The sequence below is a fragment of the Ornithinimicrobium cerasi genome (assembly GCF_003702705.1).
In the GTDB taxonomy this organism is placed as follows: Bacteria; Actinomycetota; Actinomycetes; order Actinomycetales; family Dermatophilaceae; genus Ornithinicoccus; species Ornithinicoccus cerasi.
In genome coordinates, this window is the sequence record NZ_QZMN01000003.1 from 112728 (window position 1) to 168141 (window position 55414).

At 73.2% G+C, this 55414-nt stretch carries 58 protein-coding genes, 2 tRNA genes and 1 pseudogene (2 of these 61 only partly in view); 37 read left to right on the plus strand and 24 right to left on the minus strand.

The window, feature by feature from the left end; translation table 11 throughout:
• The 4 genes from D4B81_RS04175 to D4B81_RS04190 all read left to right on the plus strand — a co-directional run.
• Positions 1-27, plus strand: partial view of a hypothetical protein gene (locus D4B81_RS04175; protein ID WP_122261230.1) — the final stretch only. 360 nt of this gene lie to the left of the window's left edge; the window shows 27 of its 387 coding nt (coding positions 361-387); its start codon lies beyond the left edge, outside the window; the stop codon is at positions 25-27.
• 2 nt (positions 28-29) lie between these two features.
• The gene (pdxH, locus tag D4B81_RS04180) at positions 30-707 is read left to right on the plus strand and encodes a pyridoxamine 5'-phosphate oxidase (protein ID WP_237565808.1); all 678 of its coding nucleotides are present in this window, start codon (positions 30-32) and stop codon (positions 705-707) included.
• A 52-nt stretch (positions 708-759) separates the two neighbouring features.
• On the plus strand, positions 760-1452 hold the full coding sequence (locus tag D4B81_RS04185; protein ID WP_097188512.1) for an iron-dependent transcriptional repressor DtxR: 693 nt from the start codon (positions 760-762) through the stop codon (positions 1450-1452).
• Positions 1453-1829: 377 nt separating this feature from the next.
• Entirely contained in the window at positions 1830-2687 is an 858-nt protein-coding gene (locus D4B81_RS04190) for a C40 family peptidase (protein ID WP_237565809.1), read from the plus strand.
• Between the two features lie 135 nt (positions 2688-2822).
• Here the strand turns inward: D4B81_RS04190 and D4B81_RS04195 are convergent, their stop codons facing one another.
• Positions 2823-3902, minus strand: a complete 1080-nt coding sequence (locus tag D4B81_RS04195) for a hemolysin family protein (RefSeq protein ID WP_122261232.1) — start codon at positions 3900-3902, stop codon at positions 2823-2825.
• Positions 3899-5344, minus strand: a complete 1446-nt coding sequence (locus D4B81_RS04200) for a hemolysin family protein (RefSeq protein WP_122261233.1) — start codon at positions 5342-5344, stop codon at positions 3899-3901. Before D4B81_RS04200 ends, D4B81_RS04195 begins: the two co-directional genes overlap by 4 nt.
• A 117-nt stretch (positions 5345-5461) precedes the next feature.
• Here D4B81_RS04200 and D4B81_RS04205 point away from each other — a divergent pair, with 117 nt between their 5' ends.
• The 4 genes from D4B81_RS04205 (at position 5462) to D4B81_RS04220 (ending at position 10306) form a co-directional block, all read left to right on the plus strand.
• Positions 5462-5878 carry a FluC/FEX family fluoride channel gene (locus tag D4B81_RS04205; RefSeq protein ID WP_122261234.1) on the plus strand — a complete coding sequence of 139 codons (417 nt, stop codon included), beginning with the start codon at positions 5462-5464 and terminating at the stop codon, positions 5876-5878.
• On the plus strand, positions 5875-6234 hold the full coding sequence (locus tag D4B81_RS04210; RefSeq protein ID WP_202613561.1) for a fluoride efflux transporter FluC: 360 nt from the start codon (positions 5875-5877) through the stop codon (positions 6232-6234). The genes D4B81_RS04205 and D4B81_RS04210 overlap by 4 nt, the downstream gene beginning before the upstream one ends.
• A 116-nt stretch (positions 6235-6350) precedes the next feature.
• Positions 6351-7619 (plus strand): metallophosphoesterase, encoded by a 1269-nt coding sequence (locus tag D4B81_RS04215; RefSeq protein WP_122261235.1) that lies wholly within the window; start codon positions 6351-6353, stop codon positions 7617-7619.
• Complete coding sequence (locus D4B81_RS04220; RefSeq protein ID WP_122261236.1) at positions 7616-10306, plus strand: AAA family ATPase; 2691 nt, start codon at positions 7616-7618, stop codon at positions 10304-10306. The genes D4B81_RS04215 and D4B81_RS04220 overlap by 4 nt, the downstream gene beginning before the upstream one ends.
• A 29-nt stretch (positions 10307-10335) precedes the next feature.
• Here D4B81_RS04220 and D4B81_RS04225 read toward each other — a convergent pair whose 3' ends face one another.
• Entirely contained in the window at positions 10336-12438 is a 2103-nt protein-coding gene (locus tag D4B81_RS04225; protein ID WP_122261237.1) for a heavy metal translocating P-type ATPase, read from the minus strand.
• Between the two features lie 21 nt (positions 12439-12459).
• Positions 12460-12948: an OsmC family protein gene (locus D4B81_RS04230; RefSeq protein WP_122261238.1), complete on the minus strand. Its 489-nt coding sequence runs from the start codon at positions 12946-12948 to the stop codon at positions 12460-12462.
• A gap of 68 nt (positions 12949-13016) precedes the next feature.
• Between D4B81_RS04230 and D4B81_RS04235 the strand changes: the two genes are divergently transcribed.
• Together D4B81_RS04235 and D4B81_RS04240 are read left to right on the plus strand one after the other, a co-directional pair.
• The gene (locus D4B81_RS04235) at positions 13017-13484 is read left to right on the plus strand and encodes an SRPBCC family protein (RefSeq protein ID WP_122261239.1); all 468 of its coding nucleotides are present in this window, start codon (positions 13017-13019) and stop codon (positions 13482-13484) included.
• A gap of 96 nt (positions 13485-13580) precedes the next feature.
• Positions 13581-13653, plus strand: a tRNA-Arg gene (locus D4B81_RS04240).
• Here D4B81_RS04240 and D4B81_RS19295 read toward each other — a convergent pair.
• The 4 genes from D4B81_RS19295 to D4B81_RS19115 all read right to left on the minus strand — a co-directional run bounded on the left by D4B81_RS19295 (position 13615) and on the right by D4B81_RS19115 (position 16201).
• Entirely contained in the window at positions 13615-14502 is an 888-nt protein-coding gene (locus D4B81_RS19295) for a tyrosine-type recombinase/integrase (protein WP_122261425.1), read from the minus strand. The genes D4B81_RS04240 and D4B81_RS19295 overlap by 39 nt on opposite strands.
• A gap of 240 nt (positions 14503-14742) precedes the next feature.
• Positions 14743-15219: a hypothetical protein gene (locus D4B81_RS04250; RefSeq protein ID WP_122261240.1), complete on the minus strand. Its 477-nt coding sequence runs from the start codon at positions 15217-15219 to the stop codon at positions 14743-14745.
• A gap of 335 nt (positions 15220-15554) precedes the next feature.
• Entirely contained in the window at positions 15555-16082 is a 528-nt protein-coding gene (locus tag D4B81_RS04260; protein WP_122261241.1) for a DinB family protein, read from the minus strand.
• Positions 16079-16201: a hypothetical protein gene (locus D4B81_RS19115; RefSeq protein ID WP_272914055.1), complete on the minus strand. Its 123-nt coding sequence runs from the start codon at positions 16199-16201 to the stop codon at positions 16079-16081. The genes D4B81_RS04260 and D4B81_RS19115 overlap by 4 nt, the downstream gene beginning before the upstream one ends.
• Positions 16202-16310: 109 nt before the next feature.
• On the opposite strand from D4B81_RS19115, the gene D4B81_RS04265 reads away from it, so the two are divergent.
• Positions 16311-16532: a hypothetical protein gene (locus D4B81_RS04265; protein ID WP_122261426.1), complete on the plus strand. Its 222-nt coding sequence runs from the start codon at positions 16311-16313 to the stop codon at positions 16530-16532.
• Between the two features lie 31 nt (positions 16533-16563).
• Here the strand turns inward: D4B81_RS04265 and D4B81_RS04270 are convergent, their stop codons facing one another.
• From D4B81_RS04270 to D4B81_RS19210, 4 genes are read right to left on the minus strand one after another with little or no spacing between them, the layout of a single operon-like run.
• A complete protein-coding gene (locus tag D4B81_RS04270; RefSeq protein ID WP_122261242.1) occupies positions 16564-17217 on the minus strand; it encodes an alpha/beta hydrolase in 654 nt (217 codons plus the stop codon).
• On the minus strand, positions 17204-18169 hold the full coding sequence (locus D4B81_RS04275; RefSeq protein WP_097187338.1) for a VOC family protein: 966 nt from the start codon (positions 18167-18169) through the stop codon (positions 17204-17206). Before D4B81_RS04275 ends, D4B81_RS04270 begins: the two co-directional genes overlap by 14 nt.
• Positions 18169-18756, minus strand: coding sequence for a dehydroquinate synthase/iron-containing alcohol dehydrogenase family protein (locus D4B81_RS04280; RefSeq protein ID WP_337189859.1), 588 nt, complete (start codon positions 18754-18756; stop codon positions 18169-18171). Before D4B81_RS04280 ends, D4B81_RS04275 begins: the two co-directional genes overlap by 1 nt.
• A gap of 26 nt (positions 18757-18782) precedes the next feature.
• Positions 18783-19031, minus strand: coding sequence for a hypothetical protein (locus tag D4B81_RS19210; protein ID WP_337189860.1), 249 nt, complete (start codon positions 19029-19031; stop codon positions 18783-18785).
• Between the two features lie 142 nt (positions 19032-19173).
• On the opposite strand from D4B81_RS19210, the gene D4B81_RS04285 reads away from it, so the two are divergent.
• The 3 genes from D4B81_RS04285 to D4B81_RS04295 are packed head-to-tail and all read left to right on the plus strand — an operon-like array spanning position 19174 to position 24304.
• The gene (locus D4B81_RS04285) at positions 19174-20451 is read left to right on the plus strand and encodes an MFS transporter (RefSeq protein ID WP_237565810.1); all 1278 of its coding nucleotides are present in this window, start codon (positions 19174-19176) and stop codon (positions 20449-20451) included.
• Positions 20448-24053: a hypothetical protein gene (locus tag D4B81_RS19120; protein ID WP_122261243.1), complete on the plus strand. Its 3606-nt coding sequence runs from the start codon at positions 20448-20450 to the stop codon at positions 24051-24053. The genes D4B81_RS04285 and D4B81_RS19120 overlap by 4 nt, the downstream gene beginning before the upstream one ends.
• On the plus strand, positions 24050-24304 hold the full coding sequence (locus D4B81_RS04295) for a hypothetical protein (protein WP_122261244.1): 255 nt from the start codon (positions 24050-24052) through the stop codon (positions 24302-24304). The genes D4B81_RS19120 and D4B81_RS04295 overlap by 4 nt, the downstream gene beginning before the upstream one ends.
• A gap of 98 nt (positions 24305-24402) precedes the next feature.
• On the opposite strand, the gene mscL is transcribed toward D4B81_RS04295, so the two are convergent.
• Together mscL and D4B81_RS04305 are read right to left on the minus strand one after the other, a co-directional pair.
• Positions 24403-24813: a large conductance mechanosensitive channel protein MscL gene (gene mscL / locus D4B81_RS04300; RefSeq protein ID WP_122261245.1), complete on the minus strand. Its 411-nt coding sequence runs from the start codon at positions 24811-24813 to the stop codon at positions 24403-24405.
• A gap of 160 nt (positions 24814-24973) precedes the next feature.
• Positions 24974-25732, minus strand: a complete 759-nt coding sequence (locus tag D4B81_RS04305) for an SAF domain-containing protein (RefSeq protein WP_122261246.1) — start codon at positions 25730-25732, stop codon at positions 24974-24976.
• Between the two features lie 52 nt (positions 25733-25784).
• Between D4B81_RS04305 and D4B81_RS19215 the strand changes: the two genes are divergently transcribed.
• Positions 25785-26033 (plus strand): hypothetical protein, encoded by a 249-nt coding sequence (locus D4B81_RS19215; protein ID WP_337189862.1) that lies wholly within the window; start codon positions 25785-25787, stop codon positions 26031-26033.
• 62 nt (positions 26034-26095) lie between these two features.
• Here the strand turns inward: D4B81_RS19215 and D4B81_RS19220 are convergent.
• A pseudogene (locus D4B81_RS19220) lies at positions 26096-26260 on the minus strand (FmdB family zinc ribbon protein); the annotation flags it as partial.
• Between D4B81_RS19220 and D4B81_RS04315 the strand changes: the two are divergent.
• Positions 26248-28947 carry a penicillin acylase family protein gene (locus tag D4B81_RS04315; RefSeq protein ID WP_122261248.1) on the plus strand — a complete coding sequence of 900 codons (2700 nt, stop codon included), beginning with the start codon at positions 26248-26250 and terminating at the stop codon, positions 28945-28947. The pseudogene D4B81_RS19220 and the gene D4B81_RS04315 sit on opposite strands and share 13 nt — an antisense overlap.
• On the opposite strand, the gene D4B81_RS04320 is transcribed toward D4B81_RS04315, so the two are convergent.
• Positions 28913-29596 carry a 5-formyltetrahydrofolate cyclo-ligase gene (locus tag D4B81_RS04320; RefSeq protein ID WP_161964981.1) on the minus strand — a complete coding sequence of 228 codons (684 nt, stop codon included), beginning with the start codon at positions 29594-29596 and terminating at the stop codon, positions 28913-28915. The genes D4B81_RS04315 and D4B81_RS04320 overlap by 35 nt on opposite strands.
• Before the next feature lie 66 nt (positions 29597-29662).
• Between D4B81_RS04320 and D4B81_RS04325 the strand changes: the two genes are divergently transcribed.
• The 9 genes from D4B81_RS04325 to D4B81_RS04365 all read left to right on the plus strand — a co-directional run bounded on the left by D4B81_RS04325 (position 29663) and on the right by D4B81_RS04365 (position 37071).
• The gene (locus tag D4B81_RS04325) at positions 29663-30979 is read left to right on the plus strand and encodes a molybdopterin molybdotransferase MoeA (protein ID WP_202613562.1); all 1317 of its coding nucleotides are present in this window, start codon (positions 29663-29665) and stop codon (positions 30977-30979) included.
• Entirely contained in the window at positions 30972-31496 is a 525-nt protein-coding gene (moaC, locus tag D4B81_RS04330; protein WP_272914056.1) for a cyclic pyranopterin monophosphate synthase MoaC, read from the plus strand. Before D4B81_RS04325 ends, moaC begins: the two co-directional genes overlap by 8 nt.
• On the plus strand, positions 31493-32122 hold the full coding sequence (locus D4B81_RS04335) for a GNAT family N-acetyltransferase (RefSeq protein WP_122261250.1): 630 nt from the start codon (positions 31493-31495) through the stop codon (positions 32120-32122). Before moaC ends, D4B81_RS04335 begins: the two co-directional genes overlap by 4 nt.
• An 83-nt stretch (positions 32123-32205) precedes the next feature.
• A complete protein-coding gene (locus tag D4B81_RS04340) occupies positions 32206-33255 on the plus strand; it encodes a hypothetical protein (protein ID WP_122261251.1) in 1050 nt (349 codons plus the stop codon).
• 38 nt (positions 33256-33293) lie between these two features.
• Positions 33294-33369 (plus strand) — tRNA-Ala (locus D4B81_RS04345).
• A 155-nt stretch (positions 33370-33524) separates the two neighbouring features.
• Positions 33525-34529, plus strand: coding sequence for an ornithine carbamoyltransferase (gene argF / locus D4B81_RS04350; protein WP_122261252.1), 1005 nt, complete (start codon positions 33525-33527; stop codon positions 34527-34529).
• Positions 34526-35026, plus strand: coding sequence for a PH domain-containing protein (locus D4B81_RS04355; protein ID WP_122261253.1), 501 nt, complete (start codon positions 34526-34528; stop codon positions 35024-35026). The genes argF and D4B81_RS04355 overlap by 4 nt, the downstream gene beginning before the upstream one ends.
• Positions 35023-36660 carry a PH domain-containing protein gene (locus tag D4B81_RS04360; RefSeq protein WP_122261254.1) on the plus strand — a complete coding sequence of 546 codons (1638 nt, stop codon included), beginning with the start codon at positions 35023-35025 and terminating at the stop codon, positions 36658-36660. The genes D4B81_RS04355 and D4B81_RS04360 overlap by 4 nt, the downstream gene beginning before the upstream one ends.
• A gap of 9 nt (positions 36661-36669) precedes the next feature.
• Positions 36670-37071 carry a tetratricopeptide repeat protein gene (locus D4B81_RS04365; RefSeq protein ID WP_202613563.1) on the plus strand — a complete coding sequence of 134 codons (402 nt, stop codon included), beginning with the start codon at positions 36670-36672 and terminating at the stop codon, positions 37069-37071.
• A 4-nt stretch (positions 37072-37075) separates the two neighbouring features.
• Here the strand turns inward: D4B81_RS04365 and D4B81_RS04370 are convergent, their stop codons facing one another.
• Entirely contained in the window at positions 37076-38680 is a 1605-nt protein-coding gene (locus tag D4B81_RS04370) for a dolichyl-phosphate-mannose--protein mannosyltransferase (protein ID WP_122261255.1), read from the minus strand.
• A gap of 65 nt (positions 38681-38745) precedes the next feature.
• Between D4B81_RS04370 and D4B81_RS04375 the strand changes: the two genes are divergently transcribed.
• The 4 genes from D4B81_RS04375 to rsmI are packed head-to-tail and all read left to right on the plus strand — an operon-like array spanning position 38746 to position 43072.
• Positions 38746-39444 carry a succinate dehydrogenase cytochrome b subunit gene (locus D4B81_RS04375; RefSeq protein WP_122261256.1) on the plus strand — a complete coding sequence of 233 codons (699 nt, stop codon included), beginning with the start codon at positions 38746-38748 and terminating at the stop codon, positions 39442-39444.
• 23 nt (positions 39445-39467) lie between these two features.
• Positions 39468-41438, plus strand: a complete 1971-nt coding sequence (locus D4B81_RS04380) for a fumarate reductase/succinate dehydrogenase flavoprotein subunit (protein ID WP_122261257.1) — start codon at positions 39468-39470, stop codon at positions 41436-41438.
• Positions 41435-42178 carry a succinate dehydrogenase/fumarate reductase iron-sulfur subunit gene (locus D4B81_RS04385; RefSeq protein WP_122261258.1) on the plus strand — a complete coding sequence of 248 codons (744 nt, stop codon included), beginning with the start codon at positions 41435-41437 and terminating at the stop codon, positions 42176-42178. The genes D4B81_RS04380 and D4B81_RS04385 overlap by 4 nt, the downstream gene beginning before the upstream one ends.
• 54 nt (positions 42179-42232) lie before the next feature.
• Positions 42233-43072, plus strand: a complete 840-nt coding sequence (rsmI, locus tag D4B81_RS04390) for a 16S rRNA (cytidine(1402)-2'-O)-methyltransferase (protein WP_122261259.1) — start codon at positions 42233-42235, stop codon at positions 43070-43072.
• A gap of 37 nt (positions 43073-43109) precedes the next feature.
• On the opposite strand, the gene D4B81_RS04395 is transcribed toward rsmI, so the two are convergent.
• On the minus strand, positions 43110-43388 hold the full coding sequence (locus D4B81_RS04395) for a type II toxin-antitoxin system antitoxin (RefSeq protein WP_122261260.1): 279 nt from the start codon (positions 43386-43388) through the stop codon (positions 43110-43112).
• Between the two features lie 11 nt (positions 43389-43399).
• Positions 43400-44368 (minus strand): SPFH domain-containing protein, encoded by a 969-nt coding sequence (locus D4B81_RS04400; RefSeq protein ID WP_122261261.1) that lies wholly within the window; start codon positions 44366-44368, stop codon positions 43400-43402.
• 133 nt (positions 44369-44501) lie between these two features.
• On the opposite strand from D4B81_RS04400, the gene D4B81_RS04405 reads away from it, so the two are divergent.
• Positions 44502-44936, plus strand: coding sequence for a hypothetical protein (locus D4B81_RS04405; RefSeq protein ID WP_122261262.1), 435 nt, complete (start codon positions 44502-44504; stop codon positions 44934-44936).
• A gap of 12 nt (positions 44937-44948) precedes the next feature.
• Here D4B81_RS04405 and D4B81_RS04410 read toward each other — a convergent pair whose 3' ends face one another.
• Positions 44949-45560 carry a DUF4126 domain-containing protein gene (locus D4B81_RS04410; RefSeq protein ID WP_122261263.1) on the minus strand — a complete coding sequence of 204 codons (612 nt, stop codon included), beginning with the start codon at positions 45558-45560 and terminating at the stop codon, positions 44949-44951.
• A 202-nt stretch (positions 45561-45762) separates the two neighbouring features.
• Between D4B81_RS04410 and D4B81_RS04415 the strand changes: the two genes are divergently transcribed.
• From D4B81_RS04415 to D4B81_RS04430, 4 genes are all read left to right on the plus strand, one after another.
• A complete protein-coding gene (locus tag D4B81_RS04415; protein ID WP_122261264.1) occupies positions 45763-46263 on the plus strand; it encodes a SigE family RNA polymerase sigma factor in 501 nt (166 codons plus the stop codon).
• On the plus strand, positions 46256-47689 hold the full coding sequence (locus tag D4B81_RS04420; protein ID WP_122261265.1) for a hypothetical protein: 1434 nt from the start codon (positions 46256-46258) through the stop codon (positions 47687-47689). Before D4B81_RS04415 ends, D4B81_RS04420 begins: the two co-directional genes overlap by 8 nt.
• A gap of 102 nt (positions 47690-47791) precedes the next feature.
• Complete coding sequence (locus tag D4B81_RS04425) at positions 47792-48283, plus strand: SigE family RNA polymerase sigma factor (RefSeq protein WP_122261266.1); 492 nt, start codon at positions 47792-47794, stop codon at positions 48281-48283.
• Complete coding sequence (locus D4B81_RS04430; RefSeq protein WP_122261267.1) at positions 48276-50393, plus strand: hypothetical protein; 2118 nt, start codon at positions 48276-48278, stop codon at positions 50391-50393. The genes D4B81_RS04425 and D4B81_RS04430 overlap by 8 nt, the downstream gene beginning before the upstream one ends.
• Before the next feature lie 7 nt (positions 50394-50400).
• Here D4B81_RS04430 and D4B81_RS04435 read toward each other — a convergent pair whose 3' ends face one another.
• From D4B81_RS04435 to D4B81_RS04450, 4 genes are all read right to left on the minus strand, one after another.
• Complete coding sequence (locus tag D4B81_RS04435) at positions 50401-50787, minus strand: DUF3037 domain-containing protein (protein WP_122261268.1); 387 nt, start codon at positions 50785-50787, stop codon at positions 50401-50403.
• The gene (locus tag D4B81_RS04440; protein WP_122261431.1) at positions 50784-51557 is read right to left on the minus strand and encodes a HipA family kinase; all 774 of its coding nucleotides are present in this window, start codon (positions 51555-51557) and stop codon (positions 50784-50786) included. Before D4B81_RS04440 ends, D4B81_RS04435 begins: the two co-directional genes overlap by 4 nt.
• 129 nt (positions 51558-51686) lie before the next feature.
• Complete coding sequence (locus D4B81_RS04445) at positions 51687-52130, minus strand: VOC family protein (protein ID WP_097187310.1); 444 nt, start codon at positions 52128-52130, stop codon at positions 51687-51689.
• A 10-nt stretch (positions 52131-52140) separates the two neighbouring features.
• Positions 52141-52680, minus strand: coding sequence for a helix-turn-helix domain-containing protein (locus D4B81_RS04450; protein ID WP_122261432.1), 540 nt, complete (start codon positions 52678-52680; stop codon positions 52141-52143).
• Between the two features lie 76 nt (positions 52681-52756).
• Between D4B81_RS04450 and D4B81_RS04455 the strand changes: the two genes are divergently transcribed.
• The 3 genes in view from D4B81_RS04455 to metG are tightly spaced (at most 22 nt apart) and all read left to right on the plus strand, a layout consistent with a single transcriptional unit that may run on beyond the window.
• A complete protein-coding gene (locus D4B81_RS04455) occupies positions 52757-53248 on the plus strand; it encodes a SigE family RNA polymerase sigma factor (RefSeq protein ID WP_161964982.1) in 492 nt (163 codons plus the stop codon).
• A complete protein-coding gene (locus tag D4B81_RS04460; RefSeq protein WP_122261270.1) occupies positions 53241-54635 on the plus strand; it encodes a hypothetical protein in 1395 nt (464 codons plus the stop codon). Before D4B81_RS04455 ends, D4B81_RS04460 begins: the two co-directional genes overlap by 8 nt.
• Before the next feature lie 22 nt (positions 54636-54657).
• Positions 54658-55414, plus strand: partial view of a methionine--tRNA ligase gene (gene metG / locus D4B81_RS04465; RefSeq protein ID WP_122261271.1) — the 5' portion only. The gene runs 1067 nt beyond the window's last position; only the first 757 of its 1824 coding nucleotides appear in the window; its start codon is at positions 54658-54660; the stop codon falls past the right edge of the window.

Sequence of the window (55414 nt, forward strand, 5' to 3'; positions counted from 1 at the left end):
CACCTGCCCCGCCGACCGAGGCGATGAGGATGGAGCACCTGCGGGTCGACTACGCCGGCGACGGGCTCGCCGAGGAACGCTGCCCCGCCGCACCCCTGGAGATCGTGCGGGAGTGGGTCGCGACCGCCGTCTCGCGCCACGCCGAGCACGGTGACGTGCCCGAGCCGACCGCCTTCGCGGTCGCGACGGTCGACGCCGACGGGCTGCCCGACGTGCGGACGGTGCTGATGCGCGGCCTCGACGAGCGGGGGCCGGCGTTCTACACCAACACCGACTCCGCCAAGGGGCGTCAGCTGCGCGACAACCCCGCGGTGGCCGCGACCCTGACCTGGGCCGGGCTGCACCGGGCGGTCCGTTTCCGTGGGCTGGCGGAGCCGCTGGCCGCCGAGGAGGTCCGCGCCTACTTCGTGAGCCGGCCCTGGGCCTCGCGCATCGGCGCGCACGCCTCCGCCCAGTCGCACCCGGTGAGCGACCGGGAGAGCCTGGAGAGGGCATACCAGGAGTGCGCGGAGCGCTTCCCGGACACCGGCAGCCCGGACGACGTCCCGGTGCCCGCGGACTGGGGCGGCTACCGCATCGTCGTCGACCGCGTCGAGCTGTGGGCCGGGCGGCGTTCGCGGCTGCACGACCGGATCGTCTGGGAGCGCGTCGGTGCCGGGGGGATGGACGACCCGGCGGCCTGGCGACGGGTGCGTCTCGCGCCGTAGCCGTCGTCCGGCGACGGCGGCGGGAGCGGGACCGCCTCGTAGGATGAGGCTCGTGAGCGAGCTGATCGACACCACCGAGATGTACCTCAAGACCATCCTCGAGCTCGAGGAGGACGGGGTCGTCCCGATGCGTGCGCGGATCGCGGAGCGGCTGGCCCAGTCCGGGCCGACGGTCTCCCAGACCGTGGCCAGGATGGAGCGGGACGGGCTGCTCGGGCTGGCGCCCGACCGCCACCTGCTGCTCACCGACGCCGGACGCCTCGCCGCCGTGCGCGTCATGCGCAAGCACCGCCTCGCCGAGCGCCTGCTCACCGACGTCATCGGGCTGGACCCGGCCTACGTCCACGAGGAGGCCTGCCGCTGGGAGCACGTCATGAGCGAGCAGGTGGAGACGCGCATCCTCGGTCTGCTCGCCGACCCGACCACCTCGCCCTACGGCAACCCGGTGCCCGGCCTGGAGGAGCTGGGGCACGCCGCGGCACCCCCCGCCTCGGGGCGCCCCAGCAGCGAGCTCGCCGTGGGGGAGGAGCCGGTCGAGGCGACGGTGACGCGGCTGGGTGAGCCGGTGCAGGTGGATCCGGAGGTACTGGGTCTGCTCCTGGACTCGGGTGTCCGGCCGGGGGCGCGGGTGCGGGTGTGGGGCGAGCGCGAACGGACGATCGTCGAGTCGGTCGACGGTGAGGCCGTCTCGCTCCCGGCGGACGTGGCGGCTCACATCTTCTGCGCAGTGCCCGGCGAGGGCTGAGGACATTCCGCCGCACGTGTGAGATGGGTCACGGCCACCCTGGGAGTTCGGTCAAGAGGCGCGCATCGCCGCAGGTGGGGCGACCGCGGCAGGAGGGGTGCCGGTTCGAGTTGTCCACAGCTGCCGGAGCGGGTATGACGCGGGCGGCGCCCGGTGTGTACGGTAGCGAGTGCTCCTCTCCCCTGGAGGAGACCCCAGCGCGTCACGCCGAGTCCTGTCTGCGCGCCCGGGGACGTGACCGACCTACCGCAGACAGGTGCGGGGGACCCAAAACCCGGAGCAGCGATGCTCCTCGGGGCTAACGGCCGGCGCCCACCGGACCGGGGGTTCTCCATCCCAGCCCGACAGCTGACCCCGCAGGCACCCTTGGAGGACACGTGACCCATCGCCACTCTGCCCGGCACCGTGCGCCGGGACGCATCAGCACGGCCGGCGCAGCCCTGACCCGCACCGCAGCCGTCGCCGCGACCTCGACCGGCCTCATCGCCGGCGCCTCCGCCGTCGCGAGCGCGACGCCGGCCCCGAACGAGTCGGCACCTGGCCTCGCCAACGGCTCCCAGGCCCTGCTCGAGGTCGTCGAGAACGTCGTCGCCGCCGAGCGTCCTGCCGTGGCCGCCAAGGCCCCGGCGACGGTCGACGCGGCCGTCGCCTTCGGCACCACCGGCTTCACCGGCGCCGCCCGTCAGGTCGAGCAGTTCGAGGCCGCGGTCGAGAACCGCGAGCCGGCGGCCGCCAGCCGCACCCAGGTGCGCGGGGAGGCCCCCGCCGCGGCGACCACCCCGGCCGCGCCCGCCGCCCAGGCCGCCCCGGCCCCCGCACCGGCACCGGCCCCCGCTCCCGCGCCGGCGCCTGCTCCCGCTCCCGCTCCCGCACCGGCCCCGGCCGCCGCGCCCGCACCCACCGGCGGGGTTCTCTCGGTCGCCGCCGCCTACACCGGCATCTACTACGTCTACGGCGGCGCCACGCCGTCCGGGTTCGACTGCTCCGGTTACACCCAGTGGGTGTTCCGGGAGGCGCTCGGCATCGAGCTGCCGCGCACGGCGGCCCAGCAGCAGGCCTACGCCACCCCGGTGAGCAACCCGCAGCCGGGCGACCTGATCTTCTACGGCTACCCGGCCTACCACGTCGGGATCTACGCCGGCAACGGCATGATGTACGACTCCGGCAAGCCAGGCATCCCCAGCCAGCTGCGGGCCGTGTTCAGCGGCGTCTCGGGTTACGGCCGGGCCGGCTGACCCGCAGACCCCCGTCCACGACGAGGGGCCCCCACCGCTGCTGCGGTGCGGGGCCCCTCGTGGTCCGGTGTGCGGGCGCGCGGACGGCCGTGGGTCGCCGGTGCCCGGCCGTCCTGCGGACGCAGGCCGGGAGGCTCAGCCGTTGGCCGCCTCTGCCATCGCCTCGTCCGACTCGTCGTCGAACTCGCCCAGGATCTGCTCCAGGATGTCCTCCATCGACGTCATGCCGACGACGCGTCCCTGGTCGTCCCTCACCAGGGCCAGCTGGGCCCGCTGCTGACGCAGGCTCGAGACCGCGTCGATGAGCGGCATCGTCGCCTGCAGAGAGGCCACCGGCTGGAGGAACTCGGAGACGCCGCGGCGGTCTCCCGCCCCGTCGGCGCTGGCCAGGATGGCGTCCCGCACGTGCACGATGCCGCGGATCCGGCGCTGACCCGAGCGTCCGCTCGGCTCGACGACGAACAGCCGGGACCGCCCGCTCTCCCGGCTCACCTGCTCGACCTCGAGCGCGGTGGCGGTGCGGGGGATGGTCACCGCGGCGGTGGGCAGGAACATCACCGAGGAGACCGTCTCGGCCTCCAGCCGCAGGGCGCCGGTGAGGATCTGGTGGTCCGCGTCCTCGAGCACCCCGTGCTCGTGCGACTGCGCCAGCAGCAGCTGCAGGTCGGCCGGCGTCTGGGCGCTGCCCAGGGCGTCCACGGGGTCGACCCTGACCAGGCGCAGGAGCAGGTTCGCCAGCTCGTTCATGAGCCAGAGGACCGGGCGCACCACCCAGGTGAAGGCCCGGAAGGGCAGGGCGAGGAGCATCGCCGAGCTCTCGGGGTGGGAGATCGCCCACGACTTCGGCGCCATCTCCCCGACCACCATGTGCAGGAAGACGACGAGCGAGACCGCGAAGGCCACCGCGACGGCGTGCACCATCACGTCCGGGACGCCCAGCGCGCCGAACAGCGGCTCGACGAGGTAGGCGACGGCCGGCTTGGCCAGGGCGCCGAGGGCCAGGGTGCACAGGGTGATGCCCAGCTGGGCGCCGGCCAGCATCAGCGACAGCTCGCGGGAGGCGTCGACGGCGGCCCGGGCGGCGCGGCTGCCCGCCTCGGCGCGCTCCTCGAGGCGGTGACGCTTGGCGGCGACGATCGCGAACTCGGCGCCGACGAAGAACCCGTTGGCGATCAGCAGCACCAGGCTGACCAGGAGGGCGGTGGTCGTGCTCACCGGGCCACCTCCTTCTCGCGCTCGACCGAGGGGATGACCAGCATGACGTCGCTGGAGAGCATTTCACGCTCCTCCTCGCTGAGCTGGGCCCACTCGTCGGCGGGCCGGGTGACCACCGGGTGGACCGCGACCGTGTCGGGGACGAAGCGCTGGGTGGTCAGCACGTCGAGGCGGGTCTGGTGGACGTACTCGTCGCCCTCGCCGCTGCGGCTGGTCCAGCGCACGAGGACGCTGTCGCCCTCCTCGGCCGTGCGGCCCAGACGGTCGAGGACGAGGCCGGAGAGGGTGTCGTAGTTCTCGTGCTCGGGCAGCTCGATCCCCGTCACCTGCGCTGCCTCGTCGATGCGCAACCGGGCGGAGAGGTCCCAGATGCCGTCGCCGCGGGCCCGGCTCGTGGACTCCTCGTGGTCGTCCTCGTCCCAGATCTCACCGACGACCTCCTCGGCGACGTCCTCGAAGGTGACGATCCCGGCGAATCCGCCGTACTCGTCCACGACGACGGCGAGCTGCTGGTGCCGGGTCCGCAGCGCCTCCAGCACCTTGGGCAGCGGGAGGGACTCGGGCACGATCAGGGCGTCCGCGGTGAGGTCCCGCACCAGGGTCGTCGGGCGTTCCGTCGCCTCGACCTGCAGGAGGTCGTGCAGGCCGATGACGCCCACGATGTCGTCGATGTCGCGGCCGATGACCGGGAAGCGGGCGTGACCGGTGTGCATCGCCTCGAGCACGCTGGCCGCGGTCTCGTCCGCCTGGATGGTGTGCACGGAGGTCCGGGGCGTCATGACCTCCTCCGCGACCCGGTCGCGGAAGGCCAGGCCCCGCTCGAGCAGCATCGACAGCTCCTCGTCCAGCGTCCCCCCACTGTGCGACTCGGCGATGATGCGGGTCAGCTCCTCCGGTGTCGCACCGTGCGGCAGCTCCTCGACCGGCTCGATGCCGACGGAGCGCAGCAGGGCGTTGGAGGCCATGTCGAAGAGCCGGATGACGGGTCCGAAGATCGTGAGGTAGACCAGCGTCGTGCGGGAGAGCGCGCGCGAGAGCGGGACGGGCTGGGCGATCGCCCAGTTCTTCGGCCCCAGCTCGCCGATGACCATCTGCAGCACGGTGGAGAAGACGAGGGTGCCGATCGAGAACAGCGAGATCAGGGCGGCCCGCGCGAGCCAGCCGCTGTCGCCGTACTCCTCGGTCAGCCCGCGGACGAGGAGCTCCTCGCCGAGGTAACCGACCAGCAGGGCGGTGACGGTGATCCCGAACTGGGCGCCCGACAGCGTGAACGAGAGGCGGGAGGTGATCTTCAGGGCGCGCCTCGCGGGGGCGTCACCCTGGTCGGCGAGCTGGCGCAGCCGCCCGCGATCGACGCTGACGTAGGCGAACTCCTGCGCCACGAAGTAACCGGTCATGATCGTCAGGAGGACGATGACCACGACCCCGGTGGTGATCAGCACGAGGTGCCCCCAGCACCTCGGGGGAGCCGGGCACTGCCCGGCTCGGGACTGTCAGGTGGTGAGTCGGTACTGGCAGACGTCATCCACCAAGTGTACGGCGGAGATACGCTCGCGCCCGTGCCCTCGTCCACAGCGCCCGCGCACCGGTGGCACGCCAGCCGCCCGCGGACCCTCCTCGCCGTCGGGCTGGGGGGCGCGGCGGGTGCCGTGCTGCGCTGGGTGCTCGAGCTGGCGCTGCCCACGGACGCATGGCCCTGGGCGACGCTGCTCGCCAACGTGCTGGGCAGCGCTGCGCTCGCGGTCCTGGTCGTGCACGACGACCGCCACGCGCACCCGCGCTGGCTGCGACCCGGAGTGGGGACGGGCCTGCTCGGCGGCTTCACCACCTTCTCCGCCTACGCCGTGCAGGTCGCCGTCCTGGACGGCACCGACCCCCGCCTGGCGCTCCTCTACCTCGTGACGACGCCGGTGCTGTGCGTCCTCGGTGCGGTGGTCGCGGGCGGGGTGGCGCTGCGGGTGGACGGACGCCGGTGACGGGTCTGCCGTGGGGCGCGGCCCTGCTCGTCGTCGCTGTGGGCGGCGCGCTCGGCGCGGTGCTGCGCCACCTGCTCTCCATGCCGCCCCTGGGACCCTTCCGCGGCGTGCTGCTCGTCAACGTGCTCGGCTCGGCGGCCCTCGGTGCGCTGGTGGCGGGGGCCGACCGGCTCCCGACGACGGCGGTGCTGCTGCTCGGGACCGGGCTCTGCGGGGCGATGACCACCTGGAGCACCCTCGCGGTGCAGACGTGGGAGCTGGGACGGCGCGACGCGGTGAGGGCGGCGGCATACCTGCTGGTCACGCTGGTGCTGGGGGTCGCCGCGGCGGTGCTCACCCTGCGCCTCCTCTCCTGAGCGATGCCGCCGTGTGACCGACACGGCTGCGCGACGTCCCTGGTCTGTCGGTGCACTCTCCTACGGTGGTGCGTGAGAACGCGGGAGGTTCCCGACGAGGCGGAAGGAGGGGAGCGATGGTGCGGTTCCTGCACACGGCGGACTGGCAGATCGGGATGACGCGGCGCTACCTCACGGCCGAGGCCCAGGCACGGTTCTCCGCCGCCCGGGTCGACGTCGTGCACCGCATCGGTCGGCTCGCGCGCCAGCAGGACTGCGCGTTCGTGCTCGTGTGCGGCGACGTCTTCGAGCACGACCAGCTCACCCCGCAGACCGTGCGTCGCACGCTCGAGGCGCTGAGGACAGTCGAGGTCCCCGTCTACCTGCTCCCCGGCAACCACGACCACCTGGGCCCCATGTCCGTGTGGTCGACCCCGCTGATGGCCGAGGAGCTGCCCGACCACGTCCACGTGCTCGACCGGCCCGGGGTCCATGCGGTCGCGCCGGGGGTCGAGCTGGTGGCTGTGCCCTGGCACGGGAAGCACCCGCAGTCCGACCTCGTGGCTCCCGTCCTCGCCGACATCGACGTCCCCCCGGCGGGCACGGTGCGGGTCCTGGCCGCCCACGGCCCGACCGACCTCCTCGACGCCGACGGGCGCCACCGCGCTGCCATCCCCGTCGCACCCCTGCGCGAGGCGCTCTCGGCGGGGCGCCTGCACTACGTGGCGCTGGGCGACCGCCACTCGCGCACCGAGGTGGGTGACCCCGCCATCTGGTACGCGGGGGCGCCGGAGCCGACGGCGTGGCGCGAGGAACGACCGGGTGACGTGCTCGTCGTCGAGGTCGACACGTCTCCGGAGGCGGAGGCGCGCACCCAGGTGCGGGTCACTCCGCACCGCGTCGCGACGTGGTCGTTCCTGGCCCTCGACCGCCGTGTGGACTCCGAGTCCGACCTCGACGCTCTCGACTCCGAGCTGGGCGCGCTGCCCGACAAGGACCGGACCGTGGTGCGGCTGGGCCTGCGCGGCACCCTCGGCCTGGCCCAGCACGCGCGTCTGGAGGAGCTGCTCGGTCGGCACGAGGACCTCCTCGGCGCGCTCGACCGGCCGACGCGGCACAACGACGTCGTCCTCGCCGGCGACGACGACATCGTCGACCTGGGCCTGGGCGGGTTCCTCGCCACCGCGGTCGAGGACATCCGCGCGATGGCGGGTGGCGTGCCCGGCGACAGGTCCGCCCCCGCGGCGGGGACCACGGAGGAGGTCGAGCTCGAGGGGCGGCCCGGGGGCCCGGACGGGGCCGCCGTGCGTGGCGTCGCGTTCACCCCGGGTGAACCCGACGACGCGGTGAGCGCGCAGGACGCGCTCACCCTGCTGTACCGGCTGGCCAGGGGCGGGTCGCGGTGAGGCTGCACCGGCTGACCCTGCGCAACGTCAAGGGGGTCCGTGCACGGACCGTGGAGCTGCCCGATTCCGGGGTCGTCGTCCTGGAGGGTCCCAACGAGATCGGCAAGACGACCCTGCTCGAGGCCTTCGACGCGCTGCTGGCCTACAAGTCCAGCTCCCGCGCCGCCGACGTCCGGGCCCTGCAGCCCGTCGACCGCGACGAGGCGCCGGAGGTGGAGGCGGAGTTCACGGTGGGCGGCACCCGGGTGCGCTACGCCAAGCGATGGTTGCGCCAGCCGTCCACCACCCTGCACGTCCTCGGTGCTCGTCCGCAGCAGCTGACCGGCGACCGGGCGCAGCAGCACGTCGACGCGCTCCTGGACACCCACCTCGACCGCACCCTCTTCGACGCGCTCCGCTACGCCCAGGCGGGGGACGGCTCGGTGGCGCCCCTCGTGTCCAGCACGGTCCTGACCGCTGCCCTGGACGCCGCCGCGGGTGCGCGTCAGCACGCCGAGGGCTCCGAGGCCATCCTCGAGCGGGTGGATGCCGAGTACAGGCTCTACTTCACGGCAACGGGCCGACCGACGGGCGACTACCGCGCTGCCATGGCCAGGCAGACCCAGGCCCAGGACGACGTGGCCGAGGCCCATCGCCGGGTCGAGGAGGGCAGCGAGCTGCTGCTGCGGCAGAGGCGTGCACGCGGGTGGGTCGCCCGCCGGCAGGCGGAGCTCGACGAGGCCCGCCGTGAGCTCGCGCTGGCCGAGCGGGCGGCCGTGGCGGTCCGGGAGGTCACCGCCAGGCACGAGGCTGCGCTCGAGGCGCTGGCCCAGGCGCAGGAGCTGCGTGCCGGCGCGGTCCGCGCGCTGGCGCAGCGCGAGCGGCTCGTCAGTGACGAGAGGACCCTGACGTCCTCCCTCGAGGTCGCGCGGCGGTCGCGGTCGGCGGACACGGAGCAGGCCGACCAGCTGCGGGCCGCCCTGCTGGCCGCGGAGGAGGACGCCGCACGCGCGGCCAGGGCCGTCGAGGACGCCGAGGCCGTCGAGGAGCTCGCGCGCGCCGATGCCGGCCACCTGGCGGACGTCCGGCAGCTCGCCGAGAGCGAGTCCCTGCTGCGCCGGGCCGGCCAGCTCGTCGAGGAGGTCCGTCACGCCCGGCAGCAGCTGCCCGCACAGCCGGTCCCCCGTGACGTCGCGCGACGCGTCCGACGGCTCCAGGACCGCCACGACGTCCTGGTCACCCAGCACACGGCCACGACGCCGGCCCTCGCGGTGGAGTCCCTGGGCGCGGACGTGCACGTCCGCGTCGCCGACGGTTCCGACCCGGTGGTGGTGGTGGCCGGCACCGCAGGGCGCATCGGCGTCAGTCACGACACCACGGTGGAGGTCCCCGGCGGGGTGCGGATCCGGGTGCTCCTGCCCGAGGAGGCCCTGGGGCGGGTCTCCCAGATCGAGACGCTGCGCGACCAGCTCCAGCGCGAGCTGGAGGAGCTGGGTGCGGGCAGCGTCGAGGAGGTCGACGCCCTCGCGGACGACACCGAGTCCGCGCACGGCGCGCTCCGGGACGCCGTGCGCGACGCCGAGGCCGTGCTCCGACCCTTCGGCTCGGCGCTGGCGGCGCAGGCCGCGAGCGGTGTGCTGCCGGCAGTCCTGCAGGAGAGGGTCGAACAGGTGCGTCGGCAGGTCCGCCAGCATGCCGACGCGCGCAGCGCCGAGGGTCCCCTGCCGACGGACGAGAGCGAGGCACGGGCCGTCGTCGAGTCTGCCGCCGTGGTGCTGAGGGCGGCCCGGGCGGAGCAGCGCAGGACCGGATCAGTGTTCGCGACGAGTCGGGAGGCGGTGACCGCGCTCACCCGACGGCTGGACCAGGCCGAGGGACGGATCGAGGCTGACTCGGCACGCCTGGGCACGCTGCAGGCCCAGCTCGCGGCGACGCGGGGCGAGGCGTCCGACGCGGAGCTCCGCGAGCGGCTGACCGCGCACGAGGAGCGGTCCCTCGCCGCGGGGGAGGCCGTGCGTGCCGCGGCGCTGGCGGTGGCGGCCGCGGACGTCGACGAGGTGCTCACCACCCTGAGCCGGTCGCGCGCCCGGGCGGAGGTGGCCGTCAGGACCAGGGAGACCGCGCTCGCCGAGCTCAACGCCCTCAACGGCCAGGTGGAGATGGCGGCGGGGGAGGGGCGGCAGGAGCTCTACGACCTGGCGGTCGCCGTTCTCGACGACGCCGAGCGCGAGCTGCAGGCCATCGACCGGCGCGCCCGTGCGGCGCGGCACCTCCGGACCACCCTCACCGAGCACCGGGAGGCGGCCCACCGGCTGTACGTCCAGCCGTACACCAGGGCGGTGGAGGAGCTCGGTCGCTCCGTCTACGGATCGACGTTCGGCGTGACGGTCGACGAGGACCTGAGCCTGTCCGCCCGCACCCTCGACGGCGTGACGGTGCCCTACGCCGAGCTGTCCGGCGGGGCCAAGGAGCAGCTGGGGATCCTGGCCAGGCTGGCGGTGGCCCGGCTCGTCGACCCTGAGCACGGCTGTCCGGTGGTCATCGACGACGCGCTCGGCTACTCCGACCCGCAGCGCCTTCGCAGGATGGGCGAGGTCCTCGGCTCCGCGGCGGGCCGGGCCGGTGAGGTGCAGGTCATCCTGCTCACCTGCACCCCCGAGCGGTATGCCGCGATCCCCGACCTGCGGACGGTGCGCCTCACGGCCTGACCGGACCTCGTCCCGGGGCGTGGGGTGGGTCAGGCCCGCGCGTCTGCCAGCACGCGCCGGGTGCTGGACCCAGGACGCAGGTCCAGCCGACGCAGCAGCTGGGCGTTCGCCGCCACCACGACCGTGGAGGCCGACATCAGGATGGCGCCGACGCTCATCGGGAGCACGAAGCCGACCGGGGCGAGGACGCCGGCCGCGAGCGGGACGGCGGCGAGGTTGTAGCCCGCGGCCCACCACAGGTTCTGCCTCATCTTCCGGTAGCTGGCGCGGGACAGCTCCACGACGGAGAGCACGGAGCGGGGGTCCGAGCTGGCCAGGATCACCCCGGCCGAGGCGATGGCCACGTCCGTGCCCGCGCCGATGGCGATGCCGACATCGGCCTGGGCCAGGGCTGGTGCGTCGTTCACGCCGTCCCCGACGAACGCGACCTTCAGGCCCTCCTCCTGGAGCTCCGCCACCTTGGCCGACTTGTCCTCCGGTCGCACCCCGGCGAAGACGCGGTCGATGGCCAGCTCGCCGGCGACGGACTCCGCGACCGCCTGCGCGTCACCGGTGATCATCACGACCTGGATCCCCAGCGAGTGCAGCGCCTCGACGGCCTCGCGCGACTCCGACCTGATCTCGTCGGCCACGCGCAGGGCGCCCACAGTCCTGCCGTCGACGAGGACGTGCAGGACGGTGGCCCCCTCCTCGTGCCACCGCCGGGACACGGGCAGCTCGTCGAGGCCGTGCTCCTCCAGCAGGTACGGACCGCCGACGCGCACCGTCCTGCCGGCCACCGAGGCCGTGACACCCACCGCTGGGGAGGAGGAGAAGTCTGAGGACGCGGGCACGGTCAGCTCCCTGGCGAGGGCAGCACCGACGACGGCCCGGGCGAGGGGGTGCTCGCTGTCCGCCTCTGCGGCCGCCGCGAGCGCCAGCACCTCGTCGACCTCGCGACCGTCGACGGGCCGGACGGCGGTGACGGTCGGCTCACCCCGGGTGAGGGTGCCGGTCTTGTCGAACAGCACCGCGTCAACCGTGCGCATGGTCTCCAGGGCGAGACGGTCCTTCACGAGGACGCCGCCGCGGGCGGCGCGCTCGGTCGCGATGGAGACGACGAGCGGGATCGCCAGCCCGAGGGCGTGCGGGCAGGCGATCACGAGCACGGTGACGGTGCGGACGACGGCCATGTCGGGCATACCGAGCACGGTCCACACGAGCGCCGTGACCGCTGCCGCCGAGAGGGCGAACCAGAAGAGCCACCCGGCCGCCCGGTCCGCGAGACGCTGGGCCCGCGAGGACGACGCCTGCGCCTGTGCCACCAGCCGCTGGATGCCTGCCAGCGTGGTCTCCTCCCCGGTGGCGGTCACCTCGACGCGCAGACCGGAGTCGGTCGCCACCGTGCCGGCCACGACGGTGTCCCCCACCTCCCTGCGGACCGCCTTCGACTCGCCCGTGACCATGGCCTCGTCCATGCTCGCGCCGCCCTCGACGATCCGGCCGTCGGCCGGGACCGCCCCGCCCGGCCGCACGAGCACGACGTCACCCGTCCGCAGCTGCGAGGGCGGCACCCGGACGGTCCCCCCGTCCTCGACCCGCTCCGCCTCGTCGGGGAGCAGGGCGGCGAGCGAGTCGAGCGCCGAGGTGGTCCGGGCGAGGGACCGCATCTCGATCCAGTGCCCGAGCAGCATGATCACGATGAGCAGGACCAGCTCCCACCAGAAGTCCAGCTCGTGCGGCAGGAGCCCCAGGCTGGCGCCGGCGGAGGCGAGGAACGCGACGCTGATCGCGAGGCCGATGAGCAGCATCATCCCCGGGCGACGCCCGCGCACCTCCGCCACCGCCCCGGTGAGGAACGGCCGGCCACCCCAGGCGAAGACGACGGTGCCCAGCACGGGGGAGATCCACCGGGTCCAGCCGGCGCCGGGCACCTCGTACCCGACCAGGTCGGCGAACATCGGGCTGAAGGCGACCACGGGGAGCGCCAGGACCAGCATGATCCAGAAGAGGCGTCTGAACTGCCCCACGTGGTCGCCGTGACCCTCGTGCCCGTGCTCGCCGTGGGCCTCGTGGTGCTGCCCGCGTGGTGACCCGTGTCCGTCGTGCGCTTCCGGCTCGGCCGTGTCCCGGTGGTGCTGGTGCTCGCTCATGGGTGCGACAACGGCATACCCCTAGGGGGTATTCCATGAGTTCCTTCCCTCGACGATGGTGACCGCCTCGTGCTCCACCGGGAAGGTGACCGACGAGGCGATGAAGCACGCCTCTCCCGCCTCCTGGTGGAGCTGCACCATCAGGTCCACGTGCGTCGGGTCGGCCACCGTGACCCGGGGGCGGAGCAGGACGCGGGTGAAGCGTCCGCCGATCCCCTCCTGCTCCATCCAGCCCAGCGGCTCGTCCTCGTAGGCCGTGACCACGACGCCGTGCGTCACGGCGACGTGCAGCAGTGACAGCAGGTGGCACTCGCTGAGGGCGGCGAGCAGCAGCACCTCCGGGTTCCAGCGCGTCGGGTCGCCGCGGAAGGCGCGGTCCGCCGACAGCTCGAGGTCCGGTCGGCCGTCGCTACGCGCCACGACGTCCCGCGAGTACGCGCGGTACCCGGAGGTCCCGCTCCCTCTGCTGCCCGTCCAGGTGAGGGAGAGCGCGTACTGGTGCGTCGTCATACCCCCACCCTGGCACTCACCCCGGTCCCGGGTCGCGCGTCCCGCCCGCGACGCCTACGGTCGAGAGCATGACCGAAGACAAGAGCATCACCGTCACCCGCACCATCGACGCGCCCTCAGCGGAGGTCTTCGACGTGCTGTCGCTGCCCGGCCGGCACGTCGAGCTCGACGGCTCCGGCTTCGTCCGCTCCGTCGACCACGGTGACCGGATCACCGCGACCGGCCAGGTGTTCACGATGAACATGACCGGCGACCACATGGGCGGGGACTACCAGACCGACAACCACGTCACGGGGTATGACGCGAACCGTCTCCTCGCGTGGCGCACCGCACCCGCCGGGACGGAGCCGCCCGGGTGGCAGTGGGTGTGGGAGCTGGAGGCGCAGGGACCCGACAGCACGGAGGTCCGGCTGACCTACGACTGGGCGCAGGTCACAGACAAGGCTCTGCTCGAGAAGATCAGCTTCCCGCTCGTGACCGAGGACCAGCTGGAGGACACTCTCAACAACCTGGCGGCAGCCGTCGTGCCGTCCTGAGGCACCCTTGAGCCCACGCTGGGCGCCGTCGACCGTGACGGTCGGCGGCGTCCCAGCGTGAGAGGATGTGCCACGCGCCCGGCCGGGACCGGGTTCGCCCTCGTAGCTCAGGGGATAGAGCACCGCTCTCCTAAAGCGGGTGTCGCAGGTTCGAATCCTGCCGGGGGCACGTTGTGTCTGTGCAGGTCAACCGGTTGCGGGCTTCGGAGACTGCCTCCCATATCGATCCCCTGCCCCATCTCGGGACGAGTTTGGGACACGCCCGGTTCACCCTTTCGATCGCTGCCCGTTCGGCGTCAGGACCCAACAGGTGCCCGTAGGTGTCGAGCGTCAGCTTGGTCGAGCTGTGGTCAAGACACGAGGCGATGATCCTGATGTCCACGCCGGCCGCGATCCACAGGCTCGCCGGGGTATGCCGGAGGTCGTGCGGGCGTCGACCGCCGGCCGTCGCGTTCCAGCGCACGTCGCGGCGCCAGTTCTGCGCATGCAGGTAACCAGCGTGCGGCGCCGGGACGAGCAGATCGTCCGGCTCACTGGAGACGGCTCGCCCCTCGACGGCCGGGAGAGCCAGCGACAGCAAGGGATCACGCGGCTCCGGCCGTTCTTGGTGGTGGACCTCTCGATGACCTTGCCCGTCCGACCTGACTGCGGCAGCGACCGGGGAAACCCGCCGGCCTGGGTAGGCACGCGCGTGACGTCCCGCACTGGCAGCCCCCGCAGCTTCCCGAAGCGCAGCCATGTCAATGCCAGGATCAGCGTGACGTCGGCCAGGTCGCCGGCGAGCTCTGGTTGCTCGTCCACCAGCGCGAGCAGCTCGTCCAGCGTGAAACGTCCCCGGTTCTCCGCAGGCCGACGCTCGACGCTGCGGGCGAGGGTCGCCGAACCAGCCAACGACGAGCAGAGCATCACCCGCATCACCCCTTCGAGGGTCCATCGCGTGAGGTATCCGGTCCCAGCCGATGACCCATCCGCAGCGGACGACGTCCCTCAGCTCACCGCTGCCGCGTGCTCGATACATCGCTGTACCGCCGAGAGTCGGACGCTCGACCGGACGCGCGTTGTGCACCCTACGGGCGACAACGAATGCACCGGATATTGCCGAGATCGCGCCCTCGGGCGCGCATAACCCGTGCACTGGTGTGCGCCCCGGTTCTCAGCCGCAGGCAAACGTCCGCAGGTACCGCTGTGATCGCGTAGCGTCCGACCATGAAGCTGTCCACTGGGATGCCCGCCCGCTTCGCCATACACGGGGGACGCGTCAACGAGCAGCGGGGTCCCGTGCTCCTAACGGCTGACGAGCGAGGGGAACTTGCGTTGTGAGGAGCCCGGTCAGCCACAGTGACAGCAGGGCGGCGCCCGCCGCGTGTGCCAGTGCTGTAAGGCTCACCACTGCCAGCATCAGGCGGATCCGATCGACGTTCATGAAGTAAGAGACCAGGCCTGCGTCCAAGAGCATCGCCACGAGCACAAGTACAGAGCCTGCTACGAGCAGCGATCTCGAAGGGACCGTGACAGGTGAGCGCCCGGAGACTTTGATCAACACGGCGAACGCGATCGTGACGGCTCCCACCGAGGCGAGGAGCCTGCCGACCATGGGCAACAACGCCAGCGCGATGTTGCCGAGGTAGTCGACCGGGACCGTGGGGGCGACTCGCGCCGGGGGTTGTCCCCACACCATCAACAGGCTGCCAAGAACCGCAAGCGCCAACCCAAGAACTGCGACCCTACGTGCCATGCAGAGACACTAGCTAGTTAGCGGCCCGAGGCGCCAGAGCGCTGAACCTCGATCCGCCGATTGGTGATGGGGCCGGGTCGTAACGCACGAATGCCCCTGTGACCTGGGACGATGGGACTTGCGACAGTTCCGATCGACCAAATAACAGGCGCCCGCGAGTCTGCCACAACATCTTCGCCGTTTTCGATGACCCGAACCTGATCGGTGCTGCGGGCCTGGTCCCGGTGATCTGCCTGGCCGAGAAGGCCGGGCTGGCTGACCTGGTCGCCGAGCACGTGACCGTGGCCGGCTCGGCCGGCGCCAACGCGGACCTCAAGATCGGATCGCTGGTCGCGCTAGATGCCGACCGTGCCGTCGATCGCCTCTCGGATCAGGTCGGCATGGCCCAGGTGACGGCCGTACTCCTGCACGAGGTGCAACATGACCCACCGCAACGAGCAGGGCTCTCCGTACGGCATCTCTTCGGCCAGGACACCAAGGCTCCGCGCCTCACCGACGATGCGTTCGGTGGCCCGTTGAGACTCCTCGAGCCAGCCGAGCAGCTCCTGCGGTGTTTCCCCGGCGGTGGTCCGAAGGCTCCACCCCTCCTTCCCCTCCTGTCGCTGACCTTCCCAGAGCGGTGAGTCGTCGCCGCCGGCGAACGTCACACTCACCCACGAGAACTCCACGACCGCCAGGTGCTTGAGCAGGCCCCCGAGCGAGAGCGCGCTCGGAGCGTGCTCGAAAGCAAGCTGCTCAGCGCCCAGCCCCGAGCATTTCCAGCGAAGCGTGTCCCGCTGGAACGCAAGCATCCCCAGCAGCATCTCCTTCTCATCAGCCACCAGAGGGGTCCGAGCGCGGTCCGTAGGATCGAAGATCGTCACCGGCCAACCGTAGGTGCTGCGGGCGTCGCGTTGACGACCTGGACGAGGCGAAGACAGGCGTCGTCCAGCTCGGCGCCATCAGCGCCGAGCACCAGCCGGGCACCGTTCTGGGTGTGCACCGAGCAGGGGCCCGGCGGTGTGCCCGTCGCGGTTCCCGGACCGACGGTCCCGCCGTCGGTCAGCAGCCGCCGACCGGCCCGCTCCGTCGAGGGCGCATACTTGGGGGTGATGACAAGCCGATCCGGAGCCCAGCGCCGCCACCTCGTCAGCAGTCCCTTCAAGCCGGCTGTCGAGCCGGAGATCGAGAACTTCGAGCTCAATGACAGGGTCTCGCACCAGTCCTACGGGCTCGGGCGTGTGGTGGGCAAGGAGAGCGCGGCGGTGACCGTCGACTTCGGCAGTTGCACGCGCCGCATCATCAGCCCGTTCCACAAGCTCGAGCGGCTGTAGCGCCGGCGGCGGTACCCCATCCCCCGTCGGATCAGGTGCCGCCGGACAGTCGCCGCAGGAACCCGCGGATCCTCTCGACGGCGTTGTCGTTGACGTGGTGCTCCTCGTCGTCGTAGACGTCCAGGGTGACGCGTGCCCCCAGGCCCGCCAGGGCGCGAGCTGTCGCCTCCACCCGGTGCATCGGGACCCAGGCGTCCGCCTGCGCCGTGGACATGAGCACCGGTACGTCCCGCAGCACCCCCTCCCGGTCGGGCCACGCGTGCTCGTCAGGACCGAGGTAGCCGCCGGTGTGGAGCACCGCCCCGGCGACCGGAGGCTGCTCGTCGAGCAGGTGCTCCGCGAGCAGGCACGCCCCCTGGGAGAAGCCGAGCACGACGACAGGCACGACACCGGCACCCTCCCGCACCTGTGCCAGGTGCTGGCGCACGGCCTCCCGTGCCTGGCCCAGCCGGGGCTCGTTCTGCGACATCGGCCGCAGGAACGGCTCCGGGTACCACGTGCCACCAGCTGCGGCAGGCAGCACCCAGGCGACGTCCGGCAGCGCGACCCTCTGGGCCAGGTCCTCCATGAACGAGACGGACTGACCCCTCCCGTGGACGGCATACACGACCACGCCCGCCTGCGGCGCCGGTGGCCCGAGGGTCACAGGCGCCGGCGTGAGGTGCGGGTTGTCAGCGTCCGTCATCGGTGGTGACCGGCTCGAGCCGCGCCAGGATGTTCTCCCGCTCGGACTCGAACTGCGGCGGGAGCATGAACGCCTGCCCCAGCTCCTCGGGAGACTCGTCGCAGTCCCAGCCACCGTCCGCGTGGGTGACGGCGAGCTCGAACAACGCCCCGCCGGGGGTCCGCACGTAGTGCGACTTGAAGTAGGTCCGGTCCTTCAGCTCGGAGATGTCGGTGTAGCCGGCGCCCTCGATGTCGAACTTGACCTGCTCCTGGTTCTCCAGGGTGTCCAGGTTCCACGCGAAGTGGTGGTAGGTGCCCTCCCCGAACTTCCAGGTGCCCTGGTCGTCGGTCCGGTTGCCGGTCAGCTCGATGAAGTTGCCGTGGTCCGCCTTGCCGACCTGGAGGCAGGCGACGTCGCCCTCCTCCTGCACCGACTCCTGGGCGAAGAACACCTCGTCGGTGAACTCGACCATGCGGTCCTGGTCGTAGACGTGCATCCCGATGCCGTGGATGCCGTGGATGGCGGCCTCCTCGGGAACGCCTCCCCGGGTGTGGCCGACACGGGGGTCGCCGTCGTTGCCGACGAGCACGTACTCGATGCCCGTCGGGTGACGGAACTCCACGCGCCCACGGCCGAAGCGTTCGCCGCGCGTCGCCTCGACGCCGTGGTCGGTCAGCCGCCCGACCCAGTAGTCGAGGGAGCCGGAGGGCACCGACAGGAGCACCTCGCGGGCCTGGTTGGTGCCCCGCTGCCCGACGATGCCCGCCTGACGCCACGGGAACGTGGTGATGACCGAGGAGGGGTCACCGGCAGCGTTGGAGTAGTAGAAGTGGTAGACCGGCGCGGACCCGTCGTAGAGCACGGTCTTCTTGATGAAGCGCAGACCCAGGATCCGGGTGTGGAAGTCGACGTCCTCCTGGGCGCCGCCGACGGACAGGGTGACGTGGTGGGATCCGATCAGGTAGGTCATCAGTCTCTCCGTTGAGTGGGTGACGGGTGTGCAGGTGATGGTGCGGGTGGGTCTCCCGCCCACGCGGCCCTCAGCAGGGCGGTCATCGACCGTCGGGTGAGCGGCACGGGGTTGGAGTCGGGGACCGCGGCCAGGCAGCGCGAGGCCGCCTCCGGGAGGTCGGCCTCCGCCAGCCCGTGGTCGCGCAGCGCCTCGGGGGCGTCGAGACGGTGGCGCAGGGCCTGCACGGCCGTCACCGCCGCCCTGGCCGGGTCGGTGGCGTCCGGGTTGCCGAGGGCTTCCGCGAGCCGGCGGGACAGCTCCGGCACGGCCGGGGCGTTGTGCGCCAGCACGTGGGGGAGGACGATCGCGTGGGTCTCGGCGTGCGGCAGCCCGAAGGAGCCGCCCAGCACGTGGCAGATCTTGTGGTGCATCCCGGACCCCGCCGAGGCGAACGCGACGGCCGCGAGGTAGGCGCCGTACAGGCATACCTCCCGGCCCTCCAGGTCGGCGGGCGCGGACACCACCATCGGAAGACCCTCCGAGAGGGCCCGGACCCCCTCGAGGGCGAGCGCCAGGTTGATCGGGTCGGCCCGCGGCGCCCACAACGAGTCGACGCAGTGGGCGAGGGCGTTCAGGCCGCTGGCGACGGAGAGGGCCCCCGCTCGGCGAGCTCGACCGGGACGTGCTGGAGGACCTCGGTCCAGCGCAGGGCCACCTGCTCCCCGAGGGCCTGCGCGGCCAGGTCCGCCCCGGGCCCGTCGGCCACCACCATCACCCGCTCACCGCCGAGCCGGGCGATCTCGGCCGTGAGGTGCGTGGCCGCGCCACCGCTGGCCAGGATCACCCTCTGACCGAGGGTGTCGTGGGTGAATCGCCTCATCGGGACGCCGCTGGCCGTGGGTCCATGGACGAACACTACGGCCAGGCAGTTGATATTTCAACAACTTTTGTGGACGCTGCTCGGGGCGCTCCCGCCCTCATCCCCGGACGGCCGCGCCCCCTCGACCTGCGACACTCTCCCGGTGACCCAGACCGACCCGCTCTCCCTCCAGGCGGAGGCGGCCCAGCGCCGGACGATCCCCACGCTCATGGGGAGCCAGACGCTCGGCGGCATCGGGGTCGCGGCCGGCATCGCCGTGGGGGCGATCGTCGCCGCGGACGTGAGCGGCAGCGACGCCCTGTCCGGGCTCGCCACGACGACCCAGGTCCTCGGCGGGGCGCTCTTCACCGTCCCGGTCGCCGCGCTGATGGCGACGCGCGGTCGGCGCGTCGGCCTCGTGACGGCATACCTGATCGGGGCGGTGGGCGCCTTCCTGGCGATCACCGCGACCGCGACCGGGCAGTTCTGGCTGCTCCTCCTCGGCACCACCCTCTTCGGCGCGTCCACCACCGCCAACAGCCAGGCCCGCTACGCCGCGACCGACCTGGCCCCGCCGCAGCGGCGGGGGAGACAGCTGAGCTGGGTGGTCTGGGCCACCACGATCGGCTCCGTCCTCGGGCCCAACCTCATCGGGCCGGGCCGGCGCATCGCGGACGTCCTGGGCATCCCCGCCCTCGCCGGCGCCTGGGTGCTCTCGTTCGTCGGCTTCGGGCTCGCGGCCCTGCTCCTGCAGGTCCTGCTGCGGCCCGACCCGCTCCTCCTCTCGCGTCGCCTGCACGCGGGCGAGCCCGAGGAGCAGGCCGTCCCCGTCACCGCCCGGCGCGGCAGCGTCGCCCAGGGCCTGCGCCTGATCCGGGTCACCCCGGCCGCCCTGTGGGGCACCGTCGCCCTGACCGTCGGCCACGTCGTCATGGTGGCCGTCATGGTGATGACCCCCCTGCACATGCGTCACGGCCAGGCGGAGATCGAGCTCATCGGTCTCGTCATCAGCCTGCACATCCTCGGCATGTACGGCCTCTCGCCCGTCGTCGGCCAGCTCACAGACCGGCTCGGAGCGGCCCGAGTCGTGCTCGTCGGTGCGGGGATCCTCGTGCTGGCCTCCGTCCTGGCGGCCCTCTCCTCCAGCGGACACTCGACGACCCTCACCGTCGCGCTGGTCCTGCTCGGCCTCGGCTGGTCGTGCACGATGGTCGCCGGCTCCGGCACCATCGCGGGGTCGGTGCCGGTCGCCGAGCGCGCCGCGGTCCAGGGCGCCGCCGACCTGGTCATGGGCCTGTCCGCGGCGCTCGCCGGAGCGCTCGCCGGGGTCGTCATGGACCTGCTCGGGTATGCCGTGCTCGCCGGCCTGGCAGGGGCCGCCGCGCTCGCCCTCGCCGCCTTCACGGTGTCGCGGACCTCTGTGGTTAGCCTGAAGGGGTGACCCCCACCCGTCGACCCCACGCACCCGACCCTGCCCGGGTCGCGGCGGTCCAGCGCGCCCGCACGCGGTGGCGCCAGGAGGTCGCGGACCTCGGCGGGCCGAACACGCTGCTGTGGCACCGCACGTCGCTGACCGGCACCTTCGACCTCAACCTCGCTCACCCCGGCGGGGTGGCCAAGCTGCTGTCCGGGCGCGCGACGCTGCTCTCCGAGCTGGTCCGCGAGCACGTGGCGTTCCTCGACGCCGCGCGACGCATGGGCACCATCCGCGACAAGGTCGGCGAGATGCGGCGCGAGCACGGGATCGAGACCGGGTTCCTCGCCATCGGGCTGGCGACGTGGACCCTCCACCGCGTCCCCGTCCCGCCCCGCGCGCCGGTCCTGCTCCGGGCCTGCGAGATCCGGCCCGTCGACGCGGCGCACAGCGACTACTCCGTCGAGCTGCACGAGGACGTGGTGTTCAACCCGGTCCTCGAGCACTACCTGCGCAGCGAGGTGCACCTGGAGCTCGACCCGACCGTGCTCGCCGGGCTGTCCGCGCAGAGCCATGGGTTCGACCCGCGCCAGACCTACCAGGCCCTCGAGGGCATCTGCCAGGAGATGACCGGCTTCGCCATCGGTCCGCAGATGGTCATCGGCACCTTCCCGCCCGCCAAGCTGCCCCTCGTCACCGCCTACACCGGCGACGCGGTGCCGCAGGCCTCCCACGACGTCGTCGCGGCGCTCGCCGGTGCTGACGTGTCCCTCACCTCCGCCGGACCCGACCCTCAGCGCGCCGACGACCCGGAGCGGGAGCTGTCGGCGCTCGACGCGGACGCCTCCCAGCGGCTGGTCGTCGACGAGGCCGTCTCCGGGTCGAGCATCGTCCTGGACACCCCTGCGGGGACGGGCGCGACGCAGACGGTCGCCAACATCGTGGTCGCCGCGCTGTCGGAGGGCCGCACGGTGCTGGTCTGCTCGGAGGAGCGCCCCGCGCTCGAGGGCCTGCGGCGCCGACTTGCCCACGTCGGGCTGGGTGACGTGTGCCTGCCCCTGGCGGAGGACCCGGCGTCGATGCGGGCGGCCCTCGAGTCCGTCCGGATGGCCCTGGACCACCTGCCCGAGGAGAGCGAGCCGCAGATCGGCCCCGACCCCCTGCCGGCCCGGTCCGACGCGCTCTCGGTCCTGCACCGCGAGCACGACGTCCTCCACCGTCCCCACGCGCCGTGGGGCCTGTCCCTGGCGGAGGTCGAGGACGACCTGGCCACGCTCGCCGCCCTGGCCCACCCGCCCGCGTCCCGGGTCCGGCTGCCGCACGAGGTGCTCCGCCGGATCGGGGACGAGGAGCTGTCGTCGGCGACCGACGCCCTCATCGAGGCCGCCGGCGCGGGAGCGTGGGCGAAGGGGCAGCCGCGGCGCGACGACCCGTGGTACGGCGCCCGGCTGACGTCCCAGGACGAGGCACGGCGGGCCCAGGAGATCGTGGCGCGGCTGGTCAGCGGCGCCCTCTCGACGGCGCGGGAGCTCGCCGACGCCGTCTGCGGGGCAGCGGGCCTGCCCGTCCCGGCCAACGTCCGCCAGTGGGGTGAGCGACTCGACCTCGTCGCCCGTGCGAGCGAGACCCTCGACGTCTTCTCACCCGGCATCTACGACGCGCCGCTGGGCGACCTCGTGGCGGCCACGGCCGCGCGCGACGAGGTGAGCGAGCGCCCCGGGGCCGTGGCCCGGGCGCGACTGCGCCGGCAGGTGCGTTCCCTGCTGCGTCCCGGCACGCCTCCTCCCGACCTGCCGCGCCGGGTGCGGCTCGCGCGCCACGAACGGCAGGAGTGGGAGCAGGTCGCCGGGCCAGCCGCCCGACCGGTGGCCCCCGAGGGGTGGGAGGAGGCGCTCGAGGCCCACGCACCCGTCGGGGAGGACCTCACCTGGCTCGAGCGGGTCCTGGCCGGCACCCCGGCCGGCACCGACCTGTCGAGCGTGCACCTGGACACGGTCCTCGAGCGGTTGGTGGTGCTGGACGCGCGGGCCGACCGCGCCCCCGTGGCGGCCACGGCATACCCGCTCCTGCAGCCGTTGCGTGAGCAGGGGCTGGGTGACGTGGTCGACGACCTGGCCCGGCGTGGGATCGACGCCGAGCGGGTGGCGGCGGAGGTGCGCTTCGTCCACCGCTCCTCCGTGCTGCACCACCTGCGCTCGGACGAGGTGCCGCAGCAGGTGCCGGCGGAGGCGGTGCGGGAGGCGGAGCGGGCCTTCCGACGGGCCGACCGTGCGCACCTGGACCGCAACGCCTCCCGCGCGCGCCTCGCCGTGCTGCGCCGGCTGCGGCGCACGCTGGCCAGCCACGGGTCCCAGTCCACCGCGTGGGAGCGCGCCCTCGAGGCGACCCGTGTGGGTGCCGTCGACGTCCGTGACGTCATCAGCCGGGCCCCCGACGTCGTGCTCGCCGCCCAGCCCGTGGTGCTCGTCTCGCAGCTGTCCGTGCCCTCGGTGCTGCCCCCCGACATGACCTTCGACCTCGTGGTCGTCGACCGTGCGGGGCGCACGACCACCGCGCGCACGGTGCCGGCGCTGGCCCGCGGGCGGCAGGTGATCGTCGTCGGCGACAGCGGCGGGCAGGGGCCGGCGCAGTTCTCCGTGGTGGCCGACCCACGGGTCGAGGGCGAGCTGGAGGGGACCCGGCACGAGGGGACCTCGTTCCTGGACGACGTGTCCGGCGTGCTCCCCGTGCGCCACCTGCACACCCACTACCGGGCCCTCGACCAGGGGCTGGTCGCCCCCCTCGCGTCCCTGATGCCGGAGCCCGTGCACAGCTTCCCGGGGGTATGGCGCTCGGCCGCCGTCCGCGAGCACGTCACCGGAGGCCCGGTGGAGGGGCAGGTGGCGCGAGCGGTCGAGCTGGCGCTGGAGCACGCACGCAGGAGCCCGGGGGAGAGCCTGCTGCTCGTCGCCCCGGACGACGCGACGGCGGAGGACCTCGTCGTCGCCGTGCGCGCCGCGGCCGGGCGCGTCGACGGTCCGGCCGACCAGGCGCTGCAGGCCGTGCTCCGGGACGAGGGCACCGAGCCGCTGCTCGTCCGTCCGGTGGGGCGGGTCGCCGGTGAGGTCCGCGACCGGGTCGTGTGGCTCGCCGGGGCCGAGGCGGGCCGGGACGCCCGGGCCGCCGGCTCGGTGTTGGCGGCCGCCCGCGCCTCCGTGGACCTCGTGGTCCCGGCGGGGGTGGACGACTGGCCCGACGGTCCCGGGACCGACGTGGTCCGGCAGGCGGTGCACTTCCCCGCGCGGCCGGGGCGGGGGAGTCGCTCCGCGGTGCTCGCGGAGCTGGTCCGCCGGCTGCGGTCCGAGGGGCTCGAGGTGCAGGAGGGGCTGGGTCACGGCCCGCACGCCGTGGACGTGGCCGTCGCCGAGGAGGGGGACCGCCGGTGGTCGGTGGCCGTCGACGGGGACATGCACCGGGGCACGGTCGAGGCGGGGCCGGGTCGCGACGGACTCCGGATCCGGCACGAGCAGCTGACCCGGCTCGGGTGGACGCCGCTGCGGGTGCGCAGCACGGACGTCTTCACCGACCCGGCGCGCGAGGTGGTCAGGGTGCTGCAGGCCGTGCGCGAGGCGGGGCAGCGGACCCGGTGAACCCGGTGCACGAGGCAGGACGGGAGCGGCCCGGGGGTGACGACCGTCCCCCGCGCCCTCGCCGCCATCGTCGGGTCACCGCCCCGGCGACCAACGCCGACGCCGACCCGACGGACGACGCCATGGGGCAGGAGGGCTCCGGGGCGGCTTCGTCGGACCCCGACGGGGGCGCCGGGCGCGCCGGGCTCGACGGCACCGGGGACGGCCGGGACGCGTGGATCCGGGAGCAGCGACCTCCGCACTGGGACTGACGCGGCCGACGGGGGCTGCCGGGACCGCGGACGGCCCCGGCGCGACGAGGTGTCGTGCCGGGGCCGTCGGTGCCGCCCCGCGCCGGGGCGGCCTGGGGTCAGAGGGTGCCGTCGGTGCGGCGGGCGGCCAGCAGGTCGCGGATCTCGCGGAGGGTGGCGACCTCGTCCGAGATCTCCTCGTCGTCGACGATGCCCAGCTTGGCCTTGCGGCGCTCGGCCAGCGTGTTCATCGGCACCACGAGGACGAAGTAGACGACGGCGGCCGTCAGCAGGAAGACGATCAGCGCGTTGAGGATCGCGGCGATGTCGACGTAGGTCGCCGGGTTGTTCTCCCGGATGAAGAAGCCGAGACCGCCGACCTCGGCACCCCCTGCCGCGTTGAGCAGCGGCGTGACGACGCTGGACACGATCGTCGTGACGACGGCCGCGAACGCCGCGCCGATGACGACGGCTACCGCCAGGTCGATGACGTTGCCGCGCATGATGAATTCCTTGAAGCCCTTGATCATGAGCTCTCCTCTCTGTCCGGGCAGGCGTGCTCCACGCTCAGCTCCCGGTGGTGTCTGTGGTCGTCGGGCCCGTCGCGTCAGCGCCGGGCCCCCTCCGATCGTACGTGGGGTCGGCCCGTCCGCACGACCCCGTCCCCGGGTGCTTCACCTCGGGTCCACCTCACGGTGGGCGCGCCGGCGACCCGCCGTCGGCCGGGAGGAGGCTGAGGATCAGGGCCCCTCCCGCGGGGTCGGCACCGCGGGCCGCCGCCACGTCCGTCGCGGTTACCGTGCCCACCGCGAGCCACGCCCCGCCGCCGGTGACCGCCCCCACTCCCGGTGTCCACGACCCGGTCCCGCTCCCGCGGTGGACGCTGAGCACGAGCACGTCGGCGGCCACGACCGACCCGTCCACGGGAGAGTGGACGTCGACGCGGTCGCCGGCCCCGAGCGCGTCGAGGACCACCGTCTCGGGCACCGGCACGTACACCGCCCGCGTGGAGCCGCCGTGCCCGGTCAGCAGCTCGGACGCCCCCACGTCATGGCCGGTCACCACCTCTCCGGCTGACAGGACGGACGCGGCTGGCCGCCCGACCACCTGCGCCACCTCGCCCACGGCCCCCGCGGGTATGACGTCACCCGGCAGCTGCCGCACCTCCAGCACCGCGGCGCCCAGGACCGTGCCGGCCGCCACCTGGGTCGTGGCGACGACGACCGGGACGCCGCCCGCGACGGGCCGGTCCACGGCCAACCGACCCAGGCCCGCCACCGCCGCCGCGGCCAGCAGTGCCGACAGGACCCGCCTCAGCCGGCGCCGGTGGGCCCCGGCGCCACCCCGGCCACCCGGCCCGCGACGGGCACGGCCACGCTCGGCCCGGACCGCACGTGAGGCGGCCGGCTCGGCGGGTGCGCGTTCGCGGACGAGGGAGGTGAGGGGCACGCCGCCACGCTAGGCGCGGGACGGCATACCGTCAGCGGTTCAGCCCGAGGCTGTGGAGGAGGAGGACCCGGAGCCGGAGGGTGTGGACGGCGGGGTCGCCGTGCTCGACCCCTTCCCGGACCCGGCGTCCGAGGATGACCCCGACCCGGAGCCGGACGACCCTGAGCCGGACTCCGACGACCCGCCCGAGGACCCCGACCCGGAGCCGGACGAGCCCGACCCGGAGGACCCCGACCCGCCGTCCTTGGAGGCCGAGGAGGAGCCGGAGCCCTTCCCCGAGCCTCGCGAGTCGGTCCGGTAGAAGCCGGACCCCTTGAAGACGACCCCCACGGCGCTGAAGACCTTGCGCAGCGGGCCGCCGCAGCTCGGGCAGGTGGTCAGCGCGTCGTCGGTGAACGCCTGCTGGATGTCGAAGGCGTGACCGCAGTCCTTGCACGCGTACGAATAGGTCGGCACGGGGCAGGATTCTACGTCGCGTCCGCGGACCCTTCTGCATCGTGACCTAGGCTGGCGACGTGTCCCGACCACTGTGGCAGCGCGTGGCCGTGCCCGTGGTGGCGATCCTCGTGGTCGTCGTCGTGGCCGCGGCCGTGCTCGGGGTGGGGCTCGCGCGGCGGGCGTTCCCGCAGACCAGCGGGGAGATCGCCGTCCCCGGCCTGTCGGGCGAGGTCGAGGTGGTCCGGGACTCGCTCGGGGTGGCGCACATCTACGCCGACACCCCCGAGGACCTCTTCCGGGCACAGGGCTTCGTCGCCGCCCAGGACCGCTTCTTCCAGATGGACCTGCGACGCCACATCGTCTCCGGCCGCCTCAGCGAGCTCGTCGGCGAGGGCGGGGTCGAGGCCGACAGCGTCATCCGCACGATGGGGTGGCGACGGGTCGCGGAGCAGGAGCTGCCGCTCCTCAGCCCCGACGCACGGTCCTACCTGCAGGCCTACAGCGCGGGCGTCAACGCCTACATCGAGCGGCAGGGCGGACCCTCCTCCATGGGCCTGGAATATGTCGTGCTCGCCCAGTCGGCCCCCGGGTACCAGGTCGAGCCGTGGGACGCCGTCGACTCGCTGACCTGGCTCAAGGCGATGGCGTGGGACCTGCGCGGCAACTACACCGACGAGCTGGCCCGCGGGCGACTCGTCGGCAGCGTCCCGCTGACCCAGCTCAGCACCCTCTACCCCGACTACCCCCACGACGAGCACCCGCCGATCCTCGGCGGCGACGAGTGGACCGCGCCCGACGCCGAACCGGGCGCCGACGGGACGTCCCGCGGCGGCACCCGCGGACCGGTCACGATACCCCCGGACGGGTCGGCGCCGGACCCGGCCGACATCGCGCGGCTGGGTGAGCCCGGGCCGCCGTCGCCGCCCTCCGGCGGCCTCGCGGAGAACTGGCTCGCGGGGCCGGGCGCCGACGAGGCCCTCGCCGGGGTCGAGACCGCGCTGGGGTCGATCCCCGAGCTCCTCGGCCGCGGGGAGGGCATCGGCTCCAACTCGTGGGTGGTCTCCGGGGAGCACACCGAGACCGGTCTTCCCCTGCTCGCCAACGACCCGCACCTCAGGGGGACCCAGCCCGGCGTGTGGCTGCAGGCTGGTCTGCACTGCCGCCAGCTCTCCGAGCAGTGCCCCTTCGACGTCACCGGCTTCACCTTCGCCGGCTTCCCGGGCGTCATCATCGGGCACAACACCTCGATCGCGTGGGGCATGACCAACCTCGACCCGGACGTCACCGACTTCTACCTCGAGGACGTGCGGGGCGACACGGTCCGTCGCGACGGCGCGTACGTGCCGATGGAGGTCCGGACCGAGACGATCCAGGTCGCGGGGGGTGACGACGTCGAGATCACGGTCCGCGAGACCGTCCACGGCCCGATCATGTCGGACGTGGTCGAGGCCCTGGACGACCTCGGCACCAACGCCCCCGAGGGCGGCGTGCAGACGTCCAACGACTACGAGGTGTCGCTCGCCTGGACGGCGCTGGAGCCGTCCCCCACGGCCGAGGCGGTCTTCTCTCTCAACGCGGCCACCGGGTGGGAGGACTTCCGTGAGGGTGCCCGTCAGTTCGCGGTGCCGTCCCAGAACCTCATCTACGCCGACACCGAGGGCAACATCGGCTACCAGGCGCCGGGGCTGATCCCGGTGCGCCGGTCCGCGACCCACGGCACTCCTCCCGGCTTCTACCCCGCGCCGGGCTGGGACTCCGCCTACGACTGGACCGGCTGGGTCGACCCCGACGACCTGCCCTGGACCCTCAACCCCGACGACGGGATGATCGTCACCGCCAACCAGGCGGTCGTGCGCGGCGGCCGGCCCTTCCTCACCACCGAGTTCGACAAGGGCTACCGCTCCACGCGGATCCTCGAGCTGCTGCAGAGCCACCTCGACGAGGGCCCGCTCACCACGGCCACCATGCAGCAGATCCAGCTCGACGACCGCAACACCTTCGCGGAGCGGCTCATCCCCTACCTGCTCGCCGTGGACCTCGAGAACGACTTCTACACCGAGGCGCAGGACCTGCTGGCGTCGTGGGACCGGTCCGCGCCCGCCGAGGGGGAGCAGTCGGCCGCCGCCGCCTACTACCACGCGGTCTACGACCGCCTGCTGGAGATGGTCTTCGACGACGAGCTGCCGCCGGGCCTCGGCGCGACCGGCAGCTCGCGCTCGATGCTCCTCCTGGACGAGCTGCTCGGCGACGCGGACAGCCCGTGGTGGGACGACCGCCGCACCCCCGGCGTCATCGAGTCGCGCGACGAGGTCGTCCGCACGGCCATGGTCGACGCCCGTCACGACCTGACCCGCCGGGTCGCCAAGGACCCCGAGCGCTGGGTCTGGGGCGACCTGCACCAGATCCGGCTGGAGCACCCGGTGCTGGCCGGGGAGGACGTGCCCGGTCTGGTGAGCTCGATCTTCAACCTGCCCGCCCAGCCCGTCGCGGGCAGCACCGCGATGGTCAACGCGACCAGCTGGGACGCCTCCCTCGAGGACTTCGACGTCACCTCCTCCCCGTCCATGCGGATGGTCGTCGACCTCGCCGACCTCGACGCCTCCACGTGGGTCAACCAGACCGGCAGCAGCGGCCACCCGTTCCACCCCAACTGGGACGACCAGCAGGCGGCCTGGATCGCCGGGGAGACCTACCCGTGGCCCTCCACCCGCGAGGCTGTCCTCGAGGCGGGGGAGCAGACCCTCACCCTCGTGCCGGACGGCGGCGCGGGTCGCTGAGACCACCACCGGGTATGCCGAGGGGCACCCCCACCACGCCCGTCGCCGGGCGCAGCACCGCGTCGACCACGACGTCGTGCTCGTCGGCGGGCACCGACGGGACCACCTCGTGGTCGTGCAGGCAGATCACCACCGGTGCGCCGCCCGACGCCTCGCGCGCCCCCGGCAGGGTCGTGTCGTAGTAGCCCCCGCCCTGACCCAGCCGCACCCCGTCCACCGACACCGCCAGACCCGGGACCAGGAAGACGTCGACCTCCGCCAGGACGTCGGACCCCAGCGGGCGCCGGTCGGGGTCGGCCAGGTCGGCCCAGTCGAGACGCGGCCGCTCCAGGGTGAGCGGGACCAGCACGCGCACCCCCTCCGCGATCAGCGCGCCCGTCAGCCCGTCGACCGGCGGCTCGGTGCGCATCGGCTCGAAGGCGGTGACGCACAGGCCGGCGAGGTCCCCGTCGCGGTGCGCTGCGGCATACCCGCGGAGGAAGGCGAGGCCGCCCTCGGCTAGCCGGCCCGCGGCCCCCGACCGTCCGTCCTCCCCCCAGCCGGCCACCAGCTCACGGCGCGCGGCCCGCACGAGGGTCCGCCAGGACGCCTTGTCGGCGACGACGTCGCCGGTGGGGAGGTAGCGGGGCAGGCTCGGGACGGGCTCCACGGGACCATTGTCGCGGCCGGCGAGGTTCACGGCGTCGGCGGGAGCGGCGGGACCTAGGGTGGGCGCATGATCAGCGTGGAGGAACACCTCGAGAGCATCCTGCGCCAGGTCGGGCCGGTCGGGACCGTGGTCCTGCCCGTCCCGCGCGCGCACGGCCTGGTGACCGCCGGCGACGTCGTGAGCCGGGCCGACCTGCCGCGGTTCGACAACTCGTCCATGGACGGGTACGCCGTGAGCCGGGCCGACCTCGAGGGCGTCACCGCCGAGGAGGTGCGGCTGCTCCCCGTCGCGGGCGACATCGCCGCGGGCGATGCGGTGCCGCACCGTCTCGAGCCCGGCACCGTGTGGCGGATCATGACCGGCGCGCCCGTGCCGGAGGGGGCCGACGCCGTCGTCCGGGTGGAGGACACCGACGGCCACCCCCGCGAGGCGCAGTTCCGGGTGCACCCCGAGGAGGGCGCCAACATCCGTCGCCGCGGCGAGGACCTGCGGGTGGGCGACGTGGTGGTCCCGGCCGGCACGAGGCTCGGCGCCCCGCAGATCGCCGCCGTCGTCTCCGCCGGGGTGAGCGAGGTCGAGGTGGTCGGCCCCGTACGGGTGGTCATCCTCTCCACCGGTGACGAGCTCGTCCCCGCCGGTGCGGAGGTGGGTCGCGGCCAGATCGTCGACTCCAACGGGCCGATGCTCGAGGCGCTCGTCCGCGAGGCCGGCTGCTTCCCCGTCCACGTGGGCCACCTGCGCGACGACGAGGGCGCCACCCGCAAGGAGATCCGGCGCCACCTCGAGACCGCCGACGCCGTCATCACGACGGGAGGGGTGAGCAAGGGGGAGTTCGACCTCGTCAAGAAGGTGCTCACCGGCGAGGGGACGATGGAGTTCGTCGAGGTGGCGATGCAGCCGGGCAAGCCGCAGGGGTTCGGGGTGCTGGGCCGCCGCAAGGTGCCGGTCTTCACCCTCCCCGGCAACCCCGTCAGCACGCTCGTCAGCTTCGAGGTCTTCGTCCGCCCCGCCCTCGCCGCACGGGCCGACCGCCGCGCGAGCGAGGGGACGGCGACCGGGTTCGCCACCACCTCGTGGCCGAGCGCGAAGGGGCGACGCACCTACACGCGGGTGCGGCTGAGCCCCGACTCCGCCGGCGGGTATGCCGTGGAGCCCGCGGGCGGGTCCGGCTCGCACCTGCTGGGCGGGCTGGCGATGGCTGACGCGCTCGCGATCTCCGACGAGGACACCGAGGAGGTGCTGGCCGGGTCGGAGGTGGAGCTGCTCCTGCTGCGGCCCCGGCGCGAGATCGACGCCCGCCTGACGGCCGAGACGGAGGCCCTGACGAGCGGGGACGAGGGGGAGGACACCGACGGGTCCGGCACCGGCAAGCATCGTGAGTGAGACCGGTCCGAGGCCCGGCGGGGGGATCCGTCGCGAGGCCGGCCCGGGCGGCCTGACCCATCTGCGCGGCGACGGCACGGCCCATATGGTCGACGTCAGCGCCAAGGACGTCACCGTCCGGACGGCCAGTGCCGAGGGTCTCGTGGTGCTGTCGGCGGAGGCTCTCGAAGCGCTGCGCGGGGGGAGGGTGCCCAAGGGGGACGCGCTCGGCGTCGCCCGGATCGCGGGGATCCAGGCGGCCAAGCGCACTCCAGACCTCGTGCCCCTGTGCCACCCGGTCGCGATCCACGCCGTCGAGGTGGACCTCGAGGTCCGCGACGAGGGGGTGCGGATCAGCGCCACGGTGCGGACCGCCGACCGGACGGGCGTGGAGATGGAGGCGCTGACCTGCGTGAGCGTCGCCGCGCTCGCCCTGGTCGACATGGTCAAGGCCGTGGACCGCCTCGCGACCGTCACGGACGTGCGGGTCACCGCCAAGTCGGGTGGACGCTCGGGTGACTGGACCCGGCCGGCGTGAGCTGGGCCTGGCCGGTCACCCTGCGCGCCGTGCTGCCGGGCGGGCGGCTGCTGACGCTGCGGCCGCTGGAGCGCGCCGACCGCGCCGCCTGGGAGGAGGTGCGGGCGCGCAACGACGAGTGGCTGGAGCCCTGGGAGTCCCTGGCGCCGGGGGAGGGCCGGGGGGTGACACCCTTCGGCCGCCTCCGGCGCGGCTTCGACCGCGCCGCCCGGGACGGGTCGGTCCTGCCGTTCGTCGTCGTGGTCGACGGCACCCTGGTCGGGTCGATGCACCTCTTCGACGTCATGTGGGGGTCGCGGCGCACCGGCTCGGCGGGTTACTGGCTGGACCGCGACGCGACCGGGCACGGCTACGCGACGTGGGCGCTCGCCCTGCTCGTCGACCACGCGCTGCTGGGCGTGGGCCTGCACCGCGTCGAGGTGAACATCCGCCCGGAGAACACCGCGAGCCTCGCCGTGGTGCGGCGTCTGGCGATGCCGGAGGAGGCGGTCCGTCGTGGGCTGATGCACGTGGACGGGGCCTGGCGCGACCACCGCTGCTTCGCGGTCGTCGCGGAGGACCTCCAGCCCGGCGGGTATGCCGTCGGCGGGCTCGTCGAGCGGCTCCGGGCGACAGGTCCCGACTGAGTCACCTCAGTCACAGCAGAAACTTCTGCGACACTCCGTCGGCCTCACCCCTGCGTGCTGTCCGGGCACCTAGCGTGACGCACGTGCCGCCTGTCAGCAGTCTGATCTTCGTCGTCATCCTGGCGGTGTGGGCTGTCTACCTCGTGCAGCACTGGGTACGCCGCCGCGACCACCTCGCCACCGCCCGTTCCGTCGACCGCTTCTCCGAGGCCATGCGGGTCCTCGAGCGGCGCCGCGCGCTGCCCCGGCCGGACCTCACCGAGCCTGCGCCGCGCTCCTACTCCGTCTCCCCGCTGCGCCCGGCGCGGCCTCAGGTCGTCGTCAAGCGCGGACCTGCCGGTGCGACCGCGGCGCCGGCGGCGCTCGCGCTCGACCCGGCCCGGCCCGGCGCCACCGCGGTGGCGCCGACCACGGCATACCGGCGCGCGAGGACCGCGTCCCGGGTGCGTGCGGCCGCGCTGCTGCTCAGCTCCCTCACCCTGGTCGTCCTCGTGGCGCTGGCGTCCACCGGCGTGCTGGCGGCGTGGTGGACCTACGTCGGCATCGGGGCGCTCGCCGTGTCCGTCGCGCTGGTGCGCTGGTCGGTCTCCCGCAGCCGGAACCGCGTGAGGACGGCCCCCGCGCCGCGTGCCGGGACGGACTCCGGCGCCTCGCGCGCCCGACCCGCCCCCCGTCCCGCTGCGCGGCGTGCCGCCGCCCCGTCGCGACCGGGCCCGACGAGGGACGAGCCCCTGACCGCCGCCGCCACGAGGCCCGCCGCCCCCGCGCCGGCCGACGTCCCGCACCACGCCTTCGCGCGGCAGTCGGTGGCCGTGACGACGCGCACCGCCCGACGCTCGGTCAGCGCGGTCGCGCTCTACGACATCGACGAGGTGGAGGCGACGCTGCGCCCTCGGAGGACCGCCGACCTCCAGGCCCACGACACGCCCGCACCGGTCATGGAGCAGGAGGCCGCGCCCGCGGAAGGGGTGGCGGGCACCTGGGACCCGGTGCCGGTGCCGCCACCCACCTACACGCTCAAGGCCAGGGCGCCCCGGGGTGCGAACGGCTCGGCCCAGCTCCCCGCGGACGGTGCCGTGATGGCCCTCGACGAGGAGTTCGAGGAGCTTCCGCACGTCGACCGCGTGGGCTGACACCTGCGGCCCGGTGATATAGTCGGTAGCCGCACCACGGGGCTGTGGCGCAGTTGGTAGCGCGTCTCGTTCGCAATGAGAAGGCCAGGGGTTCGAATCCCCTCAGCTCCACCAGCCGGACCCCGGCTCTCCTCCCGAGAGCCGGGGTCCGTCCGTTCCGGGCCTCCCTCACGAGGTCCGCGCGGCCGACCGTCCGAGGGCGTCGCTAGGCTGCTGCCCGAGGGCGGGGCACCCGCCGGTGCACCCGTCCGCACCCGAGAAGGAGCGTCATGGCCGTCAACCTGCGGGGCCGCAGCCTGCTGTCGCTGGTCGAGGAGACCCCCTCCGAGATCCGCTACCTCGTCGACCTCGCGCACGACCTCAAGCGCGCCAAGTACGCCGGTCAGGAGCGTCCCCTCCTCACCGGGCGCTCCATCGCGCTCGTCTTCGAGAAGACCTCCACGCGCACCCGCTCCGCCTTCGAGGTCGCGGCCGCGGACCAGGGGGCCCGCACCACCTTCCTCGAGCCCTCGAGCACCCAGATCGGCCACAAGGAGTCGGTCAGGGACACGGCCCGGGTGCTCGGCCGGATGTTCGACGCCATCGAGTACCGCGGCGCCAGCCAGGACACCGTCGAGCAGCTCGCGGTGTGGTCGGGCGTGCCCGTCTACAACGGGCTGACCGACGCGTGGCACCCCACGCAGATGCTCGCCGACGCGCTCACGATGACCGAGCACACCCACAAGCACCGCCACGAGACGTCCTTCGCCTACCTCGGTGACGCCCGCAACAACATGGGCCACTCCCTGCTCCTGCTCGGGGCCAAGCTGGGGATGGACGTGCGGATCGGAGCACCGGAGGGCCTGCAGCCCGCCCCTGACGTGGTCGCGCTCTGCGAGGGGGTCGCCGCGGAGACCGGTGCCCGCCTCACCGTGACCGACGACGCGCTGGAGGCCGTCCGCGACGTCGACTTCGTGCACACCGACGTCTGGGTGTCGATGGGCGAGCCGCTGGAGGCCTGGGACGAGCGCATCGACCGCCTGCTCCCCTACCGCGTCGACGCGGAGCTGATGGCCGCGACCGGCAACCCCCGCGCCCGCTTCATGCACTGCCTGCCGGCCTACCACGACGCCGGGACGGTCGTCGGCGCCGAGCTCATCGCCCGGCGTCCGGAGCTCGCCGCGGGGGTCGAGGTGACGGACGAGGTCTTCGAGTCCCCGGCCAGCATCGTCTTCGACCAGGCCGAGAACCGCCTGCACACCATCAAGGCGCTGCTGGTGGCCACCCTCGCATGAGCGACACGACCCTTCGCGAACCCACCCACCGGGTCAGCCCGCGCGCCGTCCGCTACTGGACCGTCAACAGCCTGATCGGGGGAGTGATCGGCTGGGCCGTGCTGTTCGCGATCGCCTGGTTCCTGCCCGAGGGCAGGTGGTGGTCCACGACGCTCGTCTGGATCTTCGTGCTCATCATGGCGGTCAACGTCCTCGAGGTGGTCCTCGAGCCGATGATCCGCTACCGCCGGACCCGCTGGGAGGTGACCGAGGGCAAGGTCTTCGTCCAGACCGGCTGGCTCTCCCGCGACCAGCGGATCGCCCCCCTCTCCCGCGTCCAGACCGTCGACACCCACCGGGGTGCCATCATGCGGCTCTACGGCCTCGCCAACATCACCGTGACCACCGCCTCCGCCGCCGGCGCGATCACCATCCCCTGCCTCGACACCCATCTCGCCGACCGGGTGACCGCCGAGCTGGCCCGGATCACCGGGCAGACGCGGGGTGACGCCACGTGAGCCTGCCCGACCTGCCGCCGCCCACCGGCGAGCCGGTCGCCCCGACGCTCGCGCCGCCGGTGCCCGGGGGCACCGACAGGTGGCAGCGACAGAGCCCGCGGATGCTTCTGGTCCACCCGGTCCGCATCCTCGGCTCTTTCGCCCTGCCCCTGGTGCTGGCCGTCCTCGGCATCAGCCGGGGCACCGACGAGGACCGCTTCTGGGTCTTCGCGGTGGTCGCCGGCGCCGTCCTGGCCGTGGTCGCCGGCGTCGTCTCCTGGTACGTCACGCGCTACCGCTTCACCGACGAGCAGGTGCAGCTGCGCACGGGCCTGCTCAGCCGCCGCGTCCTCACCGCACCGCTGGACCGGGTCCGCAGCGTCGACATCGAGTCCTCCCTGCTGCACCGGGTGCTCGGTCTGGCCAAGGTCAAGGTCGGCACCGGGGTCGACTCGACCCGCATCGAGCTGGACGGCGTCAGCCGTGAGCAGGCCGCCGAGCTGCGCACCTTCCTCCTGCGCCGCGGGAGCGCCGGCCAGGGTCCGGAGACCCCACCAGCGGGGTATGCCGTCACGCCCGCGGGTGCGGACCCGGCCCCGGACGGGGACCGGGACGAGCCGGCGGGCGCGGCCCACCCCGCAGGGGCGGAGCAGCCGGAGACCGAGCTGGCCCGGATCGACTGGGGCTGGCTGCGCTACGCGCCGTTCAGCCTGTCCAGCCTCGTCGTCGTCGCCGGAGCGGTCGGCGTGCTGGCGCAGTTCGGGGACGACCTGCCGGTCGACCAGGTCGAGGTGGCCCAGGGCGCGTGGGAGTGGGTGCTGGCGCAGGCGTTGCTGGTCCTGGTCGCGATGACCCTCCTGGCCGTCGTCGTGGGCTGGGTCGTCGTCTCGACGGTCACCTACGTGCTGACCTGGTGGAACCTGCGCGTGGTCCGCGAGGCGCGGGGCAACCTGCGGATCACCCGGGGCCTGCTCACCACGCACAGCCAGACCGTCGAGCGGGCCAAGGTCCGCGGTGCCCGGATGGGTGAGCCGTTCCTGCTGCGCCTGGTGCGCGGCGCCGAGCTCACCGCGCTGGCGACGGGGGTCGGCACCGGGGGCACCACCAAGGTGCTGCCGCCCGCGCCCCGGGCCGTCGTCACCGACGTCGGCCACGAGCTGCTCGAGGAGACGGGCGCGCTGACGATGGCGCTCACCGGGCACGGGCCGCGGGCCAGGCGGCGCATCCACGTGCAGCACCAGTGGGGCACGCTCTTCATCGTCGCGCTGCTCGCGGTGCCCACCTACCTGCTCGACGTCGGCTGGGTCCAGTGGCTGCCGTCCTGGGCCCCCCCGGTGGCCCTCGTCGTGCTCGGTGCCCTGAACGCCGTGGTCGCCGACAGCGCCTGGCGCAACCTCGGTCACGGCCTGACCGGGCGCCACCTCGTCGTGCAGACGGGGGCGTTCGTGCGCAGCAGGGAGGTGCTGGAGCTGGCCGGCATCATCGGCTGGCGGCTGGACCAGAGCTTCTTCCAGCGCCGTCTCGGGCTCGCCGACCTGAGGGCGACGACCGCCGCCGGGTCCGAGGTGGTGACCGCGCCGGACATCCCGCTGACGCTGGCCGTCCCCCTCGCCCGGCGGGCCACGCCGGGAATGCTGGAGGAGTTCCTGGCGTAGTACCACCTCGTGAACGACTTCGAGGAGATGCTGAAGGGGCTCACGGGGACGCCGTCCTCGCAGCCGCCCCCGGTGGCGCTGCCCGAGGAGGCCGAGCTCGACGACCACGCGCGCTACGACCGCGCCACCTTCGCCTTCGAGACCAAGGACTACGGCCGGGCGTCGGCGCTGCTGGAGCCGCTGGTGCAGGCCAACCCCGGCAACGCCGAGGTCGCCCTGCTCCTGGCCCGCAGCTACTACCACTCCGCCCGTCTGGGGCCGGCCGAGGCCGTCCTGCGGGTGATGGTCGCGCGCTGGCCCGGCGACGCCTACGCGCACCTGCTCCTGGCCCGCACCCTCCAGCGCGACGGGCGCGCGGAGGAGGGCGCGCCATACCTGAAGATCGCCGAGGCCATGGGCCTGGACGGCTGACGGGTCAGTTCCAGAAGTCGAACCACAGCCGCATCCGCCACTCCTCGCGGGGGATGACGACGGCTGCGTGGACCGGGTAGTACCAGACGAACCACACCGTCGCGAGCGTCACGTAGACGACGACGGCCACCGCCCCCCAGCGCCGCCGCGCAGGTGAGGCGGTGGCCGGTCCGAGCGCGAGCGCGAGGCAGCAGACCACGACGAGCACGAGCCAGGGCACGAAGGCCACGGCGTAGAAGCTGTAGACGGTGCGGGTCTGGTAGAGGAACCACGGCAGCCAGCCGGCGACGATCCCGGACAGCGCCGCGCCCGCCCGCCAGTCCCGCCCCAGCAGCCAGAGGAAGAGGACCACGAGCATGCCGGCCGTGGCACCCCACCACACGAAGACGTTGCCGAGCGAGGCGATGTAGTCGACGCACCGGTCGGCCTCGCACCCCTGCTCGCCGCGCTCGGGCCACTGCGCGTAGAAGAGGGTCGGCCGCCACTGCACCGTCCAGCTCCAGGGGTTGGAGCTCCACTTGTGCTCGTTCTGCAGCCCGACGTGGAAGTTCATCATCTCCGCGTGGTAGGCCCACAGCGAGCGCAGCGGGTCGGGCACCAGGCCGGCGAGGCTGCCGGGGGCGGCAGGGTTGTCGACCGCCCACTGCCGCTTCCAGCCGCCGTCCGTGGCGAACCACCCGGCCCAGGACGCGACATACGTCACCAGGGCCGTGGGCACCACCGTGAGGAACGCGGGTATGCCGTCGCGCACCACCGCGCCGGTGAACCAGCCGGGTGCGCCGGCGGTCCTGCGGGCCCCCACGTCCCACCAGACGGTCATCAGGCCGAACACCGCCAGGAAGAACAGGCCGGACCACTTGGTGCCGACGCACAGCCCGAGGCTCACCCCCGCCGCCAGGCGCCACCAGCGCGGGCCGAGGGAGGGCCCCCACCACCGCGACCAGCGGCCCCACGGCGTCCGGGGCACCGGTCTGCCGCGCTGCCGCTCCTGCCAGGGCCCCCACCGCGCGGCGAGGCGGCGCCGACCCTGCTCCCGGTCGAGCAGGAGGAGGAGGAAGGCGAGCAGCGCCCACCACATCACGAAGATGTCCAGCAGCCCGGTGCGGGACTGGACGAAGTGGTGCCCGTCGACCGCGAGGAGGGTGGCGGCGGAGATGGCCAGGAGGGCGTTGCGCCACAGCAACCAGGCGACCCCGCCGAGCACGAGGATCGACAGGGTCCCGACGACGGCCGAGGAGACGCGCCAGCCGAACGAGGACTCGGGCCCGAAGGCGATCTGGCCCAGGGCGATCATCCACTTGCCGACGGGCGGGTGGACGACCAGGTCGGGCACGTCGCCGAACACGTCCGGGGTGCCGTCGGTGAACAGCTCGTCGGGCTTCTCCAGGCCCTCGCGGATCTCCCGCTCGTGACCGTGGAGACGCAGCGACCACGCCTGCTTGACGTAGTAGGTCTCGTCGAAGACGAGGCGGTGGGGGTGGTCGAGCCGCCACAGCCGGACCGCCCCGCCGAGGACGGTGACGAGGAGGATGCCCAGCCAGGCGAGGCGCCCCGAGCGCGACAGGCTCGCGGGCGACGGCCCGAGCAGCCGCTCCCGCAGAGACTCCATGGCGGCATCGTAGGTGGTGGGAGGTCCTTGACTGACCGCGCACCTTCGGGTAGTACCCTGCCCCCGTGGCCACTACAACCGTTTCTGCGCGCGCGACCCGCTCGGGCCCCCCGAGCATCGTGCTGAAGACGATCATGGCCCTGACCGGCCTGTTCTTCCTCTTCTACCTGCTCGTGCACATGTACGGGAACCTCATGATCCTCATGGGTCCGGAGGCCTTCGACGAGTACGCCCACCACATCCGCACCATCGGCGAACCGATGGTCCCGGAGAAGGGCGTGCTGTGGGTGATGCGGATCGGGCTGCTCGCCTCGCTCGTGCTGCACGTGTGGGCCGCGGTGACGCTGTGGCGGCGCGCGGGGCAGGCCCGGACGAACCGTTACGTGATGAAGCGGAAGGGCTACGGCAACTTCTACGCCAAGGCGATGCGGTGGGGCGGGCTGGCCATCCTCCTCTTCGTGGTCTTCCACATCCTGCACCTGACCACCCACACCATCTCGATCGGCGAGCCCCAGCCGACGCCCTCGCAGCGGGTCGTCGAGAGCTTCAGCCAGTGGTGGGGGGTCCTGATCTACGTCGTCGCGATGGTCGCCGTCGGTCTGCACCTGCTGCACGGCATCTGGGGGGCGGCGATGACGCTGGGGCTGAACACCTCGCTCAAGCGCGCCGAGCAGATCCGGTTCGTCTCGATCCTCGTGGCCACGATCATCGTCGTCGGCTTCCTGATCCCGCCCTTCGCCATCCTGCTCGGGCTCGTGCCGTAGACAGAGACTGAGGACTCACACCCATGACTGACATGCTGATCGACGGGCTCTACCGCGAGGGGGAGCCGATCGCGGACACGAAGGCCCCCGCCGGGGACATCTCCCAGAAGTGGACCACCCGCCAGTTCGACGCCTCCCTAGTCAACCCGGCCAACCGCCGCAAGATCTCGGTCATCATCGTCGGCACCGGTCTGGCCGGGGCCGCCGCGGGTGCCACCCTCGGCGAGGCCGGCTACCAGGTGAAGTCCTTCTGCTACCAGGACAGCCCCCGCCGGGCGCACTCGATCGCCGCGCAGGGCGGCATCAACGCGGCCAAGAACTACAAGGGTGACGGCGACTCCGTGCACCGGCTGTTCTACGACACGGTCAAGGGCGGGGACTACCGCTCCCGCGAGACCAACGTCTACCGCCTCGCCGAGGTGAGCGCCGACATCATCGACCAGTGCGTGGCGCAGGGCGTCCCGTTCGCCCGCGAGTACGGCGGGCTGCTCGACAACCGTTCGTTCGGCGGCGTCCAGGTCTCCCGCACCTTCTACGCCCGCGGCCAGACGGGCCAGCAGCTGCTCATCGGCGCCTACCAGGCGCTCGAGCGCCAGATCGGGGCCGGGGCGGTCCAGATGTACGCCCGTCACGAGATGCTCGAGCTGGTCGTCGTCGACGGCAAGGCGCGGGGCATCGTCGCCCGCGACCTCGTCACCGGCGAGATCGAGACGCACCTGGCGGACGCCGTCGTGCTGGCCTCCGGCGGCTACGGCAACGTCTTCTACCTCTCCACCAACGCGATGGGCTCCAACGTCACCGCCAACTGGCGGGCCCACCGCAAGGGCGCCCACTTCGCCAACCCCTGCTACACGCAGATCCACCCGACCTGCATCCCGCAGAGCGGGGAGCACCAGTCCAAGCTGACGCTGATGAGCGAGTCGCTCCGCAACGACGGCCGCATCTGGGTCCCGAAGCGTGCCGAGGACTGCGAGAAGGACCCGCGCCAGATCCCCGAGGAGGACCGCGACTACTACCTGGAGCGGATCTACCCCTCGTTCGGCAACCTGGTCCCGCGCGACATCGCGTCGCGGCAGGCCAAGAACATGTGCGACGAGGGCCGCGGCGTCGGACCCGCCGTCGACGGCGTCAGCCGCGGCGTCTACCTCGACTTCGCCGACGCGATCGCGCGGCTCGGCGAGGACGCGGTGCGCTCCAAGTACGGCAACCTCTTCGACATGTACGAGCGGATCACCGGGGAGAACCCCTACCAGGTGCCGATGCGCATCTACCCCGCCGTGCACTACACGATGGGCGGCCTGTGGGTCGACTACGACCTGCAGTCCACGATCCCCGGGCTGTTCGTCACGGGCGAGGCCAACTTCTCCGACCACGGCGCCAACCGGCTCGGTGCCTCGGCCCTCATGCAGGGCCTGGCGGACGGGTACTTCGTCCTGCCCAACACGATCCGCGACTACCTCGCCAAGGGTCCCTTCCCCGCGATCGCGGACGACGACCCGGCTCTCGTCGAGGCCCAGGACTCGGTCCGTGAGCGAATCCAGCGGCTGCTGTCGATCAACGGCACCCGCACCGTCGACTCCTACCACAAGGAGCTCGGCAAGATCATGTGGGAGAAGTGCGGCATGGAGCGCACCGACTCCGGCCTGCGCGAGGCGATCGAGGAGATCCGGGCGTTGCGCGCCGACTTCTGGCGCAACGTGCGGGTCCTGGGCGTCAACGAGACCCTCAACCAGTCCCTGGAGAAGGCGGGTCGGGTCGCCGACTTCATCGAGCTCGGCGAGCTGATGTGCATCGACGCCCTGCACCGGCGGGAGTCCTGCGGTGGCCACTTCCGCGCCGAGTCCCAGACCGAGGACGGCGAGGCGCTGCGCAACGACGACGAGTACGCCTACGTGGCGGCCTGGGAGTGGGGCGGCGACGGCGGCGCACCGGTCCTGCACAAGGAGGACCTCGTCTACGAATTCATCGAGCTCAAGCAGAGGAGCTACAAGTGAGGCTCGCCCTGAGGATCTGGCGCCAGGACGGCCCGCAGCACACGGGCCAGATGGTGAGGTACGACATCGACGGGGTCTCCGAGGACTCCTCGTTCCTGGAGATGCTCGACCTGCTCAACGAGCAGCTCATCCACAAGGGTGAGGAGCCGGTGGCCTTCGACTCCGACTGCCGCGAGGGCATCTGCGGCACCTGCGGCGTCGTCATCAACGGCGAGGCGCACGGCCCCGAGCGCACGACCACCTGCCAGCTGCACATGCGCTCGTTCAAGGACGGGGACGAGATCGTCATCGAGCCTTGGCGCGCGGACCCGTTCCCGGTGATCAAGGACCTCGTCGTGGACCGGTCCTCCTTCGACCGGATCATCCAGGCGGGCGGCTTCATCTCCGCCAACACCGGCTCGGCCCCCGACGCGCACGCCACCCCGGTGCGCAAGGAGGACGCCGACCGCGCCTTCATGGCCGCCGAGTGCATCGGCTGCGGCGCGTGCGTCGCGGCCTGCCCCAACGCCTCCGGCATGCTCTTCATGGGCGCCAAGATCACCCACCTGGGGGAACTGCCGCAGGGTCAGCCCGAGCGCGAGGCCCGCGTCGTCTCGATGACGGAGCAGCACGACCACGAGGGTTTCGGCGGCTGCACCAACCTCGGCGAGTGCACGCGGGCCTGCCCCAAGGGCATCCCGATGAACGTCATCTCCCAGATGAACGCCGACCTGCGCCGCGCCGGTTTCGGCGCCCGCTGACCGACCCCGGCCTCTCCCGACCGGGAGAGGCGAGCGACGGCATACCCTCCCCCCATGACCACCGGTGCCCTCGTCCTCGCCGCCACCCCCATCGGCGACGCCCGGGACGCGAGCCCGCGCCTGCTGGAGGAGCTGACCGGCGCGGACGTGGTCGCCGCCGAGGACACCCGGCGGCTGCGGCGGCTGACCGACCGGCTCGGTGTGCAGGTGGCCGGCGAGGTGGTCAGCTACCACGAGCACAACGAGGCGTCCCGCACCCCCGAGCTCGTGGAACGGGTCGCGGGCGGCGCCCGGGTGCTCCTCGTCACCGACGCAGGTATGCCGTCGGTCTCGGACCCGGGGTACCGCCTGGTCGCGGCCTGCGTCGAGGCGGACCTGCCCGTCACCTGCGTCCCCGGACCGTCGGCCGTGCTCGTGGCGCTGGCGGTGAGCGGGCTGCCGGTCGACCGGTTCTGCTTCGAGGGGTTCCTGCCGCGCCGCACGGGGGAGCGCGAGCGCACCCTCGCCACGCTCGCGCAGGAGCCGCGCACGATGGTGTTCTTCGAGGCGCCGCACCGGCTGGCGGCCACGCTGCGCTCGATGGCCTCCGTTCTCGGCGAGGACCGCCAGGCCGCCGTCTGCCGGGAGCTGACGAAGACCTACGAGGAGGTGCGGCGCGGAGGGCTGGCCGAGCTGGCAGCCTGGGCCGAGGAGGGGGTGAGGGGGGAGATCACCGTCGTGGTCGCGGGCCTGGACCCCGCCACCCTGCCCCCGCCGGACGAGAACGCGGTCGTCGCCGAGGTGCTGACGCGCGTGGCGGCGGGGGAACGGCTCAAGGACGCCTGCCGGGACGCCGCGGCGCGGACCGGGCTCTCGGCCAGGGCGCTCTACGACGCCGCCGTGGCGCGGCGCTGAGCAGGGGCGCGGCGACGCGGCCCCCGCCCCTGTCGGGCTAGGTCCCGGACTCCTCGCTCCCGTCCGCGGCCACCGCTCCGCCTGCAGGGTCCGACGTGCGCGGCCGACCGCGGCGCGGCAGCGGTCCGGTGGAGCGTGGCAGCCGGCCGGCGGACCTCAGCGCGTCGCGCAGCAGCAGCTCGACCTGCGCGTTGACGCTGCGCAGCTCGTCGGCGGCCCAGCGCTGCAGGGCCGCGTGCACCGCGGGGTCCAGACGCAGCAGGACGGCCTTGCGCGCCGCGGCGCGGCTCGGCCCTTCTGCGCTGTCCTCGACCATCGCCTGTCGGGTCAGGCGTAGAGCGAGCCGGCGTTGACGACAGGGGTCGTGCCTCGCTCCGAGCACAGGACGACGAGCAGGTTGGAGACCATCGCCGCCTTGCGTTCGTCGTCGAGCTCGACGATGTCCTGGGCCTGCAGCTTGCGCAGGGCGCTGTCCACCATGCCCACCGCGCCGTCGACGATCTTCTCGCGGGCGGCGATGATCGCCGAGGCCTGCTGACGCTGCAGCATCGCCTGGGCGATCTCGGGGGCGTAGGCCAGGGCCGAGATGCGCACCTCGATGACCTCGAGCCCGGCCAGGACGATGCGCTCGGCGACCTCGGTGGCCAGCTCGGCCGAGATCACGTCGGTGTCCCCGCGCAGCGTCACCTCGGTGGCGTCGTTGTCGTAGGGGTGGCTCATGGCGACGTGCCGCAGCGCCGACTCCGACTGCACCGCGACGAAGTCCTCGTACTCCTCCACGGCGAAGGTGGCCTTGGCGGTGTCGGCGACCTGCCAGACCACGATCGCGGCGATGTTGATCGGATTGCCGTCCGCGTCGTTGACCTTGAGCTCGTTGGTCTCGAAGTTGTGCACCCGCACCGAGACGGTCTTGCGGGTGCTGAGGGGGACGGTCAGCCGCAACCCGGGCTTGCGGACGGTGCCGATGTAGCGGCCGAAGAACTGGATCACCTTGGTCTGGCCCGGGGCCACCACCGTGAGGCACGCCAGCAGCACCAGCGCCGCGACGCCCACCAGGGACCCCGTGACGAGGGCCACCGCGCCACCCTCGCCCGCGTCGGCGGCGATCGCCCCGGTGACGACCAGCCAGGTGCCCAGGCCCATCAGCGCGAGGGAGACGACGAGGCCGGCGAAGCCGTCCATGGACCACGCCCTGCGCTCGTCGATGTCCACCCGTGTCCCCTGGTGACCGACCGGTGCTCCGGCCGGACGGCCGCCCGTCGACTCGTCGGTCGGCTGCTCGGTGTCGATGCTCATGATTGTCCCCTCGTGAAAAGTGATATCACGAATATAGCACCCGGACCGACCCTTGTGCGGGCCGCCTCCATGAGGCATAGTCGCGCGGAGGTCCGGCACCGATGCCGACCCGTCCCCCGAGGAGCCCGCCCGCATGAGCCCCAACCTCCGCGCCGTCGTCGGCGGACTCGTCGGTGGCCTGGTCACGGCGGTCGTGTGCGCCTACGCCACCACCCGCGTCCTGCCCGCCCAGGAGAGCCTCTACACACCCACCAACCTCGCCGCGACCGCCGCGCTGGCGCTGGGCGGCGGGGTGCTGGGGGTCGTGCTGGGGTGGCTCGTCGACCGACGCCGGGCCGACGTCCTGGGCAGGATCGCTGCCGTCGTCACCGTGCTCGGGGCGTTCGCCGGGACGATCTGGTGGGTGCGCGCGGTCGGGGCCGACGGCGAGCGCGGCCTGTTCCTCGTGGGCGCCGTCCTCCTGCTCGGGGTGAGCGTCCTCGGCCTGGCCCTCGCCTCGGGCTTCACCGCGGCGCTGCTCCCGGGTGCACGTCCCGCGGCCGCGGACGGACACGGCGCCCGCCCCTGAGGGGGCCTGCGCTCAGCTGTACCCGGCGTCCGCCATCAGGTCGTCCCGCCGTCGTCTACGCCTCGAGCTGCGCCGCCAGAGGACGAAGAGCCCCCACAGCAGCAGGAGCATCAGGAAGATCACCAGGACCGGAAGGAAGATCGCCACCAGCGAGAGGGTGATCGCGACTCCGTCCTCCGCGGCGGAGACCACCGGTGTGCCCAGGCCCCCGGTCGTGGTGTTGACCACGGGCCGCGTCACCGCCTTGCCGGTGTGCACGATCCCGGCCGTGACGATGCCGAGCAGCACCCCGACCCACGGGTTGTCCTGCATGAAGCTGGACCCCTGCTCGAGGTCCTGGGCGGCAGTCGTGGCGGCGAAGATCAGGCCGCCGGTCGCCGGCCGCACGAAGGTGCCGACCGCGTCGTTGATGTGGTCGACGATGGCGATCTTGTCGAGCACCACCTCCGAGAGCAGCAGGACGGCCGCGATGCCGATCGCCCACCACGACTCGATCCAGGCGTACTGGTGGGGCAGGTCGAGAACGTCGGTGAACCGCGCGATCAGCGCCACGAGGAGGAAGGGGATGTAGGCGTTCAGCCCCGCGGCCGCGGACAGGCCGGCTCCGGTGAGGGCAGCGAGCATGAGGTGCCTCGCCTTTCGTGTCGGCGTCCCCCGGCGGAGGGCGTCGCCACAGTCAACCACGGGGTATGGCGCACCTGTTCCCCGTGCGTCACCGGCCACTCGGCGCGGTGACGGCGCCGCACCACTCAACCTTTCGGCATACCGGGCCGTTGGGAGGATAGGTCCGTCGCAGGGGGACGGACCACCGACACGAAGAGGTGAGATGAACAAGGACCAGGAGGAGGGCTTCGCGGACTTCGTCCGGGCGGCTTCCCCGCGTCTGCTCACCTCGGCGTGGATGCTCTGCGGTGACCCGCACGTCGCCGAGGAGCTGGTGCAGGAGTCGCTGGCGCGGGTCTACGTGCACTGGCGGCGGGTGAGGGCCGACAACCCGACGGCCTACGCCCGCCGCGTGCTCGTCAACCTGCACACCGACCGGTGGCGCACGCGTCGCCGCGAGGTGCTCACCGACTCGGTGCCGAACACGGACCCCTCTCCTGGGCACCAGGTCGCGCTGCGTCTCGACCTCGACCTGGCCCAGGCTCTGCAGGCACTGCCGCGCCGCGAGCGCGAGTGCGTGGTCCTGCGGCACTACCTCGACCTGTCGGAGAAGGACACCGCGGCGACGCTCGGCGTCTCCACCGGCACGGTCAAGAGCTCGACCTCACGCGGGCTGGCCGCCCTGCGCGCCGCCCTGACCGAAGGGGAACCGAACCATGTCTGACGACCTCGACCGCTCCGCCGCCCTGCTCGACCGTGCCGACGAGCTCGCGCCCGTCATGTTCGTCGAGCCGGACGCCGTCATCGCCCGGGGGCGCCGCAAGGTGCACCGCCGTCGCACCTCCGCGGCCGCGGGCGTCGGCTCTCTCGCCCTTGTCGGTGCCCTGTGGCTCGGCGGACCTCTCAACCCGTTCGCCTCCACCGGCGACCCGGTGCCGGCGTCGGTCAGCTGGCAGGACGGCGTGGCCGTCGAGCTGTTCGACAACGAGCCGAACCCCGTCCACGAGGCCGACCGGGTCCACTGGACGGGCGAGCTGCGCAGCGCCCAGGGGGCGGCCTTCCCCGAGCTCGTGCTCACCCGTGACGGCGAGCAGCTCGAGCCGCTGCCCGCGCAGGACGGCCCCGGTGACGTGCTGGTCTTCGGCGTCGAGGGGTTGCGCGTGGCGGTGTGGGAGTCACCGCCGGGCAGCCTCGGCGAGACCCCGCTGTGGTCCCCGGGCGTCCACCGTGGCCAGGGCGGCACGGCGGAGGTCGACGGCGCACTCCTGCGGTATGCCGTCGCCGAGTTCGTCCCCGGCGCGTCCGCCCGGCTGGAGGAGCTGTACTGGTACGACGAGACCGCAGCACACTCCGCCAGCCGGGCCCCGGTGGCGAGCACGAGGATGGGCGTCAACGGCTCGGAGGCGCTCGTGATGCTGGACGAGGCGCGCGAGGTATGGGGTGCGACCCCCCTCGGCGAGCACCTGGGGCCCGCCCACGTGGAGCGGCTCGTGTCGGGCTCAGGCTTGACCGGGTGGATGGGCGGGTCGCTCGTGACCACGTCGCTCGGTGTGCTGCCGCCCGGCGCGACAGATCTCGCGGTCACCCCGGACACCGCGACCCTGGCGTCCACGCCGCTCGGCTCGCGCACCGCCGTGCTGGCCGCCGACCCGAGCCTGACCGACACCGTCCCGCAGGTCCGCTTCACGCTGGACGGGGAGCAACACGTCCTGGAGAGCTACGCCCAGGACCAGGGACGGCCGCTCGACGTCGGCAGCGGGCAGGTCCTCGTCACCGCCCAGCCCGAGGCGCTCGAGATGCGCCGGGGTGAGGACTACACGCTCATTGCCGCCGAGGACCTGCGCGACGGGACGGCGTTCACCGTGCCTGTCCTTGGCGGCCATGCCGTCGTCATCCCGGGCTGGGCGCCCGACGCGGAGATCGAGGACCTTCGCGCCCTCGTCGGTACCGACGGCGACGAACGCTGGGTCGAGGTGGAGGCCGCCCACGTCGGGGCCCTGTTCGACGGCCGTCCGCTGGTCGTCCTCGGCCTGGACCGCGGGGTGGTCGGGGAGGGTGAGACGGTCCGTGGCGTGGGCGTCCAGGGTGAGGGCGACGTCACGCCGCACACCCTCACCCAGGGCGTCGTCCCGCTCGACCCCGATCTCTGAGCCGCACGTCGTAGCCGCGCGCCACGGCCCGCCCCCAACCTTTCGACGTCCTGCTCCGTTACCGGGGCGAGGACAGGGCAGGATGCTCCAGGAGGAGGCAGGGTGAGCAGCAGTGACGACGTGGCCTACGTCGAGTTCGTGGACGCGACGAGGTCGAGTCTGCTGGCCTACGCCTGGCTGCTCACCGCCGACGGCCACGCCGCCGAGGACCTCGTCCAGGAGACGCTGGTCCGGGTCTACGTGCGGTGGCGCAGGCTCCGAGGAGGGCAGCCCCTCGCCTACGCCCGGCGGGTGCTGTCCAACCTGCACACCGACCGCTGGCGCACCCGTCGTCGGGAGGTGCTGCGCGAGGAGGTGCCGGAGGCGGCATACACCTTCGACCCGATGACCACCGAGCTGGTCCGCGCCCTCCAGCAGCTCTCTCCGCGCGAGCGCGAGTGCGTGGTGCTGCGTCACTACCTCGACCAGTCCGAGAAGGACACCGCGGCCACCCTCGGCATCAGCGTGGGGTCGGTCAAGAGCTACACGTCCAAGGGGCTCGCCGGACTGCGGCCGCTGCTGAGCACCACCACGGAGGAGGAGCGTTATGTCTGAGCCGACGCTGAGCCAGCTGCTGGACCGGGCGGTCCACCACGCGCCCCCGATGGACCTGGCGACCGACGAGCTGCTCGCTGCGGGACGCGGCCGGGTGCGTCGTCGCCGGGCTGCCGGGGCCGGTGGGGTCCTGGGCGCCGTGGCGGTCGTCGCTGCGGTGTGGGGCGGGCTGGCCGGAGGTGCCGGCTCCCTCCCGGGCACGACCGACCTCGGACCCGCCGGGCCCGTCTGGGAGCAGGGCGAGGTCGTCGACGCGGCGCTGTTCACCGGTCTCCAGACCATCGACGAGGAGGGGGTCGAGCACCTCTACGACGGCCGGCTGACACGGTCGGCGGGGACGGGCCCGGTCGTCCTCGAGCTGTCCGACGGCGGGGTGGTGGTCGAGCGCATCCCGGCCGAGTCCCCGATCGATGGTCTCGAGGTCTTCGCGGGCGAGCGCATGACGGTCGCGCTGTGGGCCGAGCCGGAGGGGACCGTGTCGTCGGTGCCGCTGGTCGGCCCGGTGGACCCCGGCGGCCCGGCCGGGCGCAACCAGGGCCCCGAGATCTCCGGCGAGCAGACCGCGTATGCCGTGTGGCCGGCCGGTGTGGCGGGCCTCACCGTGCCGGACCAGGTCCGCGACGTCTACCTGATCGGCAGGGACGAGGTGGCCGCCCTCTCCGGCGCAGGGGTGGAGTCCGCCCAGCTGCGGGCGGGCGGCCAGCGCGCGCTCGCCTGGTCCGACCCCGCGACCGGGGTGTGGGGCTATGCCGTCGACGACCAGGCGTACCCGGTCCTCGTGCAACTCGGCGACCAGCCGGCGCAGACCTCGGGCTACGTCGCCTCGGAGGACGGCTTCGCGATCGCGGTCCATCTGCTGCCCGAGGGTGCTTCGGTGCGCACTGACGGGGCAGTCGAAGGACGCCTCGACAGCGCGGTGCTGGGCGGCCGCGAGGTGGTGCTCGCGGAGGCTCGGGGCGACAACGCCCCGGACGTCTCCTTCCGCCTCGGGCAGCGGGAGTACACGGGGCAGTCCTACCAGGACGACCTGCTCACCCTGGACCTCGGCAGCCAGCTGCTGTCCCCGGCCGAGTCCCTGGAGCAGCCGGGCGCGCTCCAGCTCCTCACGAGCAGCGGTGAGCGGTCGGTCCTCACGCTCGGGGCCGAGGAGCTCGAGCAGGGGCTGGTCACCTCGACGGTCGACGGTCGGTCCGTGGTGGTCGCCACCGGGTGGGACGGCGGCGCCGGGGTGCTGACCGACGCACGGGTCGAGCTGGACGACGGGACGGGACCCCGCTGGGTGGTTCCGGACGACGTGGCGCAGATCGTGCTGACCCACGGACGGTTGGTCAGCGTGCTCGTGGTCGACCTGGCGGGCAGTGACCAGGTCGTGGCCGTGGGACGCCAGGACGGCGACCAGGTCCAGCGGTGGGACCCGCCGGTGCTCGCCGCCGGGGTCGAGTGGCGGCAGGTGGACAGCGCCCCGGTGCCCTTCGTGGACGGGGCGGCGCTGCCCCGCCTCGACGACGGGGCCACGGACGGGGTCAGGCACTACGCCGAGGGGCCGGGGTCGGCCCGAGGGTTTGTCGTGCTGCCGGGGCAGGCGGCGGGAGCCACCTTCGTCCCCCTCCTCGAGGGGGACGGTGAGCTGCTGTCCGCGCCGGAGATGGTGCAGCAGATGGACGAGGTCGAGGTCGACGGCGACGTCAGCACCGTCCTCACGATCGTCGGCGGGCTGGATGCCGACGGTCGGTCGACCCTGGCCGGCGTGGCCGCCCAGCGGGCAGCCGAGGGTGCCGCGAACACCTGGACGGTGGTCGGTGATGCTTCCTCCGCGCACCTGGTCGTGGACCCGGGGCTCGTGGTCACCATCGGCGCCGAGCAGGGGGTGTGGCTGGTCTACCCCACGGGGTCGGTCGACCCGGCGCAGCTGCAGGCCGGTCGGATCGGCCAGGACCTGGCCCTCCTGGGGAGCGACCCCGGGACGGACAGCGCCCTCGTCGCGGTCCACCCGGAGGACGCCCCGGCACCCCGGGTGGGCGTCGACGACGGGCAGCTGGAGCCGGTGGTCACCCATCCGGTGCCCCAGCTCGACCTGGTGGTGCGGGTCTGGACGCTCACCGGGCCGTGAGCCCCCGTCAGGCGGTGCGGCGGACCAGCACCTGCACCAGGTGCTCGAGGGTCACCGCCGGGTCCTCGGTGGTCCCGCCGTGGACCGGGCCCGGCTGCACGATCGTGCTCCGGGGGGCGCTGAGCCAGCCGAAGCGCGGCCCCAGCCGGTCCAGCCGGGGGGTGCTCGGCGAGTGCTCGCCGGCGGCGACACGGCATACCTGGTCCAGTGCGGAGCGCACCGCCTCCAGGTCGAGGTCGGGGTCGAGCGCAAGGGCCCGGGCGTCGTCGAGCGCGAACGCGCCCCGCAGGAAGTCGGCCTCCTGGCTGTAGAGCACCACCCCGACGTTGATGAACTCCTCGCGCTCCACGCGCGGGACCAGGCGGAGCACGACGTACTGGTAGTCGGAACTCATGCCCTTCCTCCCGGGAGCCAGACCGCAGGGGTCGTGACGCGGGCGAGGAGGTGCTCGAGGTATGCCGCTCGCACGCTCCGGACGTCCGGCAGGTGGTCCGTGGTCTCCAGCCACCCGTCGGGCACCTGGTCCAGCACGTCCGCGACGAGCTCGGGGGTGACCTGCGGCGCCAGCTCGGCGTGCGCTCCCGGCAGGTCGGTCGCCAGCCCGCCCAGGACGTGGTCGTCGGCGCCGACCCGAAACGGCTGGGAGGAGAAGCGCTGCGGGTCCGGCGCGCGGCTGGGCCAGGAGTGGTGGAAGTAGAGCGCTGCGCCGTGGTCGATGAGCCAGGTCCGGCGGTGCCAGGTCAGCAGGTTGGGGTTGGACCAGGTGCGGTCGACGTTGGCGGTGAACGCGTCGAGCCACAGGACGCGGGAGGCGAGGTCGGCGTCCGGGGGTCGCGAGCCGTCGTAGCCGAGGGCGCCGGGCAGCAGGTCGACGCCGAGGTTGGTGCCGGGGGAGGCGTTGAGGAGGTCCTGCACCTCCTGGTCGGCCTCGTAGCGGGCCATCGCCGACGGCAGGTCGATGGTCACGAGACGGGGGACGGGCAGCCCGAGCCGCCGGGCGAGCTCTCCGACGACCACCTCGGCCACGAGCACCTTCAGTCCCTGGCCGGCGCCCCGGAACTTCACGACATAGGTCCCCAGGTCGGCTCCCTCGACGACGCCCGGCATCGACCCGCCCTCGCGCAGCGGCGTGACGTAGCGGACGGCGGTGACGTGGTCGAGCACGTGCGTCAGGCTAGCCGCCCCGTCGCGCTGACGCGGCCGCCCGCCCACGGCCTCCGGCTCGGCGTGGTCGCTCGACGACGACCTTCATCGCCCTCTGGCACGATGAAGGTCCCGCCAGGGCGACCACCCTCAGCCGAGGTCCTCCCGGGTCATCGTCGCCGGGTCGTACTCCCGGCGCTCGACCAGGACCATCCAGTTGCCGGAGTTGTCGCGCATCAGCGCCTCCACGCCGTAGGGCCGCTCGGCCGGCTCCTGCAGGAACTCCACCCCCTTGGCGACGAGCTCCGCGTGGGTGGCGCGGCAGTCGTCCACGGTGAGACCCACGCCCGGCAGCCCGCCGTCGGCCTGAGCCCGCCGCATCGCCTCGACGAGCTCCGGGGACAGCGGCTCCCCGGGGGTGGTGAGGTGCAGGTGGAGCTCAGGCTGTTGCGGGTGCACGACGGTCAGCCACCGGAAGTCGGGGCCGAGCCGCACGTCGTCACCCTTCTCGAAGCCGAGGACGTCGGTGTAGAAGGCGAGGGACTCGTCCAGGTCGGTGACCCAGACGCTGACGAGGGAGACGTTGGTGATCATGGGCTCGACGCTAGCCTCCGTCTGGCGGGGCTGGCTTCTCCTCGGTTGCGCTCCGGTCGGGGCGGTCGGGGCGGTCGGGGCCGTCGGGGGCGGGTGCGGCGCTCCTCCGACGCTCCGCCAGCCCCCACATGAGCACGTAGCAGCCGGGGATGCGCGGGGCGCCGGACACGGCATACCTGCGCTGGAACGCGCTCGGGGTCTCGCCGGTGATCTCGTGGAAGCGGCTGCTGAACGACCCGAGGCTGCTGAACCCGACGGCATGGCAGACCTCGGTGACCGTGAGGTTGGTGCTGCGCAGCAGGTCCTGGGCCCGCTCCACCCGCCGCTCGGAGAGGTAGGCGCCTGGGGTCCGCCCGTAGGTGCGGCGGAAGAGCCGCAGGAAGTGGTACTTGCTCAGGCCCGCGACGGCCGCGAGCGCGTCGAGGTCGAGGGGCTCGGGGTAGGAGCGGTCGATGTGGTCCCGCGCACGACGCAGGTGGACGAGGACGTCGCCTGGCACGCGGCCGGGAGCACGCCCGGTCGGGGCGGGGGGCCGCGGGTCTGCCGTCACGATGTCTGGCAGTGTCCCCCACCTTTGGACGTCCCCGCACGTTGGATGGGTGAGAGTTGTCCCCGGAGGAGGCGGTATGCGCGCGGTGCACGAGCAGGAGTTCGTCACCTTCTTCGACGACGCCTCGCCCCGGCTCCTCAGCGCCGCCTGGCTCCTGACCGGCGAGCAGCAAGGTGCCGAGGACCTCGTCCAGGAGGCGCTCGCGCGGACCTACGCACGCTGGGGGAAGGTCCGCGGCGGCAACCCGCTCGCCTTCGCCCGACGGGTGATGGTCAACCTGCACACCGACCGCTGGCGCAAGCACCGCCGGGAGCTGCTCACGGACGACGTGCCGGAGCCGACCGTCGGGGACCTGCGCACCTCGCACCACCTCGACCTCGTGCGTGCCCTGCGTCGGCTGAGCCCCCGCGAGCGCGAGTGCGTGGTGCTCCGGCACTACCTGGACCTGTCCGAGAGACAGACCGCCGAGGCGCTCGGGATCAGCGTCGGGTCGGTCAAGAGCTACACGATGCACGGGGTGCGCGGCCTGCGTGCCCAGCTGCTGGAAGGGGAGCAGACCCATGTCTGACCACGACGGCTCCGACCGCGACGTCCTGGCCCTGCTCGACCGGGCCGCCGCAGACACCCCGCCGCTCCACCTGGACCGCCACGATGTCGTCGCCCGGGGTCGCCAGCTCGCCCGGCGCCGCCACGCGGCGGTGTCCGGAGGTATGTCGATCGCCGCCCTCGCGCTGGCCGGCACGGTCTGGCTCGGGCTGGGTTGGGGAGGTCCCCTGCTGGGGACGACCGAGATCACGCCGGCAGGCGTCTCGTGGGAGGCGGACGAGTCCTCGCCCGTGGTCCTGCCTGACGGGCTCCAGCTCGTCGGCAACGTCGAGCCCCGGACGCTGACCCGGACACCCTCGTCCTCGACCGCGACCCTCGTCGTCGACGGTGTCGAGGAGACGGTGGAGGGGCGGACCCTGCCAGGAGGTGTCGAGGTGTACGTCGGCGAGGGGGCGACGGTCGCGGTGTGGGACCACCCTCGCGGGGCGTCGCCGGAGGCGGTCGTCGTTCCCCAGCCGCAGGGCGGGTGGGGCTCGACGACGGTCACGGTGGACGGCGAGGAGCTCAGGTACTGGGTCACGGAGGAGGCGGGGTACGTGCCGGAGGACGTGCTCTTCCACGACGGGGAGCAGATGTGGGCCGCCGGCGGGGCCGTCGCGCAGACGGCTGACCTGCGCGACGGCGAGGTGCGGCTCACGGCGGTGTCCCTCCCGGACCACGGGCTCGTGGGCTACCTCGACGGGGACTCGTTCTCCGAGGTCGACACGGTGACGGTCGCCGGTGTTGACCGGCCCTGGTGGCGGGGCGGCGGGCATGACCTCACCATGGTGGCGCGCCTGCCCCGCGAGGCGGTCCTCGCCCGCGAGGTGCTGCGCGACGACCCGCGCGGGAGCCTGGTCCGCGCCTCGGAGCCGCGACCGACCGCGCTCGTCGGACCGTGGTCGATGGTCCTCTTCGCCAGCGGGTGGGCGCCCGGAGGCCTGGACAGCTCCGACCTCCACCATCAGGTCCAGTGGTCCTCGGACGGCGAGACGTGGCACGACCAGCCGCTCGACCTGGACCTGCGCGCAGCGGAGATGCCGTCCGTGCCGGAGGGTGCCGTCGGCCCCGGCGAGGAGGTCACGCTGCTCGGTGAGGTGTACCGCGTCGCCCTCGACGCGCACGGGTGGCCCCGGTTGGTCGAGGGGGACGGTCGGACCTTCCTCACCGTGTCGGACGAGACCGGCCCTTCCGCCGGCGGGACCGTCCTGTGGCGGGAGCACTGGTGGCCCTGGTCGGACCGCAATGCGGTGCACTTCTCGGTCGGGGAGGACGTGCCTCCTGTCGGCCAGGAGGAGGCCGAGGACCCGGTGCGGATCTGGGGCCCGGCCGGGGTGGTGACCCTCGTCGCCGTGCCGGCTGGCACCTGAGGCCCACCTAGACTGGGGCCCCATGACCCACGTCCTCACCGCCGTCGCCTGGCCCTACGCCAACGGTCCGCGCCACATCGGGCACGTCGCCGGCTTCGGGGTGCCCTCGGACGTCTTCAGCCGCTACCTGCGGATGGCGGGGCACGACGTGCTCATGGTGAGCGGGTCCGACGAGCACGGCACCCCGATCCTCGTCCAGGCCGACAAGGCCGGGATGAGCCCGCAGGCGTTCATCGACGTCAACCACCGCGTCATCGCCGAGGACCTCGTCGCGCTCGGCGTCTCCTACGACCTCTACACGCGCACGACCACCGCCAACCACCACTCCGTCGTCCAGCAGATGTTTCTCGCCTGCCACGCCAACGGCTACATGGTGGAGCAGACCCAGCAGGTGGCGATCAGCCCGTCCACGGGCCGTACCCTCCCTGACCGCTTCATCGAGGGCACCTGCCCGATCTGCGGCTACCCGGACGCGCGCGGGGACCAGTGCGACAACTGCGGCAACCAGCTCGACCCGACCGACCTCAAGGACCCGCGCAGCAAGATCAACGGCGAGACCCCGGAGTTCAAGGACACCCAGCACTTCTTCCTCGACCTGCCCGCGCTCGCCGAGGCGCTGGGCAGCTGGCTCGACGGCCGTGAGGAGAGCGGGCTGTGGCGCCCCAACGTCATCAAGTTCTCGCAGAACATCCTCGAGGAGATCCGTCCGCGGGCGATGACCCGCGACATCGACTGGGGCATCACCGTGCCGCTGCCCGGCTGGCAGGAGGACCGGACCA

Coding starts and splice junctions, on each gene's coding strand:
- pdxH (WP_237565808.1), top strand. CDS start 30: ATGGAGCACCTGCGGGTCGACTACGCCGGCGACGGGCTCGCCGAGGAA.
- D4B81_RS04215 (WP_122261235.1), top strand. CDS start 6,351: ATGGTGCGGTTCCTGCACACGGCGGACTGGCAGATCGGGATGACGCGG.
- D4B81_RS04225 (WP_122261237.1), bottom strand. CDS start 12,438: ATGAGCGAGCACCAGCACCACCGGGACACGGCCGAGCCGGAAGCGCAC.
- D4B81_RS04230 (WP_122261238.1), bottom strand. CDS start 12,948: ATGACGACGCACCAGTACGCGCTCTCCCTCACCTGGACGGGCAGCAGA.
- D4B81_RS04235 (WP_122261239.1), top strand. CDS start 13,017: ATGACCGAAGACAAGAGCATCACCGTCACCCGCACCATCGACGCGCCC.
- D4B81_RS19295 (WP_122261425.1), bottom strand. CDS start 14,502: ATGTATCGAGCACGCGGCAGCGGTGAGCTGAGGGACGTCGTCCGCTGC.
- D4B81_RS04250 (WP_122261240.1), bottom strand. CDS start 15,219: ATGGCACGTAGGGTCGCAGTTCTTGGGTTGGCGCTTGCGGTTCTTGGC.
- D4B81_RS04265 (WP_122261426.1), top strand. CDS start 16,311: ATGACAAGCCGATCCGGAGCCCAGCGCCGCCACCTCGTCAGCAGTCCC.
- D4B81_RS04270 (WP_122261242.1), bottom strand. CDS start 17,217: ATGACGGACGCTGACAACCCGCACCTCACGCCGGCGCCTGTGACCCTC.
- D4B81_RS04275 (WP_097187338.1), bottom strand. CDS start 18,169: ATGACCTACCTGATCGGATCCCACCACGTCACCCTGTCCGTCGGCGGC.
- D4B81_RS19210 (WP_337189860.1), bottom strand. CDS start 19,031: ATGAGGCGATTCACCCACGACACCCTCGGTCAGAGGGTGATCCTGGCC.
- mscL (WP_122261245.1), bottom strand. CDS start 24,813: ATGATCAAGGGCTTCAAGGAATTCATCATGCGCGGCAACGTCATCGAC.
- D4B81_RS04325 (WP_202613562.1), top strand. CDS start 29,663: ATGATCAGCGTGGAGGAACACCTCGAGAGCATCCTGCGCCAGGTCGGG.
- argF (WP_122261252.1), top strand. CDS start 33,525: ATGGCCGTCAACCTGCGGGGCCGCAGCCTGCTGTCGCTGGTCGAGGAG.
- D4B81_RS04355 (WP_122261253.1), top strand. CDS start 34,526: ATGAGCGACACGACCCTTCGCGAACCCACCCACCGGGTCAGCCCGCGC.
- D4B81_RS04370 (WP_122261255.1), bottom strand. CDS start 38,680: ATGGAGTCTCTGCGGGAGCGGCTGCTCGGGCCGTCGCCCGCGAGCCTG.
- D4B81_RS04380 (WP_122261257.1), top strand. CDS start 39,468: ATGACTGACATGCTGATCGACGGGCTCTACCGCGAGGGGGAGCCGATC.
- rsmI (WP_122261259.1), top strand. CDS start 42,233: ATGACCACCGGTGCCCTCGTCCTCGCCGCCACCCCCATCGGCGACGCC.
- D4B81_RS04395 (WP_122261260.1), bottom strand. CDS start 43,388: ATGGTCGAGGACAGCGCAGAAGGGCCGAGCCGCGCCGCGGCGCGCAAG.
- D4B81_RS04400 (WP_122261261.1), bottom strand. CDS start 44,368: ATGAGCATCGACACCGAGCAGCCGACCGACGAGTCGACGGGCGGCCGT.
- D4B81_RS04405 (WP_122261262.1), top strand. CDS start 44,502: ATGAGCCCCAACCTCCGCGCCGTCGTCGGCGGACTCGTCGGTGGCCTG.
- D4B81_RS04410 (WP_122261263.1), bottom strand. CDS start 45,560: ATGCTCGCTGCCCTCACCGGAGCCGGCCTGTCCGCGGCCGCGGGGCTG.
- D4B81_RS04415 (WP_122261264.1), top strand. CDS start 45,763: ATGAACAAGGACCAGGAGGAGGGCTTCGCGGACTTCGTCCGGGCGGCT.
- D4B81_RS04420 (WP_122261265.1), top strand. CDS start 46,256: ATGTCTGACGACCTCGACCGCTCCGCCGCCCTGCTCGACCGTGCCGAC.
- D4B81_RS04430 (WP_122261267.1), top strand. CDS start 48,276: ATGTCTGAGCCGACGCTGAGCCAGCTGCTGGACCGGGCGGTCCACCAC.
- D4B81_RS04435 (WP_122261268.1), bottom strand. CDS start 50,787: ATGAGTTCCGACTACCAGTACGTCGTGCTCCGCCTGGTCCCGCGCGTG.
- D4B81_RS04445 (WP_097187310.1), bottom strand. CDS start 52,130: ATGATCACCAACGTCTCCCTCGTCAGCGTCTGGGTCACCGACCTGGAC.
- D4B81_RS04455 (WP_161964982.1), top strand. CDS start 52,757: ATGCGCGCGGTGCACGAGCAGGAGTTCGTCACCTTCTTCGACGACGCC.
- D4B81_RS04460 (WP_122261270.1), top strand. CDS start 53,241: ATGTCTGACCACGACGGCTCCGACCGCGACGTCCTGGCCCTGCTCGAC.